Source organism: Bacillus sp. WC2507, assembly GCF_052656125.1.
Map to the genome: position 1 here is coordinate 3,434,507 of NZ_JBQXPN010000001.1, position 57,671 is coordinate 3,492,177.

The window sequence follows — 57,671 nt, forward strand, 5'->3', positions numbered from 1 at the left end:
TTTATACGCTCATCCTTTATATAAGCAATAGTTATGCCAACTTTACTTTTTTGATAAGTAAATGTACGGAGAACCCTATTATATAAGCGAAAAAATATTTTTAAGCACTTTATGAAATCCATACATACTATCATATTCATTACTTTTTATATATGTAAACGCGCTTTTATTGGTGCAAACACACAAAAACCGCCAATTATTCGGCGGTTTTGTCGTACTTACTCAGTTTATATTGAAGCGTTTGACGAGGGATACCTAACATTTTTGCAGCTTGTAATATATTCCCTTCCGTTTCAATTAACGCTTGATCTATTAATTCCTTTTCCGTTTGATGAAGTGCTTCTCTAAGTGGCAATATGCTCTTCTTCTTTGGAAGATTCTCTTTCCGAAATGTACGCGGTAAACAATTGGCTGTTAATGTATCCCCTTCTGCAATAATGACAGCATGTTCAATCGTATGTTTTAGCTCCCGAACATTTCCAGGCCATTGGTAAGCTTGTAGTCTTTCTTTCGCTTCCTGATCCATTTGAAGTACACCTTTTTTATAACTTTTATTATATTCTTTCAAAAAATAAGACGCTAATAATAGTACATCTTCAGTTCTTTCACGTAGCGGCGGAATATATAATGAAAAGACATTTAATCGATAATATAAATCAGTGCGAATTTTATTCTCTCTTAAACATATTTCTGGTGGCTGATTCATTGCGGTAATAACGCGAACGTCTACTTTTCTCGTCTTATTATCACCAATTCGACGAATAACACCATCCTCTAATACACGTAGCATTTTCGCTTGTAAATCGAGAGGCATTGAATTCAGTTCATCTAAAAACAATGTCCCACCATCTACAAGTTCAAATAATCCCGCTCGTTCAATTGCCCCAGTATAGCTACCTTTCGTCGTTCCGAACAATAAACTTTCTAATAGCGACTCTGGTAAAGCTGCGCAGTTTTGCGCAATAAATGGCTTATTCTTCCGTTTAGAAGCTTCATGAATCGCTTGTACAAATAACTCTTTCCCTGTTCCAGTTTCCCCATATATTAAAACATTTGCATCCGTTGGCGCTACTTTTTGTGCTAATTCTTTCGTCTGTTTAAACCGAGCATCATTCGTCACTATCGTCTCAAATGCAACATGTTTTTTGATTGCTTTTTTTCTAGATGATCGCTTTATTTTTGACTGCAAATCTACAATTGTATCTGTGAGTTTTTGAACTGTGGAATAATCCTTTGCAATTTCAACAGCACCAGCAATATTCCCATCTATAATAATAGGTAATGTCGTATTTACTGTACAAATGTCTTCCCCATTTAAATTTTGATAATGCTGAACTTGATGAACGATTGGTTTTTTTGTATCTAACACTTTCATTAACGTACTTGTTTCCCTAGATAAAGAAGGAAACGCTTCTAACAAATGTTTACCTAACACTTTTTCAATTTTTGATCCATCGTGTTTTGCAGCTACAGTATTATAGAAAATTGTAATACCATTTTCATCTACTGCGTGTATAGCCTCATCAATACTGCCCAAAATCGCTTCAATGACTTCTTGTGTCGAAACTGCTAGCAATGTCATCCCCCCTCTTGCCGAAAATCCAGCAATAACATGCCGGATTTTCAGCATACCTATGTGCGATTATAAGCATGACGATTCTGTTCTATTTTTATACCGTTCTATTTAGACAAATCTTTTGCCCATATATTCATATCTTCCAACTTATCAAAAATGTAGCAATTGTTCGCCAACCTTCCTGTATACGTATAACCTAACTGATGAAAGGCCGCATTCATTCCGAAAGAAAGCGATCGAGCAATTGTATAGGAGCAAAAAATGGATTTTTCTTGAAGTTCTTCTTCTAACTTGATGAGTAAACTTTTCATAAACCCATGTTTACGATATTCGGGTAAAGTAGCACAATTCGTTAATTCTGCATTTCCTTCCTTAATATTCATTTCTGCAGACGCTGTACTAATTATTTTCCCTTCAAATTCATATACGTAGTAAATGGTATCGTCTTCTTTCATCGTTTGTAATACATAACTCGCCTCATTTAAAGGAGTCGGATACACTTCAAATACTTTTCCAAAGACAGCTGCTAATTCGTCCGCATCCTCTTCTGTCGCTTTTCTTAATAGAAATTTCTCTGGGACTATTTTTTCCTTTACTTCTTTTGCTTTTACACCGCTAAAAATGGTATCTTCCTCAGCCCAATGAATACTGTTTCGTCTTTCATCATTATTAAATTTTACGAAGAAGTATGCATCATGGCCTTGAAAATAATGTGGTATTGTTGCTTCTAATAAAAAACCGAAAGAGAGCCATGTTGAAACATGCTCTCCCTTTCCTTTAATAATACATTTAGTGAAAGAATGTTTCTCTGCTAATTCGTCAATTGTTTGGATAATCCTCTCAATATTTCCTGTGTAGTGGTCTACTCGAATACGTTTATTAAAATAGTCCAAAACGCCTTCTATTGTATAACCATTCGTCTGTTCTCTAAAAGATTCATAGTATTTCATTTTTTCACCTCACACCAATCTAGTAATGTACATGCAATAATTTTTGCGGCAGCTATCATTTTATCAACTTCTATATATTCATTTGGATAATGTGCTACTTTCGTCTCTCCTGGGCCAAATACTATCGTTGGTACATTGGCGATTTGTGTAAATAAACCTCCATCAGTCCCCCACGGAGATGCTTCAATAATTGGTTTGTTCCCTTCGATTTCAACAAAGTTATGCTCGAGTGTTGTAATTAACTCATGATTTTCTTCTAGTTCTCCAGGAACCCATCTCGCTCCAAACCATTCTACTTCTACGGGATTTTCAACAAACCAATTGTCCACATCATTTAATTCAGCGATCCAATTCTCGAACTCTTCTTTTGCTGCCTCTATAGTCTCATTCGGCGCAATACCACATCTTCCTTCTAAAATTAATGAATCAGGAACAGAACTTGGCCAGCTCCCACCTTCAATTTTCCCAATATTAATTGGAATCGGAATCGGGATTTCTTTAAATAACGGGTCTGTAATTCGGTCATTTCTCTTCTCTTCCAATTTTCTCAAATGCTCTACAACAAACATGCTTTTTTCAATTGCACTTACTCCTTCATAACGTGTTCCACCGTGTGCTGCTTTCCCTTTCACATGTAGACGAAACCACATGGACCCTTGTTGTTTCGGGAAAAACTTCATATTTGTTGGTTCTGGAATAATGACACCATCTGCTTTATATCCTCGTAATATAGTCGCTAATGTTCCTGCCCCGCCGCTTTCTTCTTCAATTACACTTTGAAAATAGATATCTCCATTTAATTCAATACCAGATTCAATAATGGCTTCCATCGCAAGCATAAGTGCAACATTGCCACCTTTCATATCCGTTGTTCCACGACCATATATACGATTCCCTATCTTCTCACCACTATAAGGATGATGGTTCCACTGATTCACATCTCCTTCTGGTACAACATCAATATGCCCATTTAATATCATAGATTTTCCATCGCCGCTTCCTTTAAGGGTTGCCACAATATTCGGGCTATCTGAAAAACTTGTACGCGGTGATACAAAATAAGGATGATCTTTCATTTTAGAAAATGAAGGTTCCCAAATATCAAGATCTAAACCTAACTCACGTAATTTTTCAATCACAATTGCCTGCGCACCACTTTCATCACCAGATACGCTCTTTTCTTGAATTAATCGCTTTAAAAATTTTACGCTTTCCTCTTCATGACTCTCAATATAATCACAAACTTGTTTTTTTAATTGCTCCATATATTACATCTCCCCTCATTCAATTACTAGTAAGTTAGAGCCAATTTTAAAATCAGCTTCTGTATGTTGTTTTATATCTTCCACTGTGTATGGGCTCATCAACTCTTGTAAAATGAGTCCACCCTGCGTCACTTCCATAACTGCCATATCCGTAATAATTAAATCTACACATCTCTTTGAAGTTAATGGTAATGTACACTCCGAAACAATTTTTGCATTTCCATATTTATCGACATGATTCATCACAACAACGACCCGCTTCGCTTTTTGTGCCAAATCCATCGCTCCCCCAATACCTGGAACGCGTTTTCCTGGAACAATCCAGTTTGCTAAATCACCATTCTCACTTACTTGTAATGAACCAAGAATCGTTATGTCTAATAAACCTTTTCGAATCATCCCAAACGCCATGCAACTATCAAAATAACTCGCTCCTGTAATAAGAGAAGTCGGTAAACCTGCTGCGTTACATAAGTTTTCGTCTTCATTCCCTTTACTTGGCGTTGGTCCCATACCTACAATTCCATTTTCCGCATGAAACATAACGTTTATATCGTCAGGCAAATGATTCGGTACAAGCGATGGTATACCAATACCTAAATTTACAATCATGCCATTTTGTATTTCTTTCGCCGCACGTCTAGCAATTTTATCTCTCACTTCTACGCCCATACCCATTTCCAATTCACTCCTTCCGACGGTACGATATAATTTACAAATACTCCTGGGACAACAATTTCTTCTGGATCTAAACTTCCAAGCGGAACGATTTCTTCTGCTTCTACAATCGTTATATTCCCGGCCATAGCAACGTGAGGATTCATGTTACGAGCACTCTTATCAAACACAAGGTTACCAAACGGATCCGCTTTCTTCGCATATACAATCGCAACCTCAGCCGTTAATGCTGTTTCAACTAAATATGTCTTACCATTCATTTCAACTGTACGTTTTCCCTCTTCTACAATCGTATCAACACCAACATCAACTAATACGCCACCAAGTCCTACACCACCAGCACGAATACGCTCTGCTAATGTTCCTTGCGGAGAAAACTCAATTTGTAACCTTCCTTCGTTTAGTTGTCTTCCTGCATTTGGATTTGAACCAATATGAGAAGTAATTAATGATTTTACTCTTTCATTCGTAACGAGACGACCGATTCCTACATCAGGAAATCCAGTGTCATTTCCTATTAAATTTAAATTTGTAACTCCTTTTTCTAATATCGCCTGTATTAAAGATGGAGGGGATCCAATCCCCCCAAACCCTCCAAACATTAATGTCATATCATCGTGGAACAAAGAAATTACTTCCTCTATCTCTTTTAATTTATCGAATGTATTCGTAATAGTTGTCATGCGATACTATGCCCTCCTTTTTGCATCATTTCTTCTACACTTTTTGCAAAAATTGAAAGTAATTCATCTAACTCGGAATATGTAGTTGTCATTGGCGGTGCCACAAGCAGTGCACTATCTTCTTTTCCTGCTTGCCCTGAAACAGCTTGGTATAAAAGAAGACCATTTTTAGCTGCAACCGAAATAAGTTCTGACGCCTTTGTAAACGGTTGCAACTCTACTCCGATCAGCAACCCTTTTCCGCGCACATCAGCAATGATTGTCGATTGTTGCTGAACTTTCTGTAATCCTTTTATTAAATACTCTCCCTTTTCTGCTGTTTTTTCAGGTAGATTATGTTTCTCCATATATTCAATAACAGCTAGAGCTGTTGCTGCAGATAATGGATTTGCACTTAACGTATGCCCACTCATAACAGAACGTGATCCGCGTAAAATCGGTTCCATAACACGGTCACTTACAATCGTCGCTGCCATCGGTGTATACCCAGCCCCTAAACCTTTACCAAGGGTCATAATATCCGGTTCTACACCCCAATGCTCCATCGCAAACCATGCGCCAGTACGACCAAGCCCAGTCATTACTTCATCAGCAATAAATAAAATATCGTAATGACTACAAATATCTTTAATGACTTTATAATATTCTTTCGGCGGAACGACTGCGCCTCCAGCTGCTCCAATAATCGGTTCAGCGATAAAAGCTGCAATATGTTCTGCACCAATTCTTTCAATTGATCTTTCTAGTTCAGTCGCACAAGCAAGCTGACAAGTTGGATATACCTTTTGCACCGGACATCTAAAACAATATGGAGCTGGAATAGTTGGATAATCTTCTAAAATTGACACGAAACGTTGTCTGCGCAGTGGATGCCCAGACATTGATAAGGCTCCCATCGTAATACCGTGATAACTCATCCATCGTGACATAATTTTATGCTTCCCTTGAATACCTCGCTCTTGAAAATGCTGAATTGCAATTTTCATAGCTGTTTCATTTGCTTCCGTACCACTATTCACAAAAAAGCTCCAGTTCAAATCTCCTACACTTAAATCACTTAATTTCTTCGCTAATTTTTCAGCTGGTTCACTTGTAAACTGTGATCTATAAACGAAAGCAATCTCCTCTGCTTGCTTTCTTATAACATCTGCAATCTCCTTTACGCCATGCCCAATACCTGCCGTAATTGCTCCTGACGAGCCATCAAAATATTTATTTCCGTTTTGATCATACAAATACACACCTTTTCCATGTGAAATCATTGGATACGGCTGACCAACAAGTGGTTTAATTAAGTAATCGCGCATAGCGCTCCCCCATTTCTCCAATTTGTATATATATATGAAGAAAATTGACGTTTCTTTCATAAAAAAGAACCCTCTGCGAAAGCAGTGAATTTATCAAAAAACTATTATAAAATATACAAATGAGTGCTAAATATAGTTTTGAAAACAGAAAATTCAGAACTTAAAACGAAGTCCAACCCTTATCTATACGCTCAAATAACCCTCCTTTATATAAAATAAACGCTTCACTAAATATTTTCCTAACATAATGCCAGCTTCCCTCAAATGCCGACATTGTGTAAACTTCGACGAAACTCCCTTTAAACTCCTTCCTATTATCTTACTTTACATTGCATATTTTCAAACAAATTTCGACAAGCGATTTTACTAAATGGATAACAATTATTTTTATAAACAAAAACATCTAACATATAGTTCCCTCCATTTCATGCAATAAAAAAAGAACCGATTAACCACATTAATCAGTTCGGCACGACGCTCTTTTATCGGTAAATACCGTCACTTGCTAACGTAAATAGTAAAAATAATATTACAAATGCAAAATTCATCCTACAGCCTATAGCACAAAATCGTCCATAACTTCATTCATAATTCCTTTCGGGATATCCCCATCCCAAGATTTCATTCCTTTCCTCATATTCAAACTACCTTTCCTTTATAATTTATGTAGGACAATTATCACTTTGTATGTGTATTTGCCCATAATTTAAAAAATCCCTAGTTTCCTAAGGATTTTGGGACATGTTTTCGATATGTCAATTGATGCGCTCTTAAGGTTTTTTATTTCAAAATACACATTGCCGATACATCATCACCCAATATAGTTGATATATTGCTGTGTCCTCTAGAAATTTATAACTCTCATTCACCTAAACTATACTTATCCATAAGCAATATTTTTTATTGATTTTCAACTTTTCTCCTTTAGAAAAACAATTTTTTGCGCATAACCTCTTTCTTGCTAAGCATATAGTTTTAATGATGACAAAGGAGGAATGTTCATGTCTCAATCTGAAATTGAAAAATATGGACAAGAAGCTGCACGTTACGAACAGCTCGCTCGTTACTATCAATTTAATAATCCAAAAAAATATGTAGACCTATATATGAAATATTACGATGCGCTTACGAAACTAGTACAGGCATATGAAAAAAGAGATTCACAAGAAGCTGCTTTACCGTCACACTTAAGGTTTTTTCACTCTGCTTCAAATACACCTGCGGTTGACATTTTAGTAAACGGACAAAAGGTTATTAAAAATATTTCATTTAAACAATTCAGTCCCTATTTAACATTAGTACAAGGTAAATATCGTATAGATATCGTTCCTGTCGGAAAGGAAACTCCTATCTTTTCAGCTTTAGTACCGATAATGGGAAATCACACTTATACTTTTGCCGCAATAAATAGTGATAATCATCTACAATTACAACCTATGCTTGATAATACACATTTACCAGCTGGTCAAGCAAAAATACGCTTTGCACATTTTTCTCCAGATACCCCTGTTGTAAATGTAGATTTAAAAGGTGGAGATCATTTATTTGAAAATGTACTCTTTAAACAAATAACAGATTTTTTAGAAGTTAGCCCTGGTACTGCAGATATTGAGGTTTCACTTGCAGATAATCCAAGCATTTTGTTAACTATACCGAATTTCAAAGTCGAACCGAACATTATTTATACCATTACCATAGTAGGTTATTCGACTAAAGATCCTAAATTAGAAACCGTTATACTTACAAATTAAAACAGTCTACACCATTCATTTGGTGTAGACTGTTTATTTTTGAAATTCAATTTGAAATTCTGTCCACTCGTTATCTGAACGGCACATGATGGACCCATTATGTTTTTCTACAATTTGTTTACATACAAATAACCCAATACCAGTTCCTAACTTTTTAGTAGTTACAAATGGTTCAAAAATTGTTTCTACATTTTCAGCTGGAATCATTGGCCCATTATTTTTTATCACAATTCGGATCGATTGATCTTCTTCAAATACATCAATGACAATTTTTCGTTCTTCTTTCATTGATTCAAGAGCGTCAATTGAGTTCATTAATATATTTAAAACTACTTGTCTCACTTCACTCCGATAACCAACAAGCGGAATTGGATACGGCAAATTCTTTTCAATCGAAACATTTGCATTGACCAAACTCGGATATAAGAACTGTATAATATCTTGAAACAAGTCATTAAGCCAAAATCGTTCTGATTCATTCCACATTTCTTTTTTCGATACGAGTAAAAATTGCGAAATACGAAAATTTAATTGGTCTAATTCATGCGAAATAATATCTAAATACGATAAACTAGGATGATCTGCCTTTAATAATTTGACAAATCCCATAATGGAAGTAAGTGGGTTACGAAATTCATGTACAAAACTAGCTGACATTTGCCCTAAAATCGTCAGCCTTTCTTTATGTGTTTCGTTAATATATTGCTGTTTTTCCTCTAAATTTTTTGATATAATTTCCGAGTATTTTAAAACAGTATAATAAATTAATTTGTCAAAACAAGTATGTATTTGAGCCATAATTGGTTTCAATTCACGTGCGCTAACATCTAATTCACACATCGCTTCGAAAAGCTCATTTCTTCCCACATTTGCATTATAAACAAAATCACCAATATTCGCATCTGCTCCTGCACGTTCAATAGCAATTTTCTCGCATAATGGCTGAAGATAATCTATATCTTTTTCTTCCATAGTAAGTTCGATAATTAACTCTAATAAATCCTCTCCATTTTGAACTGCTTCTAGTTTAAATGGATCTTTATCGGAAATTATCATTTTGTTTTTCCAGTTCTCAACGAATTGGTGCCTGTTGTTTTTCAAGTGCGAGCAAAATACTTCTTTAATATCCTTATCGATTGGAAAAACCCCCATTCCCTCCATTTCCATGCGACGAACACCCTTTATATTTTGAATATTAACACAAAAAACGCGATTCGTTAATAGATTATTGTCACATTTTGTTAATATGTGTTGATAAAATTTTTATGACTTTATTATTTGTTTAGATTGATACTTACCATTTTCCTTCCTTTCATTCAAAGTTTTTTACATTTGATGAGACTTTTTTTGCATCCTGCTTCATTCTTTCGTACAATAGAAAATGAAAGGTGTGAAAAATATGGTAAATAAAAATGTGGAAGATTATCTCCAAGAAGGCATTTTCGGCCAAAAGCAGAACAAACCAGAAGAACGTAATATGTATTTAACTACATTACGTGAGCGTGTAGAAATCGCTTTAACTATCGGTCAAGTAATGCAAAGTAATGTATATTCTGAAGTAGCTAGTAGCATGCGCTCTTCTCAATCATTACAAATATTCCTAAATGGTGGCATTGCTTACCCACATTTATCAAAATACATTAAATTAGCGAATGAAAAAAATGTTCCTTTCACAATTGTTCAAAATAAAGGTACAGAAACACCAATCGGTTTAGTATTATCTCATAGCACTGCTGTTGACAAAGAACAAATTTATGTAGAAGATGCTATTTTCAAACAAGAAATGAAGTAAAAGGTACACTTGATTAATTGAAATCGTTCTGAGAAACGTAAAACAATCAATAAAAAACGAGTATGGAATCGTAAACATTTCCTACTCGTTTTTTATTACAATGTTTAAGTTCTTTATACTTTATTTTTTAATACATACTAATTTCATTTCTGTCATTTCTTCTATTGCATATTTAATACCTTCACGTCCCGTTCCACTTTCTTTCACACCACCATAAGGCATATGATCTACCCTGAACGTTGGAATATCATTTATCATGACACCACCAACTTCTAACTCATCAATCGCACGCATTGCTTTGAACAAATTATTTGTAAATACTCCTGCTTGTAGACCGTAACGCGAATGATTTACTTTCTCTATTGCTTCATCAAATTCTTTAAATGTATTTACAGTCATGAGTGGACCAAATACTTCTTGGCACTGAACAGATACATGCTCTGGAACATTTGTTAATACAGTTGGTTCAAAAATCCTTGCATCACGTTTCTTACCACCGTATAAAACAGCTGCACCTTCCTTAATAGCTTCTTGCACCCACATTTCAATTCGCTCTACATCTTTTTTCGAAATTAAAGCCGATACATCCGTTTCCTCAAACAGTGGATCCCCAACAACAACTGTTTCCATCGCTTTCTTTAGCTTTGAAAGAAATTCATCCATTCTCTTTTCATGTACAAAAACACGCTGCACCGAAATGCAAACTTGTCCATTATTAACAAATGCTCCCCATTTTACACGCTCAATTATTTCATCTGTTAATTCTACATCTTCATCAATAATAACAGCAGCATTTGACCCTAGTTCTAACGTAACTCGCTTTAACCCAGCCTTTGCCTTAATTCCAATTCCAACTTTCGGACTTCCCGTAAAAGTAATGGAAGCAACATCATCATTTGTAACTATCGCCTCACCTACAGTTGAACCAGGACCAGAAATAATATTTAGAGCTCCTTTTGGTAATCCTGCCTCTTCAAACAATTCAACTAATGCATAAGACGATAATGGCGTTTGATCAGCTGGTTTTAACACAACTGTATTTCCGGCAGCAATTGCAGGGCCGACTTTATGTGCCACTAAATTTAATGGGAAATTAAATGGTGTAATTGCTCCTATAACCCCAATCGGTTTTCGTATTGTATACGCAATACGCCCATCTGCACCAGGTGCTGCATCGAGCGGTAGTGTCTCGCCGTATATACGCTTCGCTTCTTCCGCTGCAAATTTGTATGTCTGAACGGTACGATCTACTTCTCCCCTTGCAGCACGAATTGGTTTTGCAGCTTCTCTTGCAATAAGCTCTGCAAATTCTTCTCTTCTTTCATCCATTTTTTGTGCAACCTTCTCTAAAATAGTCGCACGATCATATGCAGATAATGTATTCATTTTTTTCATTGCATTTTTTGCAGCAGTAACAGCCTCTTGTACATCTGCTTCCGTTCCTTGTGCAATTTCCGCTAACGTTTCTTCAGAATATGGTGCGTATAATGGTTTATACGTATTTACAGACTTCCAATCTCCATTTATATATAAATGCTTTTTCATAATTCTTCTCCTTCCAAATATATGTATACAACAATACTTAACCTAGTGAAAGGTCCGACTTATGTCATTGTATCATAGCCCTTATGCTGCCAAAAACATTATGCTCAAAAAAACTCTGCCATCTAGCAGAGTCTATGAACTAATTTGTTCTTGTAATGAAATTTGTTTTTCGTCTTCTAATATAACAATTGATTCTACAGTTTTTGTAACTTCTAATCTCTTAATATAGTGTCCATCTAATTCTTTCACACAAAACGTATAATTTTCAATTTCAATGAAATCCTCTTCAGCAATTTCTATATTCTTCGTTAAAATCCAACCACCGATTGTATCCACACCATTATCATCAATCGTTAAACCTAATAACGTATTCACTTCACTAACAAGCACTTTTCCCTCTAGTATTGTTTTCGTTTCACTCACTTGTTGAATTTCTGGTTGTTCATCTGTATCAAACTCATCTTGAATATCTCCAACTATTTCTTCTAAAATGTCTTCAACAGTAACAAGTCCAGACGTACCACCATATTCATCAATCAATATAGCAATATGTGTTCTTTCTTTTTGCATTTTTAAAAATAAGTCGTGTATTGGGATAGAGTCGATAACTAAAATGATCGGCCTAATATATTGCTCTACTTTCTTGTTGCTAACCGCCTTATGCTGCACAAAATCTGTGAAAATATCCTTAAAGTTTACAAACCCTATTACGTGATCTTTGTCACCATCAACAACTGGATATCTCGTATATTTTTCTCGAGACATTTTTTGCAAAGCCTCTTCAGCAGGCATTTCTTTATTTATAATATGCATCTCAGTTCGGGGTACCATTATTTCTTTTGCTATACGATCATCAAATTCAAAGATTTTGTTTACATATTTATATTCAGACTGATTAATCTCTCCATTTTTGTAACTTTCAGAAACCAATAGCCGTAATTCTTCTTCTGAATGAACCTCATCGTGCCCTTTCGGTGGTTTCAGCCCTAGCAACTTCGTAATAATTCGGGCTGATCCATTTAGGATCCAAATAAATGGAAACGCCATACGATAAAAGAAAATTAACGGTTTAGCAACAAATAAACTCACTTGTTCAGCTTTTTGAATCGCGAATGTTTTTGGGGCCAATTCCCCTATTACAACATGTAAAAATGTAATAAACAAAAACACTAAAATTACAGCAAAAATATCTGCTAGTCGAGTAGAAATGTTCAAATTTACAAAAAGCGTGTCAAACATTTGCTTTAACGCAGGTTTACCAAACCACCCAATCCCCAGAGCTGTAACTGTTATTCCTAGCTGACAAGCAGATAAATATTCGTCTAAGTTTGTAATGACTGTTTTGACAGATGTTGCGCGATTATTTCCTTCCGCAATTAAATAGTCAATTCGTGAACTTCGCACTTTAACAATTGCAAATTCTGCTGCAACGAAAAATGCCGTCAAGGCAATTAAAACAATCACTATACTTATACTATATATGTCCAAATACTTTTCCTTACTTACATTGTAAGCAAGGAAGCCACCTCCTACTTAATTTTATTCAAGTGAAGTAAGCATTCTAATACTCTAACAAAATTCTACATTAGCAACCACCTTTTTATATATTATATGCATACATAAAAAAGATATTTATCATTATGATAATCTAATTCATTTCCTTCAGTCAAATAATTCTAAATCTTAAGATAAAACATTTTTATATACACGATATATTCTTCATAGCTTCATTTCGTGAAAAAACACTTTCTTTGCCGATTCCACACTTCTTTTGTCACACTAGAAGGGAACTTACTTCATAGATCGAAATCATTCAACAGGATATATATAGGAGGGATTATTTTGGAATATAAAACACCATTTATCGCAAAAAAATTAGGTGTTAGCCCAAAGGCTGTTGTCCGGATTGCACAACAATTAAATCTTACGATAGAAAAAAATAAATATGGTCACTTTATTTTTACACAAGATAATTTAGACCAAATGTTAGAATACCATCTTTCACAAATAGAGCAGTCTCAAAATTCTCACCCTACTCAAAAAACATCATCAAACGATGTTGAAGAATTAAAAACTCAAGTAAATACAATTGTTCAAAACATATCATCGCATGATTTTGAGCAATTAGTCGCTCAATTAAACACAATTACGAGAAGGTTAGATCGAATGGAAGAACAAATGCAAGACAAGGCAAATGATGTAGTTACGTACCAACTTTTACAACATCGCCGTGAAATGGAGGAAATGTTAGAGCGAATTCAAAAGCTAGAAGCTGATCTCAAGAAAGAAGAACCACTATATATTACTCCCGATACAAAACCAACATATGAACGTGAAAAGAAACCGAAGCGCCGCAAAATGATTTTTAGTATATTTGGATTATAATTTTTAGACCCTTATTAAAATAATAAGGGTCTTTTTCATGAAGAATGATTTCATTTTAAATTAGTATCGTCTTTATTATACATATTCATTTCGGTTTATTTGGTTAACATAATATTTTTACTGTATTCTGCGATTAATGCCTGTGCATGAGCATTCCCTTGAATTACATCTCGAAACTCTTTTAAAGAATACAAATGCGTAGCCCCTTTTCGAGCATGAATTCGTACTGGTACACCTTGTAAAGTATCATGAAACTGAAATGGATTATCTATCGGTTCAATTGGGAAACCGAGTGTTAACAAATACATATACATTCTTTTTGTAACTGCTGCAATATACCATTCTGCTTTCGTTTCTAATGCATGCATAAATAAAATAGCGGTTAGTCTTTTGAAGTGTCCTCTCCCACGAGACGTTTTCGCAATACTTAACTTGCCTATTTCATACACATTTTTCAAATCTTTCACTAAATCATTTTTAGAAAACGGATAGAAAAACTCAGAATTTGATTGTTCAGGTACCGTATACTTAATACATTCTACTGTACCAATATGATGTTCATCTTCTATTAATAAAAATCTTGATGGATTTAAATTACGTTCTACGAACATTAAGTTTCTTTCTTCACAAAAATCTCCCCATAGTTGCTCGAACCAAAAATGTTCTTCCTTTGTTTGAACACGCTGGAACATATTTACCCGCCTTTCACATCGCCGCTCTGTTTTTGATAACGCTTTCACTATCTATCATATAAGAACAAATCTTCGTATGCAACTAAAAATATTTACGACTTATTATATTCTGCAAAATGAATTAAATTCCACCTTAATCGCCTTTTATCCCTCATGTACCGTTCTTCTAACAACATATTTATATTACTTTCAAATTCAAATCGTATGAAGCTTCTTTCCATACTGCATATAATTCTTCTTAATCTAAAAGAAATCCTTTAGGAAAAGGATTTCTTTTACTTCTTCATGCTTTTTAACCACTTCCCAAAAATTTGTACCATTCCATTTTTTCCAGCTAATTTCGCTTCCCCTTGTTTCGTTTTATAAGGATATAATTGCAAGAACACACCACATCCAGACTCAATCTTTTTACTATGCATATGACTTCCTGGATATACACAAATGACTTCATAAATGGCCCTTCGATAATAGACTCGCTTTCCATCTTGTTCTTCTACATATTTTATAGACCAGTACTTATACATTTGCTCAGTTGCTTTCGTATTTCCAACGTGCTGAAAGATATTGTACATTGGGCTATACTTCACTTCAATAATAATAGAAGATTGATATACGTATTTCCCTTCTTCCTTTACATAACAGTCTAAGCGAATATCCGGCTTCTTCGTATCTTCTCCATTATAAAAATTACTCCCTTTACTTAATGCAATAAGAGGATGTGTTTCAATTAAATCATTAAATGCGACATGTATTCTAATATCATCTCGATGTAACACCACTGTCGTTCCATCTTGTAATCCATCTACATAAAAATGTTCTTGTATTTGTTCACGAATGGAATTTCTAGCCTCGAAACCAATTTGCTCTAACATTGAAATAACGATAAAAAAAGCGTAATATTCATACACTAAAAATGTTGGTTTATAAACAAATAGTAAAGATGGAGATTGATCTATAGATTGTGGAAGTAAATCTAAATGCTGTAGTAATTGTTGATGTGGTATCGGTAAATTATGTGAGTTCATGTTACCCGTTTCAGAAATTTCTCTCCAAAATGGCGAATGCATTAAAGTTTGAAAGTATTGTACACTTCCATGTACAAAATGTGATAATATTTTATATTCTTGTATCTTCATAGAACTCTTTCGTAAATCCGCCTCTTTTAGTAAATGTATATTTTTATATTTTTGTTTCTCTCTATCGGTCACTGATCCATTACGCTCAATTGTTTGTATAATCGTTTTTACAGCTTGAAATTCTTCTGATTTCTTCTTTTTTGCTCTTTCTAATATTTCAATTGTTTGACGCAAAAAACTTTCAGCTTCAAGTAAATAGTGATAAAATTGCATCGCTTTAAATTTAAGAAATGCATTTTCCTTACTATTTTTTTGCTCTATAAACTTACGATTATAATATTTTGCATACGATTTTCTTTCCGCCACTATGGTTCCTTTTCTCGTTGCCTTTCGCTCCTTTTCTTCCCATTTATATTCATGTATAAATTTTGAACTTGATTCTATTTTCTTAAAAATTTGCTTTATCTTTTTCATTTTTTGTGGCAATTTTCTAAGTAACACTAAATAAGAAGAATCTTCAATATCACTAAGTGCAGAGAAAGTCTTTTTATAATACCCTCTATCTAAAATCAACTCATTCAAAATTGACTTCACATAGTTTTGAATCATTTCAAATTGATCATCAAAAAAATTTTTTGGCACGACTTGAAAAGCCCCATAATACGTTGTATCTTCTATACGCACTTCAAAATGATATAGACCACAACGCCATGGATAAAAGAATTCCGTTTTTCCATGTTCATATATTAATACCTTTTGTTTTTTTTCATTTATTTCATATTTTGACTCTTTTATATTTTTCTGTCCCTCATATACTTTATTCCATATAAAAGTAATATCCATAGGACTTTCGTAATGGTAATGTAATCTGAGTGGTTTTAATTCTTGTACTTTATAAATACATTGAACTAATGCTGTAGTAGATGTACAAAGACGATTTAACAAAATATATTCCCCTTTTGCCTCTGTTCCAATGATTAACTTTAATACAAAAGGGAGCGTTTCTTTCGTATCAACGATTTCTGTTTCACATCGCCATTCATTTTGCATATCCATACAACTCCAGTTCTCTACGCTTTTCTCTTATACATGCTAAAGAATGTTCAAATGTAGATACTCTGTTTGCAAGTGGAGATTGCAAAAGAGGTACTAATGTCGCCCCCCTTTTTACCTCTTCAGAAAGTAAAGAGCCAATCATCATTTCAGTCCCTCTTATTTTCGTCAATACACGTTGCTTTATTTGTAAATCAAATCCTTCTTCTCTACTGATCATATAGGAATGATTATTTTGGAACGGTATATTTTGTAAGTAAGTAGCTATTGCGTTTGCACATCGAAAAGAAATTCCCTTTGACATATCGTGTGATGACAATAGAACATGCAGCTTATCTAATAGTTCTAACTCTTCTTCAGAAAACACCTCAATCATCGTTTTATTCCTGACCCAATTTATGCGAAATTCTCCTGCAGTTACTTTCAGAGGTGGTTGTAATACAACTTTCTCTTGTTCCATATACATCTCACAAAACGGAATCTTTTGTAAAGTAATTAAATTTGTCCGATCTAATAATCGATCTGAGAGCTCTTTCGTTGTTTCATCAAAATTTACAGTACCTACAAATATAATATTTTCTCCAATTTCAATTGTTGATGGAATTGGATTTTCTTTTTCTTGTACACCTTCATACAAATTTAAAATACGATTTTGCTTTTCAAGTTGAAGAACAGATAGAAATGGAGTAAACCAATGCTCAATATATGACATATTCATTTCATCAAAAACGATTATATACAGCTGATTTTGATTTTCTTTTGCCTTCATTAACGCCCTAACTAATTTTGTTTCACTTTCAATAAAAGTACCATTTGGGTGAAGGTAACCAAGTAAATCATGTGGTTCTTGGTACGATGGTGAAATCGGGATCCAAACCAATTCTTCCCCATACTGTAATCCAAGTGCTTCCGCATAAGCTTGCACAAAACGGGATTTCCCAGCGCCCGGTATACCCCCAAGAATCGTTAACATATTTGTTTTCGTGCTTATGTGAAAATTATAAATGTCCGTTTCATCCAAATATAGCCCTTTATTACGCACAAAACTTTTTACATACTGTAAAAATACGGATTCACGTTCATCCCACTCCCATTCATCCTTTTGCACTTTTATTTCCTCTACTTCTACAAGCTTACCTTCCTCAGTCATTCGTTTTTTTAATTGCTCATACACATGATTACTTACAAAATACAATTGATCTTCTACCGCTATTTCTACATGCTTCAACCAGTCATTAAGGTCTATATACTTACATTCCCGCTGCTGTTCAACATATGCGATTGAACTAATTGATGATGACTTTAAAGAAATATTTCCATATAACCTTCCATCATGCCACAATAATTCTGGAGGCTCAAAGTCTTTCGGATATTTTGGCATTAGAAATGACAAATAACCATTACTAAGTTTTCTTTCTAAAGCCTCTCCTTTTCTGTAATCGGAAACTTTAGGTACTGGAATCATTTTATAGCCATTTGCCATTTCTCGCGGTTCTTCTGTACAAATTAACTCCGCGTATATATGTCCTCTTTCATAATAAAGACGAAACATAACCAATTGCTTTTCTAATTTTCTTTTCTTTAATTCCGAAAAAATTTTTTCATTCTTTTTATTGCTACATAAACCTTCAAATACGTATGGTTCATTTTTTAATTGCTCTTGTAACGTGAATGGTATTGGCGATAGGCATTGTACAAAGAAATTCTCCCCATTCTTCTCTCTCTCTGCTTTTGTAAACTTTCCGATAAACCTCATATAGTACATTCGTTTTATAAAACTTGGCTGAAGAGCTTTATGTAATTTCACCTTCGTCACCTTCTTTTTTTCATACTATTCTTAGTGTATGAACGAAACGAAAAACTAGAAACAAAAAACCTGACGTTATCCGCCAGGTTCAAAATGAAAACGTATATTAATGAGATGGAAAAGCTTTTTTCTCTTGTAAAATGGCATTATGAGCAATTTTCATTTTAGCAAGTACATATCGTAATCGATCTTCAGCGTTTTCATCTTTATTTTGCTGTAATTCCGCCAAATTCTCTACAGCACTCGCTAAATTTTCAATCACTCCTCGTAGTTCAGGATGATGATTAAAAAAGGATTCTTGCACTAATACTTTCCTTACTTCACTCGCTAAATCAACAATTCTGGTTAACTGTTCTTTTTCTTCCATTTTCATCCCTCCTGAATATCTTATGTATTAAATATTCTCTAGACAAAGAAAAAAGCCCTTTATTTAAAAGGACTTTTACATTTTTATATTTCCAGTTAATAGCATATAAAGTGATGTGATAGCTGCGATAACAATTGCCCACATTACATATCTCTCAATACCTTTAAAACAACGATTTCCTTTTTCTTTTCTTGCATACATGTAAACAATAATCCCGATTCCATACACGATTGAAACAAGTAATAAATTTTTCAAACCTGCTGCATATAGAAGCCATACAGAATAAATAGAAGCAATTAAAGCTAACGAGCCGTTTTTTACTTTTGCATCTTTTAGTTCGTTTGTAATAACTAATTTGAATTGGAATAACGCTGATAATAAATATGGTACTAAAATTGATGTTGAAGCTATGAAATACATAATTTGATATGTTGATTCTGAAAACAGAACGATTATAAATATAATTTGGGCAACGCAATTTGAAATCCATAATGCCATATGTGGTGTTTGTTTTTTATTTGTTTTCGTAAAGACTTTCGGAAACACGCCATCTTTTCCTGCTACGTGGGAAATTTCAGAAACAAGTAAAAACCAGCCTATTAATGTACCTACAAGTGAAGCAACTAACCCAATGTTAATCGCAACTGCGCCCCATGTCCCAACAACATGTTCTAATACATGTCCCATTGATGGGGTTTCTAACACGGAAAGCTCTCCTCTTGTCATCGCTCCCATAGACAAGACAGAAATTAAAATATAAATAGACATTACTAAAATAAGTCCAAGTACTGTCGCTTTACCAACATCTCGGCTATTTTTCGCTCTACCAGATAATACAACCGCTCCTTCAACCCCAATGAAAACCCAAAGAGTTACAAGCATTGTATTTTTCACTTGACCAAGTATAGAGGAAACTGATATAGTTCCTTCTCCCCAAAAATCATGTGTAAACGTATCCCAGCGAAACGCTGTTACCATTACAACAATAAATAATACGATTGGAACTAATTTCCCTATCGTTGCAATCACATTCATAATAGATGCTTCACGAATTCCAAATAAAATTAGAAAATGAAGTGTCCATAATAAAAGTGACGCTCCAACAATAGACGCAACATTATTTCCACCTTTAAAAATGGGGAAGAAATAACCTAATGTACTAAACAGTAACATGATTGTTGCAACGTTTCCTAAAATTCCTGCTAGCCAATATCCCCAAGCACTGTTAAATCCGATATATTCTCCGAAACCAGCACGTGCATAACTATAAATTCCGCCCTCAAGCTCCGGTTTTTGTCTTGCTAACGTTTGATAAACGAGCGCGAGTGGAATCATTCCCATCGCTGTAATACACCAACCAATTATTATAGAGCCGCTATTCGCTCCTACTGCTAAATCATGCGGTAAACTAAAAACACCGCCACCAACCATCGTTCCGACTACTAATGCAATTAATGGAAAAAACCCTAACTTCTTTTCTATTTGTACCACCCCATCTGTCATTCTAGGTGTTATGTTCGTTCAACTATTAAAGTCACCTTTTTCTCTAATAGACGTTTCTCTTATATTTTTTCAGGAAAACATTACTTATTCTAAAAGAAAATGAAGAAAAATGGAATACTTTTTTGAAAAAATGTATAAGTATGCACAAAAAAACCGTTCATTTTGTAATGAACGGTCATTTCATACATATAAATTTGTATATTTCTTGTAAAATTAACGAAGTAAATTCTCTTTTTGTAAAAATTGTTTCGCAACTTCTTCACTACTTTTTCCATTCACATTTACTTCATAATTCATTTTTCGCATTTCTTCATCTGTAATCTTCCCAGATAATGTATTTAATACTTTTTCAAGTTCAGGATATTTCTGTAACGTCTCTTTTCTTAATAATGGTGCTCCTTGATAAGGCGGGAATAGTCCTTTATCATCTTTTAGTACTTTAAGCCCATACTGCTCAAGTTCACTATCAGTTGAATATGCATCGATTACGTTAACATCCCCTGATTGAATTGCACTATAACGTAGTTTCGGTTCCATCGTTTTCACATTTAAAAACTTATAGTTATATAATTTTTGCATTCCTTTATAACCGTCTTCACGATCAGCAAATTCTAATGTGAATCCTACTTTCGCATCCTGTGCAATTTTTCCTAAATCAGAAATTGTATTTATATTATTTTGATCTGCTATTTTTTTCGGCATAGCTAGTGCATATGTATTGTTATACTCCATCGGCTTCAACATAACCATATTATATTTCTTTTCCATTCCAATGCGAGCCTGCTCATATACTTCATCCCGATTTGTGCTTTTTGGCTCTTCTTTCACGAAAGTAGATAAAGCTGTTCCCGAAAACTCAGGGTATATATCTACTTCTCCTGATTTCAACGCTTCAAATACAAACACTGTTTTTCCAAGACCTGGTTTTAATTCTACGTGTAAATCGGTATCTTGTTCAATAAGCTGCTTATACATTTGAATTAAAATTTCAGGTTCTGATCCAAGTTTTCCGGCAATAACAATATCTTTCTTTTGTGTATTCCAAAGAAATGGAGCGGCGACCATTACAAGAGCGATGCATATCGTCAATATAACACGCTTAGAAGAGCGTTTTGGTTGTTCAAGTATGCGAAGTACTACATCAAAGAATAAAGCGAGTAACGCGGCTGGTACGGCCCCTAAAATGATAAGCGCATGATCATTTCGATCGATACCAAGTAATATGAGTTTTCCGAGCCCACCAGCACCTATAAGAGCTGCTAATGTAGCTGTTCCAACAATTAATACCATCGCCGTACGAATACCGGCCATAATAATTGGTAAAGCAAGAGGAAGTTCTACCTTCCACAGTCTTCTCCAGCTATTCATCCCCATAGCTCTCGCTGCTTCGATTAAAGATTCATCTAACTCCCTTATTCCTGTATATGTGTTTCGTAAAATAGGTAATAGTGCATACACAACTAATGCAATAATGGCCGGAAGTTTTCCAATTCCTACTAACGGAATTAAAAGTCCGAGTAATGCAAGTGATGGGACAGTCTGCATAACTGCAGAAGTTCCTATTATAAACTCAGCCAGTCGTTCTTTTCTCGTTAATAAAATGCCAAGTGGCACCGCAATCATTACTGCAAAAAATAATGAAATAAGCGATATTTGTAAATGCTCACTTAATGCAGTTAGTAATTCTATTTTTCGTTCTTGGAACGTTTGTATAAAATCAGTCACTGTTTAGCCTCTTTCCTTCATTTGTTCAACAATGTAATTGACAATATGACGACTTGTTAAAGCTCCAACATATTGACCATTTTCTTCAACTGGAACGACTTCGTTAGCTCGTACACGAACTAATGCTTCTTGTAAAGAAGAATGTAATGAAAGTGCATCCCCTTCTACCCGCATACTTTCATCAAGTGGCAATACATCTTCTATACTTTTCCCCTCATACCAAGGTCGTCCACGATTTCCAATGAACTCTTCTACAAACTCATTTTTCGGATTGTGTATAATTCCTTCTGGTGTATCTAATTGAACAACTTTTCCTTCTTTCATAATACAAATGCGATCTCCGAGTGATAATGCTTCTTGCATATCGTGTGTTACGAATACAATTGTTTTTTGAATCTTCTTTTGTAATTGTACAATATCCTTCTGAAGCTGCTCTCTACTTAATGGATCTAACGCACTAAATGGTTCGTCCATAAGAACGATTTTCGGATTTGCGGCTAATGCCCGTACGACACCAATACGCTGCTTTTGCCCTCCTGATAATTCATCAGGCATACGATCGCGATATACGTCTGGAGCTAGCCCGACCATCTGTAGCAACTCATCGACACGCGCTTTTATTTTTTCTTTGCTCCACTTTCTCATTTCAGGAACAACTGCAATATTTTCAGCAATTGTCATATGTGGAAACAAAGCGATTTGCTGCAATACGTATCCTATATTCCAACGCAATTCGTTTATATTATATTGTTGAATATCTTTTCCATCGATTAAAATAGATCCCTCAGTCGTTTCAATTAAACGGTTAATCATTTTCATTGTCGTTGTTTTCCCGCAACCACTCGGACCAATGAGAACAAAAAATTCTCCCTTTTTAATTTCTAAATGCAATGAATCCACTGCTTTTGTGCCATCTTCATATGATTTTGACACTTGATTAAACTGAATCACAAATACAACTCCTTTATCATAGTTTCCTTTATTTTGATGGAATACGGCATTCATTTCAAATGATACGCTTTATAATTAAAAAAGAGCTCAAATTTGAGCTCTAACGGTCTAACAATATTGTTTTCATTATAGCGGCATATTCACGCACATACATTTTTCTCTTAGAGCGCATTGGTGTTTCAGCAGCTAGTGCCTCCATCTTTATTCCTAAACGCTTTGCAATTATTTTCGTTCTATATAAATGATACGTATTACTTACAATTACCGCATGTTTCACATCATATAAATCCTTACTAAACTTTAAATTTTCATACGTATTTGTAGATCGATCTTCTATTAAAATACGACTCTCATCTATACCATGTACCATTAAATAGTTTCTCATACTATGAGCTTCCGGTATATCTTCATCTTCTCCTTGGCCACCTGAAACAATTACTTTCGCTTCAGGATGGGAAACTAAATATTCCAACGCTACATCCAAACGGTTTTGAAGAGATAACGACGGTCTATCTCCAAATAACTTTGCGCCTAATATAAGAACGTATGGAGAGTGATTACTCAATTTTTCACGAGCAACTTTCTTCATTCGAAACGTCATATAAAGAATGTATAGTGGTGGTAATAATAAGATTATAAGCAAGATCCATTTGTTCATAAATAAATTTGCACTCCCTTTCTTTTTATTATATAGAAAAATAAAGGGAGACAGAAGTGTTTTTTAAACGATTGATTTATTAGAAACGTTCGTCCCTACTTTACGTTGTGAAAGTACATAATAAATAGCGATTCCTAATGAAAAGATCAATATACAGCTTAATACGTATAAAGGAAGCATTACCCCAGCTTTAGATACACCAGCTGTAAACAGCATTAATAATACAATTCGTATTCCTGTACCAATTAATCGAAATAAGCTGTCTACACGTCCCATTACTTCGTTTGGAATTTCCTCCATCATCAATACATTTCTCGCCACTCTTGTACCCGCATTTCCAATCGCATGAAAAATCGCAAGTCCATATAACAACATTACGGAAGGTTCAATAATCATTACGGTAATTGAAATTACATAAATGAACATCGTCATAACAATTGAAACTTCTGTTTTCACATATTTCATTATGAGTGGAATACAGATCCCTGCAACAACCGCTCCGACACCGTACATCATGCCCTCTATTGCATATACAGAGGCATTGGCTTTGAGTATATCCGAAATATAAACTGGTATTAAATAATTTGCCATCATGACACCGATAAACGGCATATAAGTAGCAAGTAAGAACCAAAAGAGCTTAGAACGTTTTTTCATAAAGTGAATTCCTTCGAACAATTGCTTCTTAAATGCTACTTTCTTTTTTACTTCCTTTTTCTTTACGTATGGTATACATAAGAACAGGAAAAATGCTCCTACAAAAGTTAACATATCTACTAACAAAATCCACTTCAAAGACACAATTTCAATTAGGAAGCTCGCTGCTGCTCCTGAAATAACTTGTGTTAACTGTCCTTGTATTTCCATTGTCCCACTTAAACTTTTATAATGTTCAGCTTGAAAAATTTCTTGGTTAAATGCAAAAATTGTAGGATAAAATAACAGATAGTAAAAAGATCCTGCTATATAAATAAGAATATAGTGAATAGAATGATAGGATTGCCCAGCAAATCCCCATATAACCATTATTCCAATTACGGCTATCCCAATTCCTTCGTTACATAACAATAAAGATTTTCTTGAGAAGCGATCAATACTTTGCCCGATAAACGGCGTTAATAAAAACATAATTAGAGTTGAGATGATGGAAACATAGCCAAACGTTGTCTCCCCTCCACTTTCTTTAATTAACAACCATGGAATCGTTATCATTACAATTCCGGAACCAATAGCTGATAGACTATTGGCTCCCAGAATGAAATACAAGCGTGAATCTCTATACAGAGATGGCATATCACTCAACTCCTAGTTGTTTTTTCACCTCTTTATATACGCTCATATATGCTTTTAATTCTTTAACTAAATCATGAATTAATGGTTTTGCATCTTCTCCCAGTTCACCGTCTTGTACATGAAGTCCATCAAGCACAACTTGTTTTGGGATTGCATTTGCATATACCCCTCTAGCAACAGTGCGCATACTGTTTAATGCGTTAATTCCGCCTTTACCGCCACCAGCAACCGCAAGTAATGCGACCGGTTTATGAACAAATTCACTGCTACTTAAGTAATCTAACGAATTTTTCAATGCCCCACTCATTGCATTATGATATTCAGGTGTACATAATACTACCCCATCAGCAGCTTTCACTAACGCCTTTAATTTTTTTACCGCTTCTAATTCACGTTGTGATTCTTCTCCGTTATATAATGGTAACTCTTCTATCGCTAAATCATATAATTCCCCTTCAAATTGATCTGCAATATATTTTGCCACTACGCGAGTTCTACCGAATTTTCTTGGTGTACCGTTAATAACAACTAGTTTCATTATTATTTCTCCCCTTTGTTTTCAAGTTACATTTATATATTATCAGAAATTTCTATACAAAACACGATATAAAGAGGGAACTAGCTTGATAAAATAGTATGATAGACGAAAAAAAGAACTCATACGAAAGTATGAGTTCTTCACAATTACTTTTTCTCTCCTTTTGGACTCAGTATGCCTATACTACCTTTAGCTTCAAAATGGGTATACGCTTTTTCTGCTAATTTGATACGTTCTTCGGGTAAGGCTACATATTTCATTATATTGTCTATTATTTTTTCGTACGAAGTAAATACAATTCCTGGCCACTCTATCTCGTCTTCGGGATTACTATTTTCCGAAATAATAAACTTCTTATTTGCCACTGCATAAGAAACACGAGGTGTTTCAAGAATTCCTGATAAGTAAAAATGAATATTTAAAATAATTTTAGACCTAGCAATTAGCTCATTTCTAGCAATTCCCCAAGCATTATTTTTAAAAACAATATTTAAATTGGGTGCAACTGCTTTTAATTGATCCAAAATAGCTTGCCGCCTCGGATTAAGAGCACCTATAAACAGTATATCAATGTCTTCAGTAATCTCATCTTCAAATGCATCTTTTTTTATTTCTAAAGTTGGTGCATAGTTCATTCCTACATGTTTTATTTCTTTTCCTACTCCTTTTTGTTTTAACCATTCTATATTTTGTTTACTATAATCCCAAATTTCCTTATCTTTTAATAATATTAAATAAAGTGGGTGCACATAAGGGCTTCCTTCATATAGCTGTTCTAAGTTATAAATAATTGCATTTTTCGGAAGTAGATTCGGGTTATGTGCATACGTATGCGCTCCAAAAACAATTGTATTTTTTACATTTTCTAGTACTGTTTCTGATATGATTGCTGTATTTCCCTCCTGCTCTAATCGCCATTTCAAAGCTCGCGCGACATCTATGAAACTCCCATACGTCTTTGGGCATATAAACAGACAATAATCATATTCTTTATTCAAATATGCTTCCATTAATCTTAAATTATTTTTATATAAATCCACATCCGGATATTTAAGTAAAAGCTCATTTGCATGTTTTTTTGCTACTTTATATAATCCAGCATAATAAGCAGCAATGCACCTTCTTAATTCAATTTTTTGCCGATGCTCATCTGCTACGTCCATGTCTAAAAGAAGATTTGCGATACAATACGCTTTTAAATGATCACGATCATAATAGTAATCTAGTAGTGGCATCAATTCTTCATACGTATTTCCATGCACAGATTCACCTAGTTCAAGCGCCCATCGTATTAATTCCATGATTACTCCACTACTCCTTTAGCCGAAATTGTATTTAATAAAATTTCGCATTACTTTCTACCATATTTGCTATATGAAACGGTAACTCTTCTTTTTTCGATTCCAAATATTTTTGTGACACTGCACCTAAATGTTTTTTATGCGGTATATAAAAAGCACTTATAGAAATCTCATAGTCAAATAAGTAATCATACACATGATAATCTACAAATAGAAGATCATCTTTTGGAAAAGGAACTTCCTTCCCCTGCAAGGCATACATCAAAGCAATATTATTTTCGGATTTTAATCGATACATTCTTGCAAGTTGGTATAATGGCTCAGCCCTAGTTGGTCTATACTCCCACGCTTTTTGAAAATAAAGAACAGCTAATGCTGTATATTCCTCTTCTTGTTTCTTAGCATTTTCTTTTTCATCCGCTTCTGTTACTTCATATTGTTTATTTGCTGAACGGTTTGCTAATTGTTCATAACAAAATCCTATTCGCAATAACGAATAGAACACCTCTTCAACCCATCCCCCTGCTTCCACTCGTTTTTTATACCATTTAATAGAATCTTCAAATTGACTTAAATGAAAATAAGTTTGGGCTAAATAAAATAAATATCTTATATGCAAATCTGGCGTTGTTTCTGGATCATTTAATCCTTGTAACAACAGCCTCTCATCTCTCTCAAACTTATCAGCTTTACTACCACCATCCCCAGGATCGTTAACGACAAGCGTCTCTAGCCTTGCTACTCTTGCAATGTAGTTCGCATCAACTTTGGAACGATCTATATCCCAATACTCATGAGTAACACCTACTGATTTCCATGGTAAAGAAGCTTTTAAAAGGCGTGTAAGCCAATACTTAATATGAATATCATATTGCAATGTAAGATAATGGTCTTCCGTTAAACTACTCTTATCAAAATCAGGATCAACTTCTAATATCATATCCGCATCTAATATTAATAAATAATCTGCTTCTGGATATGTTTTTTGTGCCAATGAAACAGCTAAACTTCTGTTATAACCAAAGTTTTGAAATGGTTCATGATGAACTGTTCCAGGGATTTCATTTTCTTTACACCAATTTTCAATAATTTCAGGTGTATTATCAGTTGATCCAGTATCACAAATAGAAACAAAATCTACAATTGATTTTGTAGCATTTAAACACCTTTCCATAATTCTAGACTCGTTTTTAACAATCATACAAAGACATAACTTTTTTTCTTTCCCTACATTCTTCACTTGCTCATTTCCCATTTAACCACCTCATATTTTATTAACACGCTCTTTTCATATGTAACATCTTTTCTTAGCTACATTGATGACATAATCATCCTTTTACTATTTATGAAAACTTCATTTTATTTATTCTTATTTTTATGTTGGGACATCTTTCATGCCTCCCTTTATATTTGATACAATCAGCACAAATAAAAAATGATTGATTGCTATTTTTACACTATAAAAAAAAAGAAACTTGCGTTTATACACAAGTTTCTTTTCAAAAATCATTTCCTATTTTTTCACAACTTCATGTCCACCGAACTGATTACGAAGAGCTGAAACTACTTTTCCGTGGAATGTATCATCTTCTTGAGAACGGTAACGCATAAATAATGACATCGCGATTACTGGTGCCGCCGCTTGAAGTTCAAGTGCCGTTTCAACAGTCCATTTCCCTTCTCCTGAAGAGTTCATTACCCCTTTAATGCCATCTAGTTTTGGATCATCTGCAAATGCCTTTTCAGTTAAGTCCATTAACCAACCGCGGATAACCGATCCGTTTGCCCATACTTTTGCAACATCTTCATAATTGAAGTCAAAATCACTTTTATCTAACACTTCAAAACCTTCAGCGATTGCTTGCATCATACCGTATTCAATACCGTTATGAACCATTTTTAAGAAATGACCACTTCCGACGCGGCCTGCATAAGAATATCCATTCTCTACTGCTAAATCTTTAAATAAAGGTTCTAATTGATCATAAATTTCTTTTTCTCCACCAACCATTAAGCAAGCACCGTATCTAGCTCCTTCTACACCGCCTGATGTACCGATATCTACGTAATGTAAACCAAAGCTTTTCGCTTCTTCAGCACGACGTAACGTATCTTTATAGAATGAATTTCCGCCTTCAATAACGATATCGCCTTCCTCTAATAATGGATATACATCTTTTAATACTGACTCAACAACTTCTCCCGCAGGTACCATTACCCAAATTGTACGAGGAGCTTCTAGTGCAGCAATCATTTCTTTTAATGTGTGACGAGCAGTAATCCCTAAAGCCCCTGCTTTTTCAACAAGTTCTTTATTTACGTCATATACAACTACTTCATGCTTGTCCTCATGTAAATGTTCTGCTAACGGGAATCCCATTTTTCCTAATCCAATTAAACCTAGTTTCATATTAATCAATCTCCCATTCTATACAAATATATTTAATAACGAAATTAGTCCAAGTGCTACAACAGATAATATTGTCTCCATTGCAGTCCATGTTAATAATGTTTCTTTCACAGTCATTCCGAAATATTCTTTAATCATCCAAAATCCAGAATCGTTTACATGTGATAAAATTAATGACCCTGCACCTGTTGCAAGTGCTAATAGTTCAACGTTTACACCTGGTGTACTTGCTGCAATTGGTGCTACAATACCAGCTGCTGTCATCATAGAAACTGTAGCAGATCCAGTCGCGACTCGGATAAGTGCCGCAATTCCCCAACCTAATAATATCGGTGAAATATGAGATTCTTTCGCCATTTCTGCGATTGTCGTTCCAATTCCAGAATCTAACAATACTTTATTGAATGCGCCGCCTGCACCAATAACTAACAGTATGTTCGCAATAGGTCCTAAGCAATCATTTGTAAATTGTAATACTTTATCTTTTGAAAAACCTTTTGCATAACCAAGACTAAAGAAAGAATATATCGTTGCAATTAATAATGCGACTATTGGATCTCCAATAAAGTGCAATACTTGTGCAAGTTGACTCGTTTTGCTTAACGCTACTTCCGCAATCGATGCACCTAGCATAAGAAATACTGGAAGTAAAATAGTAAACAATGTATTTCCGAAACTAGGCAGTTCCTTCTTCTTATCTCTTTCAATAAATTGTTCTGCTATATCTAACGGTACTTCTTTATGTATACGAGCACCGATCCATTTCCCATAAAGCGGACCTGAAATGATTGCAGTTGGAAGTCCGACAATTAATGCGTATAAAATTGTCTTCCCTACATCTGCTTTAAAAATACCTACCGCTGCCATCGCTGCTGGATGCGGTGGCACGAGTCCGTGTACAACGGATAGTCCTGCTACTAGCGGAATACCGATTGTAATAAGTGATACCCCAGTTTCTAACGCAATTGTAAATACTAATGGAATTAGTAGTACAAATCCAACTTGGAAAAACACCGGAATTCCTACTAAAAATGCAACGAACATCATTGCCCAGTGAACACGTTTCTTCCCAAAACGACCAATTAATGTGTTAGCAATTCGTTCAGCACCGCCAGATTCGGCCATCATTTTTCCAAGCATCGTTCCTAATGCTAAAACTATCGCTAAAAACCCCAACGTATTACCAAGCCCTAATTTAATAGAATCGATAATCCCTGGATCTTTTGGTGAAGTTCCAATCAATGGCATTCCCATTGCTAACCCTACACCAATTGCTGTTAAAATTAACGCGACAAATGGATGCCATTTTACTACCGTAATAAGTAAAAGTAGTATGACAACTGCCGCTAGTACGATTCCAACTACCATTTCTCCCAATCCCCCTATTGTTTACGTTGGAAAGCAGCTATACAATCAAATTCTTCTTTCAAGCGATTGTAAAGTCGTTCATACATATAAAACATTTCTAAATATATAGCCGTATTTTCTTTATTCGGTACATGATGATGAACAATATCAATCCAATCCTTTACCTCTTCAAGAGAATCAATTTTTCCTACAGCATATAAAGCAACTGCCGCTGCCCCAAGCGCAGATGCTTCATGGCTTTCAGGAACAAGCAATTCTTTACCCATCATATCGGATAACATTTGTCTCCAAAATGCAGATTTCGCAAACCCTCCTGAAACACGTATTTCAGTAAGTGGTCCTGTACAATCTCTGATTGCGAGCGCTACTGAATATACACTCATACAAACACCTTCCATGACTGCACGTATAAAATGTTCTCGTTTATGCTGAAGGTTTATTCCGAAGAATGTACCACGAGCATTTGCATTCCAGTAAGGTGCGCGTTCTCCAGATAGAAACGGTAAAAATAGCAATCCACCCGCTCCAGCCGGTACACTTTCCGCATACTTAATTAATAAATCATACGGATCAATTCCAAGCTTCCTTGCTACTTCTTGCTCTGGACTACCAAATTCATCACGTAACCATCTCAGTAAAATTCCGCCGTTATTCGTTGGTCCGCCGATCACCCAGTGCTCGTCTGTTAATGCATAACAAAATGTTCTTCCTTTTTCATCCGTATTAACACTTGATGAAATTGTTCGAACTGCACCACTTGTTCCAATCGTAATTGCAGCTGAGCCAGGCGATATTGCACCAACGCCTACATTTGCAAGAACACCATCACTTGCACCAATAACAACTGGCGTATCTTCACAAATACCCATATTTTGTGCTAATTCCGACTTCATACCCGATAAAATATATGTAGTTGGCACAGGTGTTGATAATTGTTCTGGTGACATATGTAACATCGTTAAAACATCTTCATCCCAGTTTAATGTTTCTAAATTAAATAACCCAGTTGCAGATGCTATCGAATAATCCACTACGTAACGTGAAAACAATTGATAAATAACATACTCTTTAATGGAAATAAATTTATAAGCGCTCGCATATAATTCTGGCTCTTCCTCTTTCATCCACAATAATTTAGAAAGCGGCGACATCGGATGAATTGGTGTACCCGTTCGTCTATATATTTCATGCCCATTCATATGTTGTAATAATTTTTCTGATTGTTTCGTACTTCGATTATCTGCCCAAATGATAGAACGCGTTAATGGTGCACCATTTTCATCTACAGCAATTAATGCGTGCATTGCAGTACTAATACCGATTGAAGAAATATCTTCAGGTGACACATTACCCTTTTTCATGGCAACGCTTACAGTTTTATATACAGCAGCACATATTACATCAGGATCTTGCTCAGCCCATCCGACATTCGGTTGAATAATTGGATAATCAACTGCATGTGACGCAACGACTTTTCCTTTTTCTGTGAACACAACCGTTTTTGTACTTGTGGTACCGATATCAATCCCGATTACTCTCCCCCTTGTTTCCATGCGAATCTTCCCTTCGTTTCTAGCAAAATATGATCTAGTAAACCGTTTACATGAATTAGTATATAAAATATTTTTTCTTTAATCAAGTTTTAAAAAGAAAATTTTTTTCATAACAAAAAATATATACCCTCATTCCATTTCACTTACATACTACATTTAACTTTTCCGTGTGGTAAAGTTGCGTTATATTCGTTACGCAACATACTCTTTTTCTTCCATTAACAATACATACCTAGTCCTTCCATACGTTCTACTCATTTGCATGAAAGAGCACTTAACATCACTATCAAGCTAAGAAAAATAACTACCTCCACAATGGGAATCTGTACATTTTGCTCTTTTTCTATTGTTTTAGGTTCACTCGTTCTTTTATCTTGATGGACATAGAGCACAGGTCCCTAATATCAGTTTATTAACTTGTAAATATATGTTCCATACTATAAAATCTAATAGTATTTATATTTTTCAGAAAAATAAAACAAAATTTTAGACTTTATTGTATAATGTTGTAAAAAGATGTCGGAGGGATTTAATGTTACATAAAATATCTCAATTCACAATTAAGCTTTCATCAATTCTTTTATCACTCTTACTATTATTAAATTTACCTTATTTATTTATCACTCAACAAGGATTCACCTTTCAACCAATTTATTTTTTTAACCAGATCGTTACTATGTTAAAACAGGTTTTCTCACCTGAATCATTGTTGGTTATAGGATCAGACCCAAAGTTTGGTCACTTAAAAACAACACCATTATTTCCAACTGTTTTAGAACCTTATCTATATTCATTTACTGTATTATTTTTAGCCTTTTTGCTTGCGCTCTTTTTATCATCTAGCATGGCATTTTTTTATTTTTTAGCAAAAGATTATATAAAAAAATGGATAAACCGAATTGTGTTCATATTAGAAGCTGTCCCTGATATGATGATGATGATTTGTTTGCAAATATTTTTCATATGGGTACTTAAGAAATTCGGGGAAGCTCCTTTCACCATTATTTCTTTTAATGAAAATCGCGCTTATTTACTCCCTATTTTATCTTTAGCCGTCTTACCTACATTACAAATGTTTCGGATGATGGTGTTATACATAAAGGAAGAACATGGAAAACATTACGTAGAGGTTGCATATGGAAAAGGCCTTTCATCAAGTTATATACTATGCATTCATTTATTCAAAAATATATCTATCCACTTCTTCCACCATTTAAAAACGATTTTTGTTTTCTTACTTTCTAACTTATTCATTTTAGAATTTGTTTTTAATATGCAAGGTATTATTCAATTTTTATTTAAGAAGGCGTTTATTTCACCTCCCGCTGCATTTATCATACTTGTCATGATTATTTTACCGTTTTATGCTATTTTTCAAATGATCTCTCTCATGATGAATAGATGGCAAAAACAATTGAAAGGAGCAGCTTTATGAAATCTATTTGGAAATCAAAACGCTTTTTAATCGGCTTTACTTATTTATTCATACTTGTTTCAGCTAGTTTTATTTATAGTTGGTTCTTTAAAGATAACATCCCAAAACCTCCTCAGTTACTTTACAATGACAATAACGAATTACTTGGAAAGGCCCCCTTTCCACCATCGTTAATACCGCCTTTTGGATCTGATCGTTTTGGAGAGTCTGTTTTCTTACAAATTATAGAAGGAGCAAAATTCACTATCTTATTAGCTGTGGCAATTAGCTTCTTTCGAATTTTATTCGGAACATGTATAGGAATCCTCTTAAGTTTATATGCTCCAAAATTCAAGAGATTTTTCCAGGCATGCTCAGAAGTTTTTTACTATATTCCTACTTTATTTATCGCATTTATACTCATCACGCCCGTTAATATTGTAATCATATCAAATGCTGATAGATTAGATCCAAATATTTCATTTGCGTTTTATCAAGTACTCGTACTTATTTTCGTCGCTCTGCCTACACTTTCTTTATATATATCCTCAGAGGTTGATGAATTTATGAAACAAGATTATATTTTAAGTTCACAATTACTGGGTGCTAGCCGTTTTCATATTATCAAAAAACACTTACGAGTCTTATTACTTGACCGCTTATTTGTGTTATTTATGGAACATATCGTCCAAACTCTCATACTCGTTATCCATTTAGCGTTGCTTGATATTGTAATTGGTGGGATACAAATGCGTGAACTCTATGACGGAGTACTCAAACCTGTTTCTCTATCGAATGATTGGGCAGGCCTTATTGGATTAAATCGTTATGAAATGAATCTTTCATGGTGGATTATTTTTTATACTCTCGTTTCATTCTTTATTACGATTCTATTTATTAAGCTTATGACAATCGGGATTCAAGATGCACTGAAAGCAAGAGATTTGCAAACTGTAGCAATTCAATCCGTTCCAGATCAAAAGAAATTTGTTAAACATAAAGATTCTTTTTCGTTTGCAAATAAAATGAACCTTTAATCATGTCTCATTAATTAAGTATGAATTGGCATTGATATTTGTAGCATATAAAAAAGATGATCCCTATTGAATACAGGGATCATCTTTTTTATGGGGTCTAACTTTTTTACATGTACTTTGTTAGACTCATACTTTTTATATTTAAAATGAATTATTTGCAATCACAATTATGCTGTTTAAAATCAATTACCATACGTCCTTGAATTCTACCTTGTTCCATTTCTTCGAATACATTTTGTACTTTATCTAAAGAACAAGTTTGAACAACCGGCACTACTTTCCCTTCTGCACCGAACATAAATGCCTCTTCTAGATCCTTACGAGTACCGACTAGAGAACCAACCACTTCAATTCCGTCTAGTACAAGTCGCGGTATGTTTAAGTCCATAGTTTCTACTGGTAAACCTACTGCAACGACTTTACCACAAGCACGTACTGCATCAACTGCTGAGTTGAATGCTACTTTAGAAACAGCTGTTACTACAGCAGCATACGCACCACCAAACTCATCTTGAACAATCTTATCAGCAGGACCTTGAGAAATTGGATTGATAGTCATATCAGCACCAACCTCTTTTGCTAAGGCTAATTTGTCGTCATTAATATCTACTGCAATTACCTTTGCACCAAATACGTTTTTAGCATATTGGATAGCTAAGTTACCTAATCCACCACAACCATATATGACGATAGGTTGACCAGGTTTAATATCTGATACTTTTATTGCTTTATATGTAGTTACGCCCGCACATGTGATTGATGATGCTTGAGCAGGATCTAATCCTTCGGGTACTTTCACCGCATAGTCAGCTGTAACAATACATTGTTCAGCCATACCACCATCTACTGAATAACCAGCATTCTTAACTTCACGGCAAAATGTTTCTCTACCAGTTACGCAATATTCACAACGTCCACAAGATTGAAACATCCATGCAATACTTACACGGTCACCTATCTTTAGTGAAGTAACATCATCAGCAATTTTCGTCACAATACCTACACCCTCATGACCAAGAATACGGCCATCTGTGTTCCCAAAATCATGATTTGCAACGTGTAAATCAGTATGACAGACCCCACAATACTCTACATCTACTATCGCTTCTCCTGAGTGTAACGGACGTAATTCCTTTTCAATAACTTCAATGTTTGCTTTACTATTTTTATTTACTACTACTGCTTTCATATGTGATCTCCCCTTTAGTGTTTTAGAATTTTAATGAGTTCATCTCACAACTTCTACCTGCACTGTTTCGGCCAATTATTGCACCGAATTTAAGTGTTCAATCATCATTACATGTTCATCATAACATGTAATTTTAAAAGTCTATTGTTAAATATTGAACAATATTTGAATTATTAACCAAATATTCTCTTACTATATTTGAAGGGAAAACTGAAATTCCATCCATGTAAAGTATATATCATTAGACTATTGACCAATAAAAAAAGCCCTTCATTTGAAGAACTTTTCTTATATTCGCTTCATCGAAATCGTTTCACGTATACTTTGTAAATTTTTTAATGTTTCCTCCTGTCGTTGCAACGACAATCCTACATACAAAGTATCTAACAAACTTAACTGTGCTAATCTTGATGAACTTGCTTCTGTGCGGAATTCCGTCTCACGTGTTGAAGTATATAATGTAATATCAGCAAGTTGACTTAGTGCTGATTTTTGATAGCTCGTAATCGCAATAATGCGAACTCCCCTTGCTTTTGCTACTTCTAACGCTTCCAGTAATCCTTTATTGCTACCAGAATGAGAAATTGCAATAACCACTGCTTCTTTCGTAAGTAAACCCGCACCCATAATTTGAAAATGTGAATCTGTATGAGCAATACAAGAAATACCCGTTCTCATAAATTTATGATATGCATCCATCGCAATAATACCAGACCCACCATTTCCATAAAACTCAATACGGCTTGCATCTTGCAAGGCTTTTACAGCTTGCTCTAGTGCTGTATCATTTAACAAATGTAATGTATCTTGCAGTCCTGTAATATGCGAATGAAAAACTTTTTTAGCAACAGTTACCATACTATCTTCTGCAGATACTTCTTCATGAATATTTTGCATAGGAGTATGTACAATTTCACGAGCTAATGTAATCTTTAAATCTTGAAACCCTTGAAAACCAAGGTGCTTACATAAGCGGAATATCGTAGCTTCAGAACTATTCGTAACTTCAGCTAATTCTGTAATCGATTTATGTACAACATCTTGTGGATGTTTCAATATATGTTCAGCAATACTTCGCAATTTCGGTGATAAACCGTTTAACGAAGCTTGAATCTTTCCAATCCCACTTCTTGTACCTGGCATAACATATCTTCCCCTTCCATCGTAGTTTTATTGTACCTAATTATCGAAAGAAGAAAAACCTTTATTTGGCACTACTATAAATTGAAACTTTAATCAGTGAAAGTATTGTACATCTCCCACTAATTATAAGCCCGCAAATAGCTGGATACATTTTAAATACTCCTATGTATTTTGTCGTAACATGGTACATAATTATTCATACTTATTATTTCCCCCCATGTTTCACCGCATATAATGCAGCTTGCGTACGATCATCTACTTCCAATTTAGCTAAAACATTTGAAACATGTGTTTTTACAGTTTGTTCTGTAATATGAAGCTCTGCTGCAATTTCCTTATTACTTCGCCCTTTCGCAATTTCTCGAAGTACTTCTTGCTCTCTTTTCGTTAACATGGAAAAAGGGTTTTCTTTTTCTTTCTTGACTGCTGACCGTCCTAATAGTGCTGGTGTTACTTTCGGATGAAAATTCGCATTTCCTTGATGTACTGCAATGATAGACGCTACAAGTTGCTCAGGTTGTACTTCTTTTAATTGATAACCATCTGCACCAGCTTCCAGTGCTGGTAAAACATAATCTTGCTCTGAAAAACTGCTTAATATTAGTATCTTTATTGTTTCATCATATTGTTTTATCCGTTTTGTTGCTTCAATACCATCCATCTTCGGCATTGATAGATCCATTAATACTACATCTGGCCTTTCCGTTCGGACGAACGTTAATGCCTCTTCACCATTTTCTGCTTCCCCAACAATTTCAAATTCTTCTCTCGTTTTCAAAAAGAATACAAGTCCTCTTCGAACGATATGATGATCCTCAACTAGTAGTAATTTAACCTTCACCCTTCTTCTCCCCTTCAAACCGGCAATTGAATTTCTATTTTGGTCCCCTTTTTCGGCTTTGTTTTTATTTGAAACGATCCACCCATTAACTGAATACGTTCCTTCATATTTTTTAAGCCAAGCGCGGACTCTCTTACTTGCTCTTGTATAAATCCTATACCGTTATCCTCTATGTAAAAATACAATTGGTTATTTTCTATTTTTAAAAGAACATTTACCTTTTCACATGAAGCATGTTTTTTACAATTATGTATTGCTTCTTGACTAATACGCCATAATACTTCTTCTATTTCATCTCCAATTGAAACCATTCCATCAATTCGAACTTCCACGTGAATCCCTAACAACTTTCCGTAATTTTTAATTGCTTCTGCTAAACCTTTCTCTAATCCTTCCGGCCTTAATTGCCAAATCAAAAGTGTCATCTCTTGTAATGCTTCCTGTGATAATTCTCCAATATAACTTAACATTTCTTGCAAATCTTTATCTTTCGTCATATTTAGAGTACCTTTTGCTGTTAACATAATAGAAAATAACAATTGTTTTACTGAATCATGTAAATCACGAGCTAATCGATTTCGTTCTGCTACAACTACGTATTTACGTTCTTTTTCCACTAACTGAATACGTTGGATTGTCGTTCCTATTTGAAATGCAATTGATTCTAATAATGCTAATTCTTCCTCCGAAAAATATGTTTTTTGAGGCGAGGCCACATTTAAGAGACCAAACTTCTCCGATCCAGACCTAAGGGGAATTGTCGCATGATGCGTAACATCTTCAGTCTCCCCCCAATTACATTCAATCGCATCCTCTATTCGCTTACATTCAATAATATTCGTCGCTTTTTCCAATCTCCCATTCACAAAACGCTCTACACACCAGCAGTCTCCTTCACACATCGGCTTCTTCTCTTGCCACGTAAGAGCTGGTGGTAAGTTTTCGTCTACAAGCATACGGTGCTTTCCGCTTTCATCTATAAAAAAGATCCACCCTGTTTGTAAATTCATAACTTGTAACAATGTATGTAACACTTTTTCTAACATGTCTTGTAAGTCTGTTGCTTCATTTAATAATTCAGCAATTGCTTTTAATGCTTCTAAACGATGCATCTCTTTTTCTTCAAAGTTCATTTTCATCACCAACTATCATTATAACATTAAGAAATTTCTAAATTCTACAAATTAAAAAGAACTGAATTCCTTCAGCTCTTTTTTTCTATCAATCATTTTATTATTATGTTGAAAGCAGAATTTTCGTTAACCAACGGTTCTACTTTAGCTATCCGATAAAGATTGTCCACTATGGATATGCTGTAAACTTTCAGTAGTAACGACCATATTTGCTGCTGGCATTTGCACTTGATTCTTATGGAACATAGACATTAATTCAAACCTTACTTGTCTAGAAGTTTCAAAATAATCTTCTGGCTTTATCAAACCTGTAATACAAAATTCGTATCCAACATATTTTAGATTCGGGTTTAAGTCTGTAACACCAACATATTTAAACGGTTCAACAGCTTCATCATCTACTTTATAAAGACACTGAGCCAATTCTTCATTACAATTCACACAAACTTCTTCTAACAATTCCTTAACTCTTGTAGGATCTTCTTGATAACTTACCGTAATCCGTTCAATTACGCGCATCCATCCTTTATTAAAATTTTGTATCGTTCTAATCTCTCCATGTGGTATCGTAAGAAGTTTTCCTGACCATTCACGAATTTGCATAAAGCGAATACTAATTTCCTCAATCGTTCCTGAGTTTGTTCCGTTAAAAGTAACAAAATCGCCAACACGAAACTCTTTGTCCGCTAATCGCGCAAATCCCAATATAACATCTTTTAGCATTTGTTGTGCAGCAAAACCGATAACAACCCCCGCTATCCCTGCACCTGCAATGATACTTTTTATATCTACAAACTGGCTAATTAAATATATGATTAGACTGATGATAATGATATATCTAAAAATAGATCGAATCACACTTTGAATCGTTTGCTCTACCTCTTCATCAAAAAAGCTTGATTTCCTAAAAAACCAATCAATAATGCGGTTTATTACAAAAGAAATAATGATCAGAACTAAAGCAAATAGTAAAAATCTTAAAAGCAAAAACTCCCGTACATAATTAAAAAATTCTTCAGTATACGTTAATAAACTCATCTAACCACTTCCTTAACTAATGAAAATTTCATGCAAAACTGATTTATTGTATTATTTTTTGATTTCCTTAAAACTTGTTACACTTTCTTCTATAAATATACCCTTTTTCATTATTTAAAGGGAGCTGACAATTGAAAATTTATTAAATAAATTTATTTTAAGACCGCAATACTCACCTAAACAAAAAGGGAAATATTAACCCAACACCGAATAGTTCATTTGAAAATATTTTGACTCGCGGAGGTTACAAATAATGGGCTATATCGAAGAGCTAAGAGAAGTAATTGGATCAAGACCACTCAATTTAGCAGGAGTCGCTGTAGCTGTTTTCAATGAACAAGGACAAATATTACTACAACAAAGACGAAATGGGATTTGGGGTGTTCCTGGTGGTTTCGTTGAACTTGGCGAATCAACAGAAGAAGCTGGAAGACGAGAAGTACTTGAAGAAACAGGGATTGAAATAGGAACTTTACAATTAATAAACGTATTTTCTGGAAAAGAATTTTTTGTGAAATTACCGAACGGGGATGAATTTTACCCCATAACGATCGCATATCTTTGTAAAAACATTACAGGCGGTACGTTAAAAGCCGATGGATTTGAATCATTACATGTACAATTTTTTAATTTAAATGGGTTACCAGAAAAAATTAGTCCGTTCCTAAAAAAACTAATCGAGCAAAACGTCGTCACAATTTAAACGTAAAAAGAGACCTTTTTAAAGGTCTCTTTTTTCACTTCACTTCTGCATGTAAGCATGACTTAAAATGTCCCAGTGCAAATTCATGTCCTTGCTCATTAAAAGAGGCAACTGCCTTTTCATAAACTACAATTTTAAATCCTTTATTATAAGCGTCTACTGCTGTGTGAAGAACACAAATATCAGTACAAACACCTACAAGATGAACTTCTTCTATTCTTCTTTCTCTTAACTTCATCTCTAAGTCTGTTCCTGCAAATGCACTATATCGTGTTTTATCCATATAATATACATTCTCAGCATTCTTATATGTTTCGTACACATCTTGTAATTCACCAAACAAATCTCTTCCATTTGTACCAGCTAAGTTATGAGGCGGGAATAACTTTGATTCTGGATGATATACATCGTTTTCTTCATGTTTATCGATCGCAAAGACAACGTAATCTCCATTCTTAATATATTGCTTCGTTATATCTACAATTTCCTTCTCAATTTCTTGTCCTGGTTTCCCGCATGTTAAAGCACCTTTTTCAGCTACAAAATCATATGTATAATCAATATTAATAAGAGCTCGTTTCATAACTTCTATCTCCCCTTTTTCTGTTTCACAGTAAACAATAGAAAATTTGTTATTACGACATCGTATGTACTATTCGACATTTCAAATAAAATACCTACATTTTTCTTGTAAAACTTACCTTAATCCGAGTTTATCATATAATAGATATACAATGGTAAAACAAATAGCTCCTATTAACAATTCATGAATTAATTAAGCGTAATTTGAATGACTTCTTGGATCGTAAACCAAATTTTTTACAGTATTATACTAATTATGTAGAAACGAACACACCAATTCAAATCTTCAACCTCTTTCTCTGTCATAGTAGAAACAAATGATTTCTTCCTACTTAATCGTATTAGAAAACGAAACAAGTTATTCACTGTTACATCCTCTAGTCTAAACAAAAAAGCACACTACTTTTTGAGTAGTGTACTTTTTATTCTTCTTAAGACGCAGGTTTTGTTTCAAATGTTGCTTGATTAAAACTAATAACCTTTCCTTTCGGGTCATTATTTTCATACTGAACTGCAGTAATCGTATGACTACCTGTCTCAAGTGTCTTTTCTTTTAATTGTACTGTTGTCTGTGTTGTACTAGTGACTTGATGTTTATCTGCATACACTTGGTCTACAAATATAAATGTTTCTTTATCGTTCTGAAAATTAGAAAGCTCTAATTCAACTTGCTGAATTAAAGTATCTTTTTTGATGAATACAGCCGGTATATTACCATTCTCAGAAGTGCCATCTGGTGTAATGACTTTTACTTTTCCTTCTCCGACTGGCACTGCTCCTTCTGGAAATACAACTATATTCTCATTACTTGCGTTTACAACTTTTTCTTCCTGCTTTGGTTGTGTACCCTCTTTTTCCTGCGGAGCACCGCAACCAACTAATAACAATACAGACAATCCAGTGATTATGAATTTTTTCAAAATTCATCCCCCCTGTCATTTCATTATAATTTATTATACAAAAATAACTTTTAAATTTTAAGACAACTATTAACACTTTCATGAACAAATAGAATCTTGCTCACGATTAATGTATCATACTTTCCTTAATAGAACATTAATTTTTTTTATGAAATAAATAGTAATTCCCTCTTATCTATCATTTTAGCCCAACAGATGAATTACATACCTGTCCAAAATAAAAAGACATTGTTCATTCAATGTCTTTTTATTTTGGGCTTTAAAAAACAAATGTTGTAATCTCATCTACTTCTTTTCTTGGAAGTTTCTTGGGCTTATCTTTCGGAAAACCGAGTGAAATAACCATATTTATTTGTTTTTCAGGCTCAATTTGTAAATATTGTCGTAGTTCATCTTGAGCTAGCAATACCGGTCCTGTCATCGGACAAGTACCAAGCCCCTTCGCATGTGCAGCCAACATTAAGTTTTGTGCCGCTAAACAGCTACTCTTAATCCCTTCCTCTTCCCAAACTGAATCTGGAACAAAAGCAATTGGATCAAATATCTTTTCGCGAAACTTTGATTCATATGGTGTTGCCAAACATACGATTAATACTGGCGCCTCCGAGAAAGCTGTTGCATATGGTCCGAAAGAACGTGTAAGTAATTTCCCTGCTTTCTCTTCTCCATTTTCTGCCGCTTTTGCCGCAAATTTATGTAATGCATCCCATGTCATTTGTTCAATTTCTTTAATTTTCTCTCGATTCATAATGACTAAGAACTCCCATGTTTGTGAGTTCGTATCACTCGGTGCATAACGAGCACAATCAATAATTTCTTTTATATCACTAGTGGATACTTCTTGTTCTGTGAACTTTCTAACACTTCGTCTACCGTGAATTACTTCTTTAAAATCTTCATAATTCATACATTAAATCCCCTTTTTACAGCGTTTTCAAATCTTGTCCTATGCTTGAATTATATCATGAAAAAAAGCTGGAGGAATACCAGCTTTTTTCTTCAATATTAGTTCGTAACTTTAAACAAACTAATACTTTCTTCATATGCAACTTGAAGTTTCTTTGTAATCGGTCCTCTTTCGCCATTTCCAAATTGCTCGTCACCAATTTGAACGACTGGGAATATTTCAAGTGGTGTCGCTGTAAAGAAGCACTCATCAGCCTCATATACTTCTTGTAGTGAAAATTCTCGTTCTTCTACATCAATATGTAATTCATTCGCTAATGTAATAACGTAGTGACGTGTAATGCCGTGTAGAATGAAATTGTCAGCCGGATGTGTAGTCAATTTATTATTTTTCACCATAAAGAAATTTGAATGACACCCCTCAGTTACAATTCCATCTCGTACTAATATCGCTTCTTGATAACCTTGTTCGTTTATTTTATTTTTAATCATAATATTAGGTAGCAGGTTTAAAGATTTTATATGACAGAACTTCCAGCGTATATCCTCTTCAACAGTAACTTTGATTCCTTGTTCCATAGCAGCAATTGGTCTTGGAAACGAAACAATATTTGCAAAATATGTTGGTTGCATATTTGACTCATATACATGATTACGCGCTTGCGCACCTCTTGATATTTGCAAATATACATTCCCGTCTTCTTGAAATTGATTTTTTTCAATCATTTCATGTAACTCTTCCACTAACTCTTCCTTAGTAAACGGTGGAATTAGTTTTATTTCTTCCATAGAATTAAAGAATCGTTCTAAATGTAAATCTAATAAATGTGGTTTCCCATCATATAGTCTAAATACCTCGTATATACCATCACCAAATTGAAAGCCTCTCTCCTCTAATGGAATCATCGGCTGTTCTTCCTTCGTATTTACAATACTTCCGTTAAACAATATCCAATCCTTATGAATAGCTTTCATTGATTCCCACTCCTTTATTCCATGATTGATTTAATTGTACAACTTATCCACACTCAAAAGAAGGAATTTTCTGTATTTTAACAAATAAAAAAGTGCACCACCTATTTAAAGTGATACACTCAGTTATTTATTTACTTCAGAAAATATTTTTCAATATCATCTAACATAAGGTTTGCAGCTACAATACCACCTGCTGTATTCCAAATCACTTCATCTACTTGGAATACTTTATTATCTTTAGAAGCCTGTAACTGCTTAAAGAGTGGATCTTCTGTCCATTCTTTCGCTAATGTATTTCCTTCATTATTCTTATCCGCATCTTTATCAGATGTGAAATAGAATAAATAATCCCCGTCCATATTTGGAATTTGCTCTTTTGTAATTCCTTTTATCGCAAATTCATCTTTATCTTGTAGTGGTGGTCGTTTAAATCCAATGTCATTTAATACAACGCCTGAGAATGAATTTTTTTGATAAATCCGAACATCACCTGGAACGAAGCGAATAATTGAAACTTTCGAGTTAACTTTATCACCTAATTGTTCTCTTATTCCTGCAATACGCTTTTTATAATCATTAAGAGCATTTTGCCCTTCTTTTTCTTTATTCAAAGCTTTTGTATACAGCGTAAAGTTTTCTTTCCAATCACCACGCAATGTTTCAGCATATACAGTTGGTGCGATTTCTTTTAATTGCTCGTATATTTTTTCGTGACGCATTTTATTTCCGATAATTAAATCTGGCTTAAGCTTCATTACTGCCTCTAAATTAATGTCACGCTCAGTTCCTACTACTTTCGTATTTTTTAACTCTTTCGCTAAATGAGGATACCATTCATCACCAGCTCGTGGTTTTGTAGTTCCAACTGGCGTTACTCCAACACTTAAAAGTGCCTCAGCACCCTCATTTGTTAAAACAACAACTCTTTTTGGCGTACCATTTACTGTCGTTTCTCCCATTGCATGTTTTATCGTATACGAATCTTTTGCCTTCGCCGATGTATCATTTTCTTTTTTCTCTTCTTTACTACACCCTGCAATTACAACCATAAGTATCATAATGCAAAACATAAATAGTTTTTTAGTATGTCCCATATGTCCTCCATAGATGAAATTGATTATCATTAACAAATAAAGATTAATGTATATCTCATACATTGTCAATATATATATCAGAAAACTTTTTCAATATATATAATTTATATCTCATCTTCATTCAAATTTTCACTGTACGTATCTGTCATCCTCATCTTTCTAATCGTAATATTCGAAAAATAAATGGACATAAGAAAGTAATTGTAATTCCAGTCAATACATAACGTAAATAATGCATATCAGGTATTACTTTTTTTAGTATAAACTGCATTATTAGCATGACACTAAGGCCTAATACTGTTTTTATCACTTGCATTTTTAAATTATTATTTTCATTAATTTTAATAAAATGATTTTCTAACATTATACCAATCGTAGAACCTGTTAAAACCCCTAGCAATTTAAAATTATCTATTTGGTCTGTCATAAAATACATAATGAGTGAAAATACCAATACTATTCGTTGTAACAATATAAATTTCCTATCACTTAATTTCACCGTTACTTTCGTATATAAATAAACAACTATGACACTAATTAAAACGGCACCTATTATATCACTGAGCCAATGTACACGTAAATACAGACGAGACGTAGTAACCAATATAATAAAAATAATTCCAATGATCCAAATGATTCTCTTTTTACATAAAATCATGAATGAGCCCCAAAATGTTGTCGCTAACTGGACGTGAGTACTTGGAAAAGAATAACCTGCGGCTGATTTTTCATATAAAGCTTGAATTCCGTCGTATGTATACGGTCGTGGGATTTTCATGAACTCTTTTACCACTAACCCCATATAGCCAGAGAAACAAAGCATAACAATCATATGAAATGCTTTTCTTTTAGAGACGCACCAATATAAAATCGAAATAATAATTAAATATAATGTCTCATTTGCAATACTAGATACAAGTTTAAAAAATGTTGTAAGTACACTTCCCTCCAAACTTGTCATCCATTCAAGAAATAACATATCAATATTAAACATACAAAAACGATACCTCCTAAAAAATTTCCTTCTGCTATTTGTCAGCACTTAATATAAACTAGTTGATTAACATTTCAAATTTATACACCCACTTACGTTACAGATTAAGAATATATAGTACCACATACTAAAAACAGATAATATGTTAAATCCTCTAATCATTTTTATAAATTTCAATGAAATTTTGAGCTTTATATACAAAGCCATTACAATTACAAACAAAAAACCGCCTTATGTAAGGCGGTTTTTATCATTTTGCTTTAACCAATTTAAAAGAAATATATACGATTGATAGTGAATATAACGTATGCAAAATAAAAGAAATAAAAGGGCTATTCCAGTGGTACTATACAGCAAACCAAACTTTAAGAAAATATTTAAAAGCGGAGGAAAGTTCGTTATGTTTTGTAATGTAATAAACATACAAAACAATAGGAAAAACACAGGAGCATATTGTAATTCATACGGCTTTCTCTTCTTATTCATTCTTTTTCGAATGAACATATGGATTAGCTCTGCTACTATAAAACATCCGCCAATTAATACAAGACCAGAAGTCATTGTCATACATCCACCTGCCTTATATTTATCTCGCATAACTACTCATCGTTATATTTTCTTCACATATATTCCGTCTTCCTCATTAAACCCAAAGCTCTCAATGAAAGATTTTGCTTGTTCTGTTAATTCCGTTTGTAATACCTTTATTTCTTTCACATTTCTTTCTTTCATCATCGTTTCAAATGTAAAATACGTATTTGTTCCATAACCATAACTTTGATAATCAAAGTGAATAATTAGCTGAGATAAAATCGCACTCTCCTCTTGAACACGATAATCTATTACACCAATATATGTATCATCGACTTTCACACAATACTGTACCTGTTCCTCACTTAAACTATGTGAGCGAAACATTTCTTTAACAACGCTTTCATTTTCTACAGTAACTTTCTCAAACGTAATCATATGTTGTCCATCCTTTTACTATTATTGTATCAATAATGCGTTCCATTTATGAAAAAAACCTTAAGACCATATGCGATCTTAAGGTTTTTCTTATTAAACTAAGCTATACGCACGTTTCGTTTCTTCGTGGAACTTATTCGTATCGTATTTATGCTCAACATAAATTTGATGCCATACCATAAACGCAAGTACAGTCCAAATTTTACGGCTATAATCGCCTTTATCTGCACAATGTGCTTCCAGTAAGTTTAATACATACTGTTTGTCGATTAAATGCTCTGTTTTACTCTCGTTTATAATATTGATAGCCCAATCATGCATTTCGTCTTTTAACCAGTGACGAATTGGTACTGGGAATCCAAGTTTTTTACGATCTAATACGTGATCCGGAACGATTCCGCGTGCTGCTTCACGTAAAATAGCTTTCGTAGTTCCGTTAGCAATCTTAAATTCAGTTGGAATTTTAGATGCAACATCGAATACTTCTTTATCTAAGAACGGTACACGAAGTTCTAATGAGTTTGCCATTGTCATTTTATCAGCTTTTAATAAAATGTCACCGCGTAACCATGTGAACATGTCAATGTACTGCATTTTACTTACATCATCATAATCTTTAATTTCGTTATACAATGGTTTCGTGATATCCATATAGTTAACACTTTCATTGTAATACTTCATTAATTCTGCTTTCTCTTCTTCACGGAAGATTTTCGCGTTTCCATAGTAACGCTCTTCAATTGGCGTACATCCACGCTCTAGGAAGCTCTTTCCTTTAAAGCCTTCTTTAAGAGCACCACTTAATGCTTTTAGAACGCTCTTACCTGGGCTAGGAATGTAAGAGAACATTTTTAGTGAGTTTGGCTCACGGTAAATGTTATAACCACCAAATAGCTCGTCTGCACCTTCACCTGAAAGAACAACTGTTACATGCTTACGTGCTTCTTTTGCAACGAAGTACAATGGTACAGCTGCTGGATCTGCTAAAGGATCATCCATATGCCAAATGATTTTTGGGAACTCATCCATAAACTCTTTCGCTGAAATGAATACGTTATGGTTTTTAACGCCTAATTTCTCAGCAGTTTCTTTCGCAACATCGACTTCACTGAAACCACGTTGCTCAAAACCAACAGAGAATGTTAAAAGATTTGGATTCATTTCTCTTGCGATAGAAGCGATGATAGATGAATCGATACCACCAGATAAGAATGAACCTACTGGTACATCACTGCGCATATGCACTTTTACTGAATCATATAACACATCACGAATTGCTTGGATATGCTCCTCTTTCGTTGCGCTTGAAGCATTGAAATAAGGTTTCCAGTAGCGATGAATTTCCATCTCTTTACCGATTTCTTTTACGAAATAATGACCTGGCTCGATTTTATTAACATCAATTGTTAATGTTTCTGGCTCTGGACCATATTGGTAAGTAAAGTAATGTTGTAGTGACGTTGGGTTAACGCCTTTATCTTCCATCACATGCATAATACTTTTCTTCTCAGATGCGAAGAATGTAGTATCACCTTGTTGTGCGATGTATAAAGGTTTAATACCGAAGTGGTCACGTGCACCGAAAAGTTTCTTCTCTTCACGATCCCAAATCATAAATGCAAACATACCACGAAGATAGTCTACACATTTTTCTTTCATATGTGCATATAAAGCAATGATAACTTCTGTATCAGATTGCGTTGCAAACGTTGCACCTTTTTCAAGTAACATTTCACGTAATTCTACATAGTTGTAAATTTCACCATTAAAAATAATTACATATCGATCATTTTCATAAGTTAGCGGCTGATGTCCTGCCTCTAAGTCAATGATACTTAAACGGCGGAAGCCAAATTGTACATGTTCATCACGAAAATATCCTTCGTCATCTGGACCTCTGTGGAAAATCATCGTGTTCATATTTTCAAATTGATGTTTTTCTGTTTCTGAAAACTCTCTAGGGTTTTCACATAAACATCCTACAAAACCACACATACTTCTTACCCTCTTTCAGTTTTCATTCTGTCTCTATACTACTATATCAACCCTATTTATACTAGCATAATCAACTGAATATGGCGACCAAAAACTATAAAAAAATCACTCCATTTCACATTTTTAACATTTTTTTATGAAAACATGAAAACTAGGCACTCACCTTTCTCCGCTTTTGTCATATGATATTGCAAATTGATTTCTAGGAGGGAATACCATGAGTGAAGAAAAAAAAGATTCTTCTCGCCCACCGGTTCGTAATTACTTAAAGCAAATTGATGATTTCTTCGAGCAAACACCACTTCGCAATGTAATCGCTGATTTAAATCATTTTTTCCAAAAAGGAAACCGTTTATTAACATTCCCTGTAGATTTATATGAAGTTGGTGAAGAACTCGTTGTTACAGCTGAACTACCAGGTATACAAAAAGAACAAATCCAAATTGAAATACAAAGTGAATACTTAAAAGTCTCTGTAAAAGAAGAGATACTTGAAGAGGAAGAAGAACAAACATCCCATAACTATTATCGCCGAGAACGTTCCATTTCAGAAGCATCAAGATTAATTAAGTTACCGTATTCAATTAATAAAAAAGCAGCGAAAGCTTCTTATCAAAACGGTGTATTAGAAATTCGCGCACCAAAACTTCCACAACAACATGACATTTTATCCATAGACTAATGCAAAAAAAATAAGGGTGCTATGCACCCTTATTTTTAATCCACTAATCGCTTCATATCACGTATAATATCTTCGTATGGCGTATTACTAATGCCGCTATACTTTTTCATTACTTTTCCGTTTTGATCAATTAAATAAAATGATGTACCATGCATAACTTGACCATTCTCAGGTTTATCTACAAGTGATTGGAAATTATCTTTTGAAAACTTTGTAATATCTTCTAACGAATAACCCGTTAATAAATTCCAGTTACTAGTATCCTCTGTGAACTTTTGAATGAAAGCCTTCAGATTTTCTGGCTTATCAAGGTCTGGATCTACACTAAAAGAAACAAACTGAACATCTAATTTCTCTTCTTTTGCCATCTTTTGCAGTTTTGCCATATTAGCAGTCATTGGCGGACAAACGGTTTGGCAATTTGTGAACATAAAATCTGCAACCCAAACTTTCCCTTTTAAATCTTTTGTACCAAATTGCTTTCCATCTTGATTTGTAAATTGGAAAGTTTCTAAATCCCAATTTAATGGTTTACGAAGCTTTGAACCTGATTCACTACATCCAGCAAGTACAAAGAGACAAAATACAACCATAAGACCAATTATTTTTTGATAACGCTTCATTTATAAACCTCTTTTCTCTATCCTAAATTTAAATAGGTTACGTTTATCATAACAAAAGTTAACACTACGAGAAAATTGTTTACTACATTTGTTCACGAAATCGTACGAATTTACGTATGTAACTTCTTTATTTCAAGCCAATTACTAGACAAAATATATTTTTTTACTATTATTTCTCTAAATAGAAGTTGCGAAACTAATTTTATTGTTACTTTTGTAAATACATCCCCCTGTTTTTTAACAATTCCTTAAACATTCATCCATGTTATACACTGTATTCCTTAACAACATTTCGGTACAATACAATTACAACGATTTTAAATGAGGTGATGTTCATGACAAAACGTTATGAAAACATGGATAATGTGAGCACAAAAAAATCAATTCGTTCCTTTTTACGTTGGCGTAAAGAACGAAAACAAAATAAAAAGGATTTTTCTTTTTTAGTAGAACAATCACCTGTTAAACAAAGTAAATTCCTACAAAACAACTTTGAAAAGACGACTGTAACTTGGATTGGTCATTCCACATTCCTTATCCAAACGAATGGGCTAAATATATTAACAGATCCAGTATGGGCTACTAAATTAAAATTAGTTCCAAGACTTACTGAACCAGGTCTTTCTATACAAGAATTACCTAAAATTGATATTGTCCTCATTTCACACGGTCATTATGATCATTTAGATTTTTCAACGCTTCGCCAGCTACATGATGATGTTCTATACCTTGTACCTATTGGACTAAAAAAATTATTTACTCGCAAAAAATTTACTCACGTAGAAGAGTATAATTGGTGGGGAAATACAACAATTAATGATGTTTCCTTTCACTTCGTACCTGCCCAGCACTGGACGAGAAGATCCTTATTTGATATGAATACATCTCACTGGGGTGGATGGATTATTCATAATGAAACGACTTCGGAAACTACTTATTTTTGTGGTGACAGTGGCTACTTCCAAGGTTTCAAAGAAATTGGCAAACGCTTTTCAATTGATATTGCTCTTATGCCAATTGGCGCTTATGAACCAGAATGGTTTATGAAAATATCTCACGTTTCACCTGAAGAAGCAGTGCAAGCATATTTAGATTTAAACGCTACGCATTTTATACCAATGCATTACGGGGCTTTTGCACTCGCCGATGAAACACCTCGCGAGGCAGTAACAAGGCTTCGAAATAATTGGAATTTACGTATGTTACCGTGGGAACAACTGCATGTACTCTTTTTAGGTCAAACTTTCACTTATAATAGCGTAACAAATGATAAGCAATTGAATAAAAAAATTGAAAGTTTACATGTATAACGTAACTACTTATTTTCTATATCTAACATATAATATAGAAAATCATAAAGTGAAACTTTAATCAGTGGGTGTTTTCTATGAATGAATATTTACAGACTCGCTATATCATTAGCGGGAGTGCCTGTATAGCCCTTCTTATTTCTTACTTTCTCTTCACATAAAGTGAAACTTTAATCAGTGGTGGCTTCATCCTCCACTGATTATTAGCCCACAAATAGAGTAATAAAAAAGCTACTTGAAATAAATTCCAAGTAGCTTTTTTATTACTCTGCTAAATACATAAATCCAATTGCACCCGGACCTGTATGAGTACTAATAATAGGCGTTGTATAGAAAATTTCTGATTGAGCAAACCCACTCACTTTTTCAACCGCCGCTTTTACACTTTCAGCTAAAGGAATTGCTTTCGCATGTGGAATTGCCACAGCTTTTACAACTTTTCCAGCTGTATCTTCCTCAAATAACTTAGCTAACGTTTTTACAATTTGGCCTTGGCTACGCACTTTCGTTACAGGGTTATAAACACCATCTTCAAGGCTAGCAATTGGCTTTATATTAAGCAGCGAACCGATAAACGCTTTTCCTTTACCAATACGCCCACCCTTCACTAAGTTTTCTAATGTATCTACGACTACATATAAACGAGTATTCTTTCTCACTTCATCTACACGTTTTAAAATTTCTTCTAGTGAGCGTCCTTCATTTGCCATTTTCGCAGCTTCAATTACTTGATAAGCTAAAGCATGTGTAATAAATTGAGAATCAACAACTGTTACTTTTGTATCGGTCATCGATGCAGCACTATTGGCGGTTGCCACAGTACCACTCATTCCACTTGTCATATGAATAGAAAGCACTTCACTTCCATCTTCGCCTAACTTGTCATACATTTCTACAAATGTACCCATTGCTGGTTGTGATGTTTTTGGTAGTTCCTCTGATTTAATCATTTCTTCAATAAATTCATCAGGTTGTAGATCAACGCGATCTAAATATGTTTGTCCATTTACAGAGATTGATAATGGTAGAACATGAATGTCATACTTCTCAATTACCTCTTGTGATAAATCTGCCGTTGAATCTGTTACAATTTTAATTTTTTGCATATTATATTCTTCCCTTTCCAATACGCTCTCCTTGTTATTATACTAGCATTCCCTGTGCTTTCAACAATTTCGAACAAATTTCACCAAATTAATTATATTTTTATACCTAAAATGAAAAAGACAGAGATCCTAACCCTGTCTCTACTCTATATCATGCATTTTTTTCAAGAGTATTTGTTTTATATACATTTAGATAATCATTCCACTTCAAACAATTTTGTAAATATTCACGGAAAGAATATGAAAATCTTGGGTGTTTTTGTTTTTGAATTTTTGCAATAAATAATTGAAGACGAGACTGAATTAGAAACGATAATGGATGCTGCGCCTGTAGGACAGGGATTTCAAATATTTTAATACAATCCCCTGTTGAATGAGTGAAATAAAAACTTTTCGTAATCACAATATCAATCCTCTTTTTCATTGGATTTTGAACTTTCTCTACTTTACGCTGTAACACGTGTTTAAAGTGGAGACTCCTATGAATACAACAGTAGTATCCTTAGACAATCCCTTTAATCCTTATAGTTAGAAGATGTATCTTCAATTCATCTCCACCTAATCCATCCCCCATCTTAAATATCCGTTAAGACAGGAATCTCGTTATCCGTAAATTACTTAATACATTCAGTATAAACTTATAAAAGCGCAAAGTTTGTCTAAATTTTGGAGATTCTATAATTTTTTTCTTCTATATATTGTATACGTTTATAGCTAGAGTATAACAAATAAATAAAAAAAGTGCCTTTATAACGAGGCACTTTTCGACTGAATTTCTTCTCTTTTCTTTTTGCGCTTACTAACAACCTTTGATAGAGCGATACTAATTTCATAAATACAAATAAGTGGTACAGCTACTAAACTGTGTGATAAAAAATCAGGCGGTGATATACACGATGCGATGATAATTAATGCTACATAAGCATATCTTCTTATTTTTATTAGAAATCCCGCCGTCAACAATCCAATACTTGTTAAAAACATTACAACTACAGGTAATTCAAAAATCACAGCAAATGGAACTGTTAAATTAAGAACAAAATGAAAATACTTTTCTGTCGTAAACATCGTATTAAACATTTCGTTACCTATCGTAGTTAAAAAATGAAATAAAAACGGCATTACAACGAAATATCCAAAACATAAACCAGCAATAAATAATATGGACAATACCGGTATATACATCACTGTCATCTTTTGTTCATTTGGATGTAAGCCCGGTTTTACAAATAACCAAATTTGTATAGCAGCAAAAGGAATTGTACAAACGATAGCAAATACTGTAGCAATCGAGAAAAAAATCCACAATACATCACTAGGTCCCAGAACTGTTAACTTCATCGGCAAATCTTTTACGAGCCAAAAATATATATCCTTCGTAAAAGTAAATCCAATAATTAAAAATAGTACAAATGATAAGACTGTATATATTACTCGTTTACGAAGCTCAACAATATGTTCTACTACGCTCATTTCTTGGTCTTCCATCTCGTTCACCACACTTTATTTATCCATTACAAGGAAAATCCATTACATTTTTTCCTTCTTTTCCTTCTCTTGAAATGCGTCATCTGTCAATTCTTTCGTTGATTTTTTAAACTCTTTTAACGTTTCCCCTAAAGCCTTTCCGATCTCCGGTAATTTTTTAGGCCCAAATAAAATGAGTACAGCTACTAAAATTAAAATTAACCCTGGAAAGCCAATATTTGAAAACATTTCTCCATCCCCTTTATTAGTAGATTCCTTGTCCTACTATTACATAATTTTATTTTGTCAAAAAAGTTTGAAAACGTCAACAAATCCATTGCCTTTTGTCAAAAAAATTAAAAAATATAATCAATTATACAAATTTCATTTTCTATTGCCCTTGTGTATGATATGGTAAGGGAAACGACATATTATTTTATCCCGTTTTAACGGGCAGTAAGAACCACCACCTCAAAATTCAGTGCAAGCAAAGAAGTTACGTGGGGGCTCAACTAATAATCAGTCGAGGATGAACCCGCCACTGATTAAAGTTTCACTTTATGATAGTAGAAAGGATTTGCATTATGACTAAAAAAATGACACGAATGACGCAATTTGTAAAAGAAGAAATTGCAAATGCAATTACACATGGTATCGGTGCCATTTTAAGCATCCCTGCCTTAATTATATTGATTATTCACGCCTCTAAGCATGGTACCGCATCTGCTGTAGTTGCATTTACGGTTTATGGTGTAAGCATGTTCTTACTGTACTTGTTTTCAACATTGCTACATAGCATTCACCATCCAAAAGTAGAAAAATTATTTACTATACTAGATCACTCAGCTATTTATTTATTAATCGCTGGCACATATACTCCTTTTTTACTTATTACGCTTCGTGGACCATTAGGCTGGACGTTACTCGCAATTATATGGACACTAGCAATCGGGGGGATCATCTTCAAAATTTTCTTTGTACGTCGTTTTATCAAGGCATCAACGTTATGTTATATCATAATGGGATGGCTCATTATCGTTGCTATTAAACCACTTTATGAAAACCTAACTGGACATGGTTTTTCACTACTTTTAGCAGGCGGAATTTTATATTCTGTAGGGGCTATATTCTTCCTTTGGGAAAAGTTACCTTTCAATCATGCCATTTGGCATCTTTTCGTATTAGGTGGTAGTGCGATGATGTTCTTCTGCGTACTCTTTTACGTCTTACCTACGGCATAATAAAAAAGGTTTCAGCTTAATGTAAGCTGAAACCTTTTTTTATTACTTATGTAATTGCGATGCGATAACATCCTGTGTATGCTTCGTTAATTCTTTAATATCCATATTCGCATACTCTTCAGGTGTAATCGGTTTAGAAATTATTACTGTTGCACGAGCTGGCTTCATACGGTTTCCATTCGCTTCAAACATTTTATATGTCCCATCTAATGTTACAGGTAAGATTGCTACACCAGATTTTACAGCAAGGTGAAAACTCCCAGCCTTAAACTCTCCAATTTCGCCACCCTTACTTCTCGTTCCTTCAGGGAAAATTACGATAGAATGCCCATTCTTCAATAGTTCAATACCATCTTTAATCGCTTGAAGTGATTGACGACGATCGCTACGATCCATAAATACACAATTCATAAGTTCCATCCAAGTTGGTACAACCGGGAACTTTTTAATCTCTGCCTTTGAAACGAATCCAATTGGTTTATTTAAATAACCTAGTAAAACAGGGATATCCATATTACTTTGATGATTACTTACAACTAGTACTGGCTTGTCTTTCGGAACATTTTCAAGTCCCTTTACCTCTACTGTGGAACCAGCTACACGTACCATTTTCTTACCAAACCAATTTGTCGTTTTATACACAGCATTATCTTTCTCTTGTGGCGACATCGTATTTACTTGTTTTTTCAGACGCCACATTCTCGGTGTAATCGCAATTACGATTAAAATTAAATAAAAGATTTTAAAAAACGTTTGAATCATACAGAACCCCCACCTATTATCATTCCGACCTTCATTATACTAGACAAACGAAGGAAAAAGAAGAAAAAATGTCCAAACAGCAAGTGTTTGGACATTTTTAAGTATTCTATATTAGAAACGTTTTGCTAATTCACGAGCATTAGCAATTGCTGCTTCTTTAATTTCTTGTGCTTTTTCAGGGTTTGCATTCATACCTTCAACTGCAATATATTCAGTATCATTTACACCGACAAATCCTAATACAGTTTTTAAGTGATTGCGTCCGAAGTCTACAGCTGCGTATGCTCCTTCAGAATATACGCCACCTGTTGCTTGAATGTGAAGTGCTTTTTTACCTTCTAATAAGCCAACTGGACCATTTTCAGTGTATTTGAATGTTTTACCTGCGATTGCTACGTTATCTAAGTATGCTTTTACTACTGGTGGGTAGCTAAAGTTCCACATTGGAGTTACGAATACATAACGATCTGCATGCATAAATGTTTCTAAGTTTGTGTTCATTGCTGCAACTTTTTGTTGTTGAGCTTCAGTTAAAGTTTCAAAGCCTTCACCTGCTGCAAATTTACCCCAAGCAGCGAATACATCTGCATCGATTGCTGGTACTGTAGTGTTGAATAAATCAATTGTTACAACTTCGTCTTGTGGATGTTCGTTTTTATAAGCTTCGATGAAAGCTTCCCCTACTGCCATTCCGAAAGAACCTTCTGCTGAATTTGGATTTGCTGTAATAAATAGTACTTTTGTCATTGTATTCTCTCCCTTTTCTACACTTTATCTTTAATTTGAGATTTATAATTTGAAAGTAAATAACTTACCTTATGTAAGTATAATACAAAAAGTTGTGTTCGATGTCAATAAAAAATAGCTACTTTTTTTTCGTAAGTTAATGATTTATTTTGTTTCCTTAAAATTTAGTATACAGATATTAAGAATTCTTTCGTATAAAAAGGCTAGCTCTACAAATTATAGAGCTAGCCTTTTATTACATATTATTTTTGAAATACATGTTTTACTTTTTCAGCTGGAATATTACTTCCGCCTCTACCTTTTACATCTTCAATCATCATTGTAATGACCATATTTGGTGAATTTAAATCAAATGCAGCGAACCAGCCTAGTTCTTTTCCTTCGGCCTCTTTGGATACTTTTAATTCCGCTGTACCTGTTTTTCCAGCAAGTGTCATGCCATCAATTTTAGCAATTTTCCCAGTACCATCTGGATCATTAATTACTTTCGTCATAGCAGTTTTCAATATATCTTGATTTCCTTTAGAAATCACATTCTCTTTCCAAGCTTTTGGTTGTTTATCTGTTTTAATG

At 34.2% G+C, this 57,671-nt stretch carries 55 protein-coding genes and 1 pseudogene (1 of these 56 cut by a window edge); 9 read left to right on the forward strand and 47 right to left on the reverse strand.

What is annotated here, in order from left to right:
• Positions 1 to 196: 196 nt before the first annotated feature.
• The 6 genes from rocR to ACUN28_RS18265 form a co-directional block, all read right to left on the reverse strand.
• Positions 197 to 1,582: an arginine utilization transcriptional regulator RocR gene (gene rocR, locus ACUN28_RS18240; RefSeq protein ID WP_080117995.1), complete on the reverse strand. Its 1,386-nt coding sequence runs from the start codon at positions 1,580 to 1,582 to the stop codon at positions 197 to 199.
• Between the two features lie 98 nt (positions 1,583 to 1,680).
• Positions 1,681 to 2,526 carry a putative beta-lysine N-acetyltransferase gene (gene ablB / locus ACUN28_RS18245; RefSeq protein WP_016088016.1) on the reverse strand — a complete coding sequence of 282 codons (846 nt, stop codon included), beginning with the start codon at positions 2,524 to 2,526 and terminating at the stop codon, positions 1,681 to 1,683.
• Complete coding sequence (locus tag ACUN28_RS18250; protein WP_016088017.1) at positions 2,523 to 3,791, reverse strand: peptidase; 1,269 nt, start codon at positions 3,789 to 3,791, stop codon at positions 2,523 to 2,525. The genes ablB and ACUN28_RS18250 overlap by 4 nt, the downstream gene beginning before the upstream one ends.
• 15 nt (positions 3,792 to 3,806) lie before the next feature.
• Complete coding sequence (locus tag ACUN28_RS18255; protein WP_016088018.1) at positions 3,807 to 4,469, reverse strand: CoA transferase subunit B; 663 nt, start codon at positions 4,467 to 4,469, stop codon at positions 3,807 to 3,809.
• A complete protein-coding gene (atoD, locus tag ACUN28_RS18260; RefSeq protein WP_016088019.1) occupies positions 4,454 to 5,152 on the reverse strand; it encodes an acetate CoA-transferase subunit alpha in 699 nt (232 codons plus the stop codon). Before atoD ends, ACUN28_RS18255 begins: the two co-directional genes overlap by 16 nt.
• On the reverse strand, positions 5,149 to 6,459 hold the full coding sequence (locus ACUN28_RS18265; protein WP_016088020.1) for an aspartate aminotransferase family protein: 1,311 nt from the start codon (positions 6,457 to 6,459) through the stop codon (positions 5,149 to 5,151). The genes atoD and ACUN28_RS18265 overlap by 4 nt, the downstream gene beginning before the upstream one ends.
• 1,001 nt (positions 6,460 to 7,460) lie before the next feature.
• Here ACUN28_RS18265 and ACUN28_RS18270 point away from each other — a divergent pair.
• Complete coding sequence (locus ACUN28_RS18270) at positions 7,461 to 8,210, forward strand: DUF4397 domain-containing protein (protein ID WP_016088021.1); 750 nt, start codon at positions 7,461 to 7,463, stop codon at positions 8,208 to 8,210.
• 33 nt (positions 8,211 to 8,243) lie between these two features.
• Here ACUN28_RS18270 and ACUN28_RS18275 read toward each other — a convergent pair whose 3' ends face one another.
• Entirely contained in the window at positions 8,244 to 9,377 is a 1,134-nt protein-coding gene (locus tag ACUN28_RS18275; RefSeq protein ID WP_080117997.1) for a BA2291 family sporulation histidine kinase, read from the reverse strand.
• A gap of 232 nt (positions 9,378 to 9,609) precedes the next feature.
• Here ACUN28_RS18275 and ACUN28_RS18280 point away from each other — a divergent pair, with 232 nt between their 5' ends.
• Complete coding sequence (locus ACUN28_RS18280; RefSeq protein WP_016088023.1) at positions 9,610 to 10,002, forward strand: YueI family protein; 393 nt, start codon at positions 9,610 to 9,612, stop codon at positions 10,000 to 10,002.
• A gap of 120 nt (positions 10,003 to 10,122) precedes the next feature.
• On the opposite strand, the gene ACUN28_RS18285 is transcribed toward ACUN28_RS18280, so the two are convergent.
• Both ACUN28_RS18285 and ACUN28_RS18290 read right to left on the reverse strand, forming a co-directional pair.
• The gene (locus ACUN28_RS18285; RefSeq protein ID WP_016088024.1) at positions 10,123 to 11,547 is read right to left on the reverse strand and encodes an aldehyde dehydrogenase family protein; all 1,425 of its coding nucleotides are present in this window, start codon (positions 11,545 to 11,547) and stop codon (positions 10,123 to 10,125) included.
• 132 nt (positions 11,548 to 11,679) lie between these two features.
• Positions 11,680 to 13,035 carry a hemolysin family protein gene (locus tag ACUN28_RS18290; protein WP_016088025.1) on the reverse strand — a complete coding sequence of 452 codons (1,356 nt, stop codon included), beginning with the start codon at positions 13,033 to 13,035 and terminating at the stop codon, positions 11,680 to 11,682.
• Between the two features lie 354 nt (positions 13,036 to 13,389).
• Here ACUN28_RS18290 and racA point away from each other — a divergent pair, with 354 nt between their 5' ends.
• Positions 13,390 to 13,932: a chromosome-anchoring protein RacA gene (gene racA / locus ACUN28_RS18295; protein WP_016088026.1), complete on the forward strand. Its 543-nt coding sequence runs from the start codon at positions 13,390 to 13,392 to the stop codon at positions 13,930 to 13,932.
• A gap of 95 nt (positions 13,933 to 14,027) precedes the next feature.
• Here racA and ACUN28_RS18300 read toward each other — a convergent pair whose 3' ends face one another.
• The 15 genes from ACUN28_RS18300 to gntK all read right to left on the reverse strand — a co-directional run bounded on the left by ACUN28_RS18300 (position 14,028) and on the right by gntK (position 32,227).
• A complete protein-coding gene (locus ACUN28_RS18300) occupies positions 14,028 to 14,624 on the reverse strand; it encodes a hypothetical protein (RefSeq protein ID WP_016088027.1) in 597 nt (198 codons plus the stop codon).
• A 275-nt stretch (positions 14,625 to 14,899) separates the two neighbouring features.
• The gene (locus tag ACUN28_RS18305; RefSeq protein ID WP_016088028.1) at positions 14,900 to 16,750 is read right to left on the reverse strand and encodes a hypothetical protein; all 1,851 of its coding nucleotides are present in this window, start codon (positions 16,748 to 16,750) and stop codon (positions 14,900 to 14,902) included.
• Positions 16,740 to 18,560: an AAA family ATPase gene (locus ACUN28_RS18310; RefSeq protein ID WP_016088029.1), complete on the reverse strand. Its 1,821-nt coding sequence runs from the start codon at positions 18,558 to 18,560 to the stop codon at positions 16,740 to 16,742. Before ACUN28_RS18310 ends, ACUN28_RS18305 begins: the two co-directional genes overlap by 11 nt.
• A gap of 106 nt (positions 18,561 to 18,666) precedes the next feature.
• Entirely contained in the window at positions 18,667 to 18,927 is a 261-nt protein-coding gene (locus tag ACUN28_RS18315; RefSeq protein ID WP_016088030.1) for a hypothetical protein, read from the reverse strand.
• Positions 18,928 to 19,002: 75 nt separating this feature from the next.
• Positions 19,003 to 20,430, reverse strand: coding sequence for a basic amino acid/polyamine antiporter (locus ACUN28_RS18320; protein ID WP_000129472.1), 1,428 nt, complete (start codon positions 20,428 to 20,430; stop codon positions 19,003 to 19,005).
• A 213-nt stretch (positions 20,431 to 20,643) separates the two neighbouring features.
• Positions 20,644 to 22,155, reverse strand: coding sequence for an ABC transporter permease/substrate-binding protein (locus ACUN28_RS18325; RefSeq protein WP_016088031.1), 1,512 nt, complete (start codon positions 22,153 to 22,155; stop codon positions 20,644 to 20,646).
• 3 nt (positions 22,156 to 22,158) lie between these two features.
• Entirely contained in the window at positions 22,159 to 23,106 is a 948-nt protein-coding gene (locus tag ACUN28_RS18330) for an ABC transporter ATP-binding protein (protein ID WP_016088032.1), read from the reverse strand.
• A 100-nt stretch (positions 23,107 to 23,206) separates the two neighbouring features.
• Positions 23,207 to 23,764 (reverse strand): YdcF family protein, encoded by a 558-nt coding sequence (locus ACUN28_RS18335; protein WP_016088033.1) that lies wholly within the window; start codon positions 23,762 to 23,764, stop codon positions 23,207 to 23,209.
• 63 nt (positions 23,765 to 23,827) lie between these two features.
• Positions 23,828 to 25,057, reverse strand: coding sequence for an MFS transporter (locus ACUN28_RS18340; RefSeq protein WP_016088034.1), 1,230 nt, complete (start codon positions 25,055 to 25,057; stop codon positions 23,828 to 23,830).
• Position 25,058: 1 nt separating this feature from the next.
• Positions 25,059 to 25,595, reverse strand: a complete 537-nt coding sequence (locus ACUN28_RS18345) for an NADPH-dependent FMN reductase (RefSeq protein WP_016088035.1) — start codon at positions 25,593 to 25,595, stop codon at positions 25,059 to 25,061.
• A 146-nt stretch (positions 25,596 to 25,741) separates the two neighbouring features.
• Positions 25,742 to 26,896: a hypothetical protein gene (locus tag ACUN28_RS18350; RefSeq protein ID WP_016088036.1), complete on the reverse strand. Its 1,155-nt coding sequence runs from the start codon at positions 26,894 to 26,896 to the stop codon at positions 25,742 to 25,744.
• A gap of 34 nt (positions 26,897 to 26,930) precedes the next feature.
• Positions 26,931 to 28,151, reverse strand: a complete 1,221-nt coding sequence (locus ACUN28_RS18355; protein WP_016088037.1) for a tetratricopeptide repeat-containing glycosyltransferase — start codon at positions 28,149 to 28,151, stop codon at positions 26,931 to 26,933.
• A 258-nt stretch (positions 28,152 to 28,409) separates the two neighbouring features.
• Complete coding sequence (gene gnd, locus ACUN28_RS18360) at positions 28,410 to 29,306, reverse strand: phosphogluconate dehydrogenase (NAD(+)-dependent, decarboxylating) (RefSeq protein WP_016088038.1); 897 nt, start codon at positions 29,304 to 29,306, stop codon at positions 28,410 to 28,412.
• A gap of 18 nt (positions 29,307 to 29,324) precedes the next feature.
• Positions 29,325 to 30,674: a GntP family permease gene (locus ACUN28_RS18365; protein WP_016088039.1), complete on the reverse strand. Its 1,350-nt coding sequence runs from the start codon at positions 30,672 to 30,674 to the stop codon at positions 29,325 to 29,327.
• A 14-nt stretch (positions 30,675 to 30,688) separates the two neighbouring features.
• Positions 30,689 to 32,227 carry a gluconokinase gene (gene gntK / locus ACUN28_RS18370; RefSeq protein WP_016088040.1) on the reverse strand — a complete coding sequence of 513 codons (1,539 nt, stop codon included), beginning with the start codon at positions 32,225 to 32,227 and terminating at the stop codon, positions 30,689 to 30,691.
• Positions 32,228 to 32,759: 532 nt separating this feature from the next.
• Here gntK and ACUN28_RS18375 point away from each other — a divergent pair.
• Complete coding sequence (locus ACUN28_RS18375) at positions 32,760 to 33,662, forward strand: ABC transporter permease subunit (RefSeq protein WP_016088041.1); 903 nt, start codon at positions 32,760 to 32,762, stop codon at positions 33,660 to 33,662.
• Positions 33,659 to 34,678 carry an ABC transporter permease gene (locus ACUN28_RS18380; protein WP_016088042.1) on the forward strand — a complete coding sequence of 340 codons (1,020 nt, stop codon included), beginning with the start codon at positions 33,659 to 33,661 and terminating at the stop codon, positions 34,676 to 34,678. Before ACUN28_RS18375 ends, ACUN28_RS18380 begins: the two co-directional genes overlap by 4 nt.
• A 151-nt stretch (positions 34,679 to 34,829) precedes the next feature.
• Here the strand turns inward: ACUN28_RS18380 and adhP are convergent, their stop codons facing one another.
• The 5 genes from adhP to ACUN28_RS18405 all read right to left on the reverse strand — a co-directional run bounded on the left by adhP (position 34,830) and on the right by ACUN28_RS18405 (position 40,022).
• Positions 34,830 to 35,867: an alcohol dehydrogenase AdhP gene (gene adhP, locus ACUN28_RS18385; protein ID WP_016088043.1), complete on the reverse strand. Its 1,038-nt coding sequence runs from the start codon at positions 35,865 to 35,867 to the stop codon at positions 34,830 to 34,832.
• 288 nt (positions 35,868 to 36,155) lie between these two features.
• Positions 36,156 to 37,010, reverse strand: a complete 855-nt coding sequence (locus tag ACUN28_RS18390) for a MurR/RpiR family transcriptional regulator (protein WP_016088044.1) — start codon at positions 37,008 to 37,010, stop codon at positions 36,156 to 36,158.
• A 205-nt stretch (positions 37,011 to 37,215) separates the two neighbouring features.
• Entirely contained in the window at positions 37,216 to 37,851 is a 636-nt protein-coding gene (gene casR, locus ACUN28_RS18395; RefSeq protein WP_016134379.1) for a two-component system response regulator CasR, read from the reverse strand.
• 14 nt (positions 37,852 to 37,865) lie between these two features.
• Entirely contained in the window at positions 37,866 to 38,963 is a 1,098-nt protein-coding gene (locus ACUN28_RS18400; protein WP_141533961.1) for a sensor histidine kinase, read from the reverse strand.
• Between the two features lie 165 nt (positions 38,964 to 39,128).
• Positions 39,129 to 40,022 carry a mechanosensitive ion channel family protein gene (locus ACUN28_RS18405; protein ID WP_016088047.1) on the reverse strand — a complete coding sequence of 298 codons (894 nt, stop codon included), beginning with the start codon at positions 40,020 to 40,022 and terminating at the stop codon, positions 39,129 to 39,131.
• 253 nt (positions 40,023 to 40,275) lie between these two features.
• Between ACUN28_RS18405 and ACUN28_RS18410 the strand changes: the two genes are divergently transcribed.
• Positions 40,276 to 40,725 (forward strand): NUDIX hydrolase, encoded by a 450-nt coding sequence (locus ACUN28_RS18410; protein WP_016088048.1) that lies wholly within the window; start codon positions 40,276 to 40,278, stop codon positions 40,723 to 40,725.
• Between the two features lie 34 nt (positions 40,726 to 40,759).
• Here the strand turns inward: ACUN28_RS18410 and ACUN28_RS18415 are convergent, their stop codons facing one another.
• The 10 genes and pseudogenes from ACUN28_RS18415 to asnB form a co-directional block, all read right to left on the reverse strand.
• Entirely contained in the window at positions 40,760 to 41,308 is a 549-nt protein-coding gene (locus tag ACUN28_RS18415; RefSeq protein ID WP_016088049.1) for a cysteine hydrolase family protein, read from the reverse strand.
• A gap of 114 nt (positions 41,309 to 41,422) precedes the next feature.
• Positions 41,423 to 41,613: pseudogene (locus ACUN28_RS18420) on the reverse strand (hypothetical protein).
• 125 nt (positions 41,614 to 41,738) lie between these two features.
• Positions 41,739 to 42,227, reverse strand: a complete 489-nt coding sequence (locus ACUN28_RS18425; RefSeq protein ID WP_016088050.1) for a hypothetical protein — start codon at positions 42,225 to 42,227, stop codon at positions 41,739 to 41,741.
• Positions 42,228 to 42,486: 259 nt separating this feature from the next.
• A complete protein-coding gene (locus tag ACUN28_RS18430) occupies positions 42,487 to 43,134 on the reverse strand; it encodes a nitroreductase family protein (RefSeq protein ID WP_016088051.1) in 648 nt (215 codons plus the stop codon).
• Between the two features lie 98 nt (positions 43,135 to 43,232).
• Positions 43,233 to 44,108: a D-amino-acid transaminase gene (dat, locus tag ACUN28_RS18435; RefSeq protein WP_016088052.1), complete on the reverse strand. Its 876-nt coding sequence runs from the start codon at positions 44,106 to 44,108 to the stop codon at positions 43,233 to 43,235.
• A gap of 131 nt (positions 44,109 to 44,239) precedes the next feature.
• Complete coding sequence (locus ACUN28_RS18440) at positions 44,240 to 45,202, reverse strand: ABC transporter substrate-binding protein (protein ID WP_016088053.1); 963 nt, start codon at positions 45,200 to 45,202, stop codon at positions 44,240 to 44,242.
• Positions 45,203 to 45,353: 151 nt separating this feature from the next.
• Entirely contained in the window at positions 45,354 to 46,196 is an 843-nt protein-coding gene (locus tag ACUN28_RS18445) for a phosphatase PAP2 family protein (protein WP_016088054.1), read from the reverse strand.
• 231 nt (positions 46,197 to 46,427) lie between these two features.
• On the reverse strand, positions 46,428 to 46,757 hold the full coding sequence (locus ACUN28_RS18450; RefSeq protein WP_033659684.1) for a hypothetical protein: 330 nt from the start codon (positions 46,755 to 46,757) through the stop codon (positions 46,428 to 46,430).
• A 48-nt stretch (positions 46,758 to 46,805) separates the two neighbouring features.
• Positions 46,806 to 47,165: a GNAT family N-acetyltransferase gene (locus ACUN28_RS18455; RefSeq protein WP_016088056.1), complete on the reverse strand. Its 360-nt coding sequence runs from the start codon at positions 47,163 to 47,165 to the stop codon at positions 46,806 to 46,808.
• Between the two features lie 93 nt (positions 47,166 to 47,258).
• Positions 47,259 to 49,160: an asparagine synthase (glutamine-hydrolyzing) gene (gene asnB, locus ACUN28_RS18460; protein ID WP_000333816.1), complete on the reverse strand. Its 1,902-nt coding sequence runs from the start codon at positions 49,158 to 49,160 to the stop codon at positions 47,259 to 47,261.
• A gap of 217 nt (positions 49,161 to 49,377) precedes the next feature.
• Here asnB and ACUN28_RS18465 point away from each other — a divergent pair, with 217 nt between their 5' ends.
• A complete protein-coding gene (locus ACUN28_RS18465; RefSeq protein ID WP_001288085.1) occupies positions 49,378 to 49,842 on the forward strand; it encodes an Hsp20/alpha crystallin family protein in 465 nt (154 codons plus the stop codon).
• Positions 49,843 to 49,877: 35 nt separating this feature from the next.
• On the opposite strand, the gene ACUN28_RS18470 is transcribed toward ACUN28_RS18465, so the two are convergent.
• Entirely contained in the window at positions 49,878 to 50,465 is a 588-nt protein-coding gene (locus tag ACUN28_RS18470) for an SCO family protein (protein WP_016088057.1), read from the reverse strand.
• 335 nt (positions 50,466 to 50,800) lie between these two features.
• On the opposite strand from ACUN28_RS18470, the gene ACUN28_RS18475 reads away from it, so the two are divergent.
• Entirely contained in the window at positions 50,801 to 51,775 is a 975-nt protein-coding gene (locus ACUN28_RS18475; protein ID WP_016088058.1) for an MBL fold metallo-hydrolase, read from the forward strand.
• 263 nt (positions 51,776 to 52,038) lie between these two features.
• Here ACUN28_RS18475 and ACUN28_RS18480 read toward each other — a convergent pair whose 3' ends face one another.
• From ACUN28_RS18480 to ACUN28_RS18495, 4 genes are all read right to left on the reverse strand, one after another.
• A complete protein-coding gene (locus ACUN28_RS18480) occupies positions 52,039 to 52,881 on the reverse strand; it encodes a DegV family protein (protein WP_033659830.1) in 843 nt (280 codons plus the stop codon).
• A 151-nt stretch (positions 52,882 to 53,032) separates the two neighbouring features.
• Positions 53,033 to 53,284, reverse strand: a complete 252-nt coding sequence (locus ACUN28_RS18485) for a DUF2535 family protein (protein ID WP_000629012.1) — start codon at positions 53,282 to 53,284, stop codon at positions 53,033 to 53,035.
• A 344-nt stretch (positions 53,285 to 53,628) separates the two neighbouring features.
• Positions 53,629 to 54,369, reverse strand: a complete 741-nt coding sequence (gene tatC / locus ACUN28_RS18490; protein ID WP_033659683.1) for a twin-arginine translocase subunit TatC — start codon at positions 54,367 to 54,369, stop codon at positions 53,629 to 53,631.
• Positions 54,370 to 54,411: 42 nt separating this feature from the next.
• Complete coding sequence (locus ACUN28_RS18495; RefSeq protein WP_000492443.1) at positions 54,412 to 54,597, reverse strand: twin-arginine translocase TatA/TatE family subunit; 186 nt, start codon at positions 54,595 to 54,597, stop codon at positions 54,412 to 54,414.
• A gap of 335 nt (positions 54,598 to 54,932) precedes the next feature.
• Here ACUN28_RS18495 and trhA point away from each other — a divergent pair, with 335 nt between their 5' ends.
• Entirely contained in the window at positions 54,933 to 55,589 is a 657-nt protein-coding gene (gene trhA, locus ACUN28_RS18500) for a PAQR family membrane homeostasis protein TrhA (protein ID WP_016088061.1), read from the forward strand.
• Positions 55,590 to 55,631: 42 nt separating this feature from the next.
• On the opposite strand, the gene ACUN28_RS18505 is transcribed toward trhA, so the two are convergent.
• The 3 genes from ACUN28_RS18505 to pbpC form a co-directional block, all read right to left on the reverse strand.
• Positions 55,632 to 56,351, reverse strand: a complete 720-nt coding sequence (locus tag ACUN28_RS18505) for a lysophospholipid acyltransferase family protein (RefSeq protein ID WP_016088062.1) — start codon at positions 56,349 to 56,351, stop codon at positions 55,632 to 55,634.
• 111 nt (positions 56,352 to 56,462) lie between these two features.
• Positions 56,463 to 57,098, reverse strand: coding sequence for an FMN-dependent NADH-azoreductase (locus ACUN28_RS18510; protein ID WP_001991934.1), 636 nt, complete (start codon positions 57,096 to 57,098; stop codon positions 56,463 to 56,465).
• Positions 57,099 to 57,340: 242 nt separating this feature from the next.
• On the reverse strand, positions 57,341 to 57,671 hold the 3' portion of the coding sequence (gene pbpC, locus ACUN28_RS18515; protein ID WP_016088063.1) for a penicillin-binding protein 3. The gene runs 1,655 nt beyond the window's last position; only the last 331 of its 1,986 coding nucleotides appear in the window; the start codon falls outside the window, past its right edge — the gene reads right to left on this strand; it ends in the stop codon at positions 57,341 to 57,343.

Excerpts from the sequence above, each read along its gene's own strand:
- rocR (WP_080117995.1), bottom strand. The coding sequence starts at position 1,582 with ATGACATTGCTAGCAGTTTCGACACAAGAAGTCATTGAAGCGATTTTG.
- ablB (WP_016088016.1), bottom strand. The coding sequence starts at position 2,526 with ATGAAATACTATGAATCTTTTAGAGAACAGACGAATGGTTATACAATA.
- ACUN28_RS18250 (WP_016088017.1), bottom strand. The coding sequence starts at position 3,791 with ATGGAGCAATTAAAAAAACAAGTTTGTGATTATATTGAGAGTCATGAA.
- ACUN28_RS18255 (WP_016088018.1), bottom strand. The coding sequence starts at position 4,469 with ATGGGTATGGGCGTAGAAGTGAGAGATAAAATTGCTAGACGTGCGGCG.
- atoD (WP_016088019.1), bottom strand. The coding sequence starts at position 5,152 with ATGACAACTATTACGAATACATTCGATAAATTAAAAGAGATAGAGGAA.
- ACUN28_RS18265 (WP_016088020.1), bottom strand. The coding sequence starts at position 6,459 with ATGCGCGATTACTTAATTAAACCACTTGTTGGTCAGCCGTATCCAATG.
- ACUN28_RS18270 (WP_016088021.1), top strand. The coding sequence starts at position 7,461 with ATGTCTCAATCTGAAATTGAAAAATATGGACAAGAAGCTGCACGTTAC.
- ACUN28_RS18275 (WP_080117997.1), bottom strand. The coding sequence starts at position 9,377 with ATGGAAATGGAGGGAATGGGGGTTTTTCCAATCGATAAGGATATTAAA.
- ACUN28_RS18280 (WP_016088023.1), top strand. The coding sequence starts at position 9,610 with ATGGTAAATAAAAATGTGGAAGATTATCTCCAAGAAGGCATTTTCGGC.
- ACUN28_RS18285 (WP_016088024.1), bottom strand. The coding sequence starts at position 11,547 with ATGAAAAAGCATTTATATATAAATGGAGATTGGAAGTCTGTAAATACG.
- ACUN28_RS18300 (WP_016088027.1), bottom strand. The coding sequence starts at position 14,624 with ATGTTCCAGCGTGTTCAAACAAAGGAAGAACATTTTTGGTTCGAGCAA.
- ACUN28_RS18305 (WP_016088028.1), bottom strand. The coding sequence starts at position 16,750 with ATGCAAAATGAATGGCGATGTGAAACAGAAATCGTTGATACGAAAGAA.
- ACUN28_RS18315 (WP_016088030.1), bottom strand. The coding sequence starts at position 18,927 with ATGGAAGAAAAAGAACAGTTAACCAGAATTGTTGATTTAGCGAGTGAA.
- ACUN28_RS18320 (WP_000129472.1), bottom strand. The coding sequence starts at position 20,430 with ATGACAGATGGGGTGGTACAAATAGAAAAGAAGTTAGGGTTTTTTCCA.
- ACUN28_RS18335 (WP_016088033.1), bottom strand. The coding sequence starts at position 23,764 with ATGAACAAATGGATCTTGCTTATAATCTTATTATTACCACCACTATAC.
- ACUN28_RS18340 (WP_016088034.1), bottom strand. The coding sequence starts at position 25,057 with ATGCCATCTCTGTATAGAGATTCACGCTTGTATTTCATTCTGGGAGCC.
- ACUN28_RS18345 (WP_016088035.1), bottom strand. The coding sequence starts at position 25,595 with ATGAAACTAGTTGTTATTAACGGTACACCAAGAAAATTCGGTAGAACT.
- ACUN28_RS18350 (WP_016088036.1), bottom strand. The coding sequence starts at position 26,896 with ATGGAATTAATACGATGGGCGCTTGAACTAGGTGAATCTGTGCATGGA.
- ACUN28_RS18355 (WP_016088037.1), bottom strand. The coding sequence starts at position 28,151 with ATGGGAAATGAGCAAGTGAAGAATGTAGGGAAAGAAAAAAAGTTATGT.
- gnd (WP_016088038.1), bottom strand. The coding sequence starts at position 29,306 with ATGAAACTAGGTTTAATTGGATTAGGAAAAATGGGATTCCCGTTAGCA.
- ACUN28_RS18365 (WP_016088039.1), bottom strand. The coding sequence starts at position 30,674 with ATGGTAGTTGGAATCGTACTAGCGGCAGTTGTCATACTACTTTTACTT.
- gntK (WP_016088040.1), bottom strand. The coding sequence starts at position 32,227 with ATGGAAACAAGGGGGAGAGTAATCGGGATTGATATCGGTACCACAAGT.
- ACUN28_RS18375 (WP_016088041.1), top strand. The coding sequence starts at position 32,760 with ATGTTACATAAAATATCTCAATTCACAATTAAGCTTTCATCAATTCTT.
- ACUN28_RS18380 (WP_016088042.1), top strand. The coding sequence starts at position 33,659 with ATGAAATCTATTTGGAAATCAAAACGCTTTTTAATCGGCTTTACTTAT.
- adhP (WP_016088043.1), bottom strand. The coding sequence starts at position 35,867 with ATGAAAGCAGTAGTAGTAAATAAAAATAGTAAAGCAAACATTGAAGTT.
- ACUN28_RS18390 (WP_016088044.1), bottom strand. The coding sequence starts at position 37,010 with ATGCCAGGTACAAGAAGTGGGATTGGAAAGATTCAAGCTTCGTTAAAC.
- ACUN28_RS18400 (WP_141533961.1), bottom strand. The coding sequence starts at position 38,963 with ATGCATCGTTTAGAAGCATTAAAAGCAATTGCTGAATTATTAAATGAA.
- ACUN28_RS18405 (WP_016088047.1), bottom strand. The coding sequence starts at position 40,022 with ATGAGTTTATTAACGTATACTGAAGAATTTTTTAATTATGTACGGGAG.
- ACUN28_RS18410 (WP_016088048.1), top strand. The coding sequence starts at position 40,276 with ATGGGCTATATCGAAGAGCTAAGAGAAGTAATTGGATCAAGACCACTC.
- ACUN28_RS18415 (WP_016088049.1), bottom strand. The coding sequence starts at position 41,308 with ATGAAACGAGCTCTTATTAATATTGATTATACATATGATTTTGTAGCT.
- ACUN28_RS18430 (WP_016088051.1), bottom strand. The coding sequence starts at position 43,134 with ATGAATTATGAAGATTTTAAAGAAGTAATTCACGGTAGACGAAGTGTT.
- dat (WP_016088052.1), bottom strand. The coding sequence starts at position 44,108 with ATGAAAGCTATTCATAAGGATTGGATATTGTTTAACGGAAGTATTGTA.
- ACUN28_RS18440 (WP_016088053.1), bottom strand. The coding sequence starts at position 45,202 with ATGGGACATACTAAAAAACTATTTATGTTTTGCATTATGATACTTATG.
- ACUN28_RS18445 (WP_016088054.1), bottom strand. The coding sequence starts at position 46,196 with ATGTTTAATATTGATATGTTATTTCTTGAATGGATGACAAGTTTGGAG.
- ACUN28_RS18450 (WP_033659684.1), bottom strand. The coding sequence starts at position 46,757 with ATGACTTCTGGTCTTGTATTAATTGGCGGATGTTTTATAGTAGCAGAG.
- ACUN28_RS18455 (WP_016088056.1), bottom strand. The coding sequence starts at position 47,165 with ATGATTACGTTTGAGAAAGTTACTGTAGAAAATGAAAGCGTTGTTAAA.
- asnB (WP_000333816.1), bottom strand. The coding sequence starts at position 49,160 with ATGTGTGGTTTTGTAGGATGTTTATGTGAAAACCCTAGAGAGTTTTCA.
- ACUN28_RS18465 (WP_001288085.1), top strand. The coding sequence starts at position 49,378 with ATGAGTGAAGAAAAAAAAGATTCTTCTCGCCCACCGGTTCGTAATTAC.
- ACUN28_RS18470 (WP_016088057.1), bottom strand. The coding sequence starts at position 50,465 with ATGAAGCGTTATCAAAAAATAATTGGTCTTATGGTTGTATTTTGTCTC.
- ACUN28_RS18475 (WP_016088058.1), top strand. The coding sequence starts at position 50,801 with ATGACAAAACGTTATGAAAACATGGATAATGTGAGCACAAAAAAATCA.
- ACUN28_RS18480 (WP_033659830.1), bottom strand. The coding sequence starts at position 52,881 with ATGCAAAAAATTAAAATTGTAACAGATTCAACGGCAGATTTATCACAA.
- tatC (WP_033659683.1), bottom strand. The coding sequence starts at position 54,369 with ATGGAAGACCAAGAAATGAGCGTAGTAGAACATATTGTTGAGCTTCGT.
- ACUN28_RS18495 (WP_000492443.1), bottom strand. The coding sequence starts at position 54,597 with ATGTTTTCAAATATTGGCTTTCCAGGGTTAATTTTAATTTTAGTAGCT.
- trhA (WP_016088061.1), top strand. The coding sequence starts at position 54,933 with ATGACTAAAAAAATGACACGAATGACGCAATTTGTAAAAGAAGAAATT.
- ACUN28_RS18505 (WP_016088062.1), bottom strand. The coding sequence starts at position 56,351 with ATGATTCAAACGTTTTTTAAAATCTTTTATTTAATTTTAATCGTAATT.
- ACUN28_RS18510 (WP_001991934.1), bottom strand. The coding sequence starts at position 57,098 with ATGACAAAAGTACTATTTATTACAGCAAATCCAAATTCAGCAGAAGGT.